The organism is Sphingomonas colocasiae (assembly GCF_019880585.1).
GTDB classification, from domain to species: domain Bacteria; phylum Pseudomonadota; class Alphaproteobacteria; order Sphingomonadales; family Sphingomonadaceae; genus Sphingobium_A; species Sphingobium_A colocasiae.
On the sequence record NZ_JAINVV010000004.1, the window covers coordinates 223930 to 281600 of the forward strand.

Sequence of the window (57671 nt, forward strand, 5' to 3'; positions counted from 1 at the left end):
CCGCCCGCGCGCGCGCCGGTCACCTGTTCGTAGATTTCGGGGCCGATCTGTTCCCAATAGGTCTTGGTTCCGCCCATGTCGGTGACCAGGCCATGCTCGCCCTGCGCCGAAACCTTGATGTCGTAGGCGGGATTGGGCGTTTCGCTGTAGGTGCGGCGATTGGTGCGATAGGATCCCACGGTGGGCGCGGCCGTGCCCGTCCAGCGCGGCGCGGGCGCCACGGGGAAGACGCGGCCGATCATCGCGTTCATCAGCTCGGTGCGGCCGCCATAGCTGCCCTGGCCGCCGGTGGTGGAGACGAAGAAGCCGAAATCGGCCTCGGGCGCCAGCACCATGTAGGAATGGAAATCGGCGGTGTTGCCGCCATGGCCGATCAGTCGCGGCCCCTGTTCGCGCACCACCATATAGCCGTGCGCCATCGGCTGGAGCGCGGGGGCGTTGCGGGTGAGGCTGGTGCGCATCAGGCGCATCGTCTCGGGCTTCAGGATCTGGACGTTGCCCAGCCGCCCGTCGCCGAGATGGGCGAGCATGAAGCGCGCCAGATCCGGCCCGGTGGCGGATACCGAACCCGCGGGCATGATGTTCGAATACAGCTCGTACGGCTTGGCGACGAGCTTGCCGTCGACCAGCTTGTAGCCCGTCGCCATGTTGGCGGCGCGGTCCCCCGTCAGCGGCTCGCGGAAGGTGGCGCTCTTCATGCCCAGCGGGCCGAAGATGTGCTTGTCGATATAGTCCGCGAAATTCTCGCCCGAAACGCGCTGGACGATATAGCCGGCCAGCGCCGAGCCATAGTTGGAATAGGAGGTTTCGACGCCCGGCTCGCGCACGCGCGTCGGGATGTTCTTGGGATTCTTGAGGAAGGTGTCGAGCGGGATCAGGTCCGAAACCGAATCGGCGGTGATGCCGCCCAGATCCTCGAAGCCCAGCGAGTGATCGAGCAGGTGCCTGACCAGGATGGGGCGCTTCATCCCGTTGGTCGGGATCGTGAAGTCGAGATATTTGTCGATCGGATCGTCGAGCTTCACCTTGCCCTGCTCGACCTGCTGCATCAGCGCGGTCCAGGTGAACAGCTTGGAGACGGAGCCTGGGCGGAACAGCGTCTTTTCGCCGTCGACGGGAATCTTGCGGTCGATATCGGCGAAGCCATAGCCGCGCGAGAACAGCACCTTGCCCTTCGAGACGACGGTGACGACCGCGCCCGCGATCTCGCGCGTCGCAATCTGCTGCGCCATCACGCCGTCCACGAATTCGCCGAGGCCGGCGAGCCGCGCGGGATCGATGGCGACCTTGGCGGTCTGCGCCGGGGTGGCCTGCGCCATCGCCGGACCGGCCGCGCCGAGCAGCAGCGACAGCGCGATCGCCGCTCCCGTCAAGGATTTCGACCGTGCGCCAAACCCGTTCCTCACCCGACTCTCCCTATTGTCGCGATAACCTTGTGCGGCGCGGACGCTACACATTGGGATGCAATTTTCCTATCAGGATATTGACGGATTGGTGAAAATTTTTCGAAACGGAATTGAAATATAATAATATCAGTCTGTTACAATCGAATATTCTTTTTGTTGCAATCGGGTGTCGTTGCGGCGAATGTCCTGATCAGAGAATATCCGGGGGGCCTGACCGGCGTGGCCCGCCCGCTCATCCGCATGTGCATGCCGGATTCCAGGGAGGATTTTCCATGTCGAATCAGAAGCTTCGGCTCGCATTGCTGCCGCTGTTGCTGGCCGCCGGCGGAGTCGCGCAGCCGCTCGCCGCGCAGACGGCGACTCAGTCCGCCGCCACCGCCGGGCTCGATCGGCAGATCGCGCGCCTCGCCAAGGGGTCGGGCGGCGTGGTCGGCGTCGCGGCGTGGCGGCTCGACGGCAAGGGCCCGCGCGTGCTGTACAATGGCGGCGAGGCTTTTCCGATGGCCAGCACCTTCAAGGTCGCGGTGGCGGGCAGGATCTTCGAGCGCGTCGACAAGGGCGAACTGAAGCTCGACCAGATGCTCGACGTGCCGATGGACATGTTCTCGCCGTCCGAGGTGATCGCGGACCGGCTGATCCATCCCGGCGTGAGCCTGTCCGTCTACAACCTGCTCGAACTGATGCTGACGCAGAGCGACAACACCGCGACCGATGTGCTGACCAAGGCGGCGGGCGGCCCCGCCGCCGTCACCGCCTGGGTGCGCGCGCAGGGCGTGACCGGCCAGCGCATCGATCGCGACACCGCCGGCCTGCTGCGCGATTTCTTCGGCGTCGGCCCCGGCCCGCTGACCGAGGCGTTCGAAGCGGCGGCGAAGGCCAATCCCGATATCGAGCGCAAGGGCAGCCTGCCCGATCCCGCCTTCGACAATGATCCGCGCGACACCAGCACGCCCGAGGCGATGGGCACGCTGCTCACCCGCATCTTCTCCGGCAAGGCGCTGTCGGCGGGCAGCACCAAGGCGCTGATCGGGATCATGGAACGCTGCCGCACCGGCGGCGCGCGCCTGCGCGGCAAGATGCCGCCGGGCACCAAGGTCGCCAACAAGACGGGCACGATCGGCGGCACCGTCAACGATACCGGCGTGCTCACCCTGCCGGACGGCGCGGGCGAGATCGTGATCGCGGTCTATGTGAAGAAGAGCGCGGCGCCCGTGGAGGACCGTGAGCGCGCCATCGCGGAGATCGCGCGATCGGTGCACGACTATTTCCTGTTCTCCGTGCCGGCCAAGTGAAGGATGCTTCGATGAAGAGGATGTTTTTCGCGGCGGCGGGCGTCGCCGCGATCATGGCGGCGATGCCGGCGGCGGCCCAGACCTATGACGTGGTGATCGCCAATGGCCGTGTGATGGACCCCGAAAGCGGGCGCGACGAGATCGCCAATATCGGCATCAACGGGCGCGCCATCGCGGTGATCACCACCGGAGCGCTGAAGGGCCGCCGCACCATTGACGCGAAGAATCTGGTGGTCGCGCCCGGCTTCGTCGATCTCCACGCGCACGGGCAGAATCCCAAGGGCGAATATTATCAGGTGCTCGACGGCGTCACGACCGCGATCGACGCGGAGGGCGGGGCGATGCCGCTCGCGCCCTTCGTCGCCGCGCTGTCGGGCAAGGCGCTCGTCAATTTCGGCGCCACCGCCTCGCACCAGTGCGCGCGCATGGAAGTGATCGCCAACGCGCCCTGCCACGGCCATTTCGCGATCAACGAAGGCGGCGAGACCACCGATCGCAGGGCTTACACCGCACCCGCCACGCCCGAGCAGCAGCGCGCGATCGTCGCCGCGCTCGACCGCGAGGTCGCGGCCGGCGCGCTCGGATACGGCCTGGGCATCGAATATACGCCGGGCGCGGGGCGGAGCGAGATCTACGACATCTTCAAGGCGGCGGCGGTGACGCGCGCGCCCGTCTTCGTCCATGTCCGCAGCCGTCCGCTCGATCCCGCGCCGGGCGTGCCGATCGCGGTGGCGCAGGAAGTGATCGCCAACGCCGCGATCACCGGCGCGCCGCTCCAGATCGTCCATCTCCATTCGACCGGCCTGCGCGACACGCCCACGCTGATCGACATGGTGAAGCGGGCGCGGGCACGTGGAATGGACCTTACCGCCGAAGCCTATCCCTACACGGCGGGCAGCACGCTGATCGGATCCGAATTCTTCCGCGACGGCTGGCAGGAACGTTCGGGCATCAGCTATGGCGACCTGCAATGGCCCGCGACGGGCGAGCGGCTGACCAAGGACAGTTTCGAGCGCTATCGCCGCGAACAGCCCAATGCGGCGGTGGTCATCCACATGATCCCGGAGGATGTGGTCGACGCGATCATCGCGGAGCCCGAAATCTCGATCGCGTCGGACGGCATGCCCTGGGTCACCTCCGGCGAGCATCCGCGCGGCGCCGGCACCTATGGCCGCGTGCTCGGCCGCTATGTCCGCGAACGCAAGACGCTGGATCTGATGGCGGCGCTGCGCAAGATGGCGCTGATGCCCGCGCAGCGGCTTGAGGCGGTCTCCCCGCAAATGGCGAAGAAGGGGCGGCTGAAGGTGGGCGCCGATGCCGATATCGCGATTTTCGATCCCGCCACCGTCAGCGATGTCGCGACCTTCCAGAAACCGATGCAGGCCTCGGTCGGCTTCCGCCATGTGCTGGTGAACGGCCAGCCCGTGGTGCGCGACGGCAAGCTGGTGGAGAAGGTCTTCCCCGGCGAGGCGATCCTGGGGACGGGGAAGGGGCGGTAAGGCTCTGCAAGCGGGGCCCAATCCAGCACCTCACGCCAGTACGACATTGGGGGCGAGATACAAGGTTCCTACGATGTCATCCCCGCGAAAGCGGGGATCCAGCTTCTTCTTCTTTTCCTGATGCTTCACGGAATAGCTGGATCCCCGCTTTCGCGGGGATGACAAGTCGGAAGTATCGCGCACGCAAACAGTCCAGGATCCCGCTCGAGCCGACATGGCCGTGTGAGGCACGCACAAAAAACCAGGGCGGCTCCTTGCGGAACCGCCCTGGTCGCTGGGAGCTTTGACGTCCGTCAGCTACAGGCGTGCCGCAGCACCGCCCCCGCCTTGACGTTGCCGAGCTTGCCCTGGTCGAGCGCGACCGCACCGTTGACGATCACCGTATCGATGCCGGTGGGAAAATCGGTGGGGTTCGTCCAGCCGGCGACGTCGTCAAGCTTGTCGTAGTCGAACACCACCACATCGGCGCGCATGCCCTGGCGGATCAGGCCGCGATCGCTGAGCCCCATGCGCTGCGCGGGCCAGCCCGTCATCTTGCGGACGGCCTGTTCGAGCGACAGGATCGGGCGGCGTTTCACATATTCCGCGATCACGCGCGGGAAGGTGCCGTAGGAGCGCGGATGCGGCAGGCCGAGCGTGTCGATCTTGCCCGGCGCCGCCGACGCGCCGGCATCGCTGCCGATGCTGACCCAGGACTGGCGCAGCGCGGTTTCGATATCCTGCTCGCTCATCATGAAATACAGCGCCATCGAACGCTTGGGATAGGCTTCGACCACGATGTTCCAGGCCGCGTCCTCGGGATCGATGCCCAGCGCCTTGCCGATCTCGACGAAATTCTTGCCGTGGAACTTCTCGTATTTGGGGTTCTGGCCGTTGGCGAGGACGACCTTGTCCCAGCCGCCCGACGCTTCCACCAGGTTCGACCAGTCGGCCATCGATCCCGCTGCGACCTGCTGCTTCAGCTTGGCGCGCACCGCCGGATCCTTCAGCCGCTCCATGCCCTTTTCGACGCCGTCGGCCCACACCCAGTTGGGCACGGTGATCTCAACGCCCGTGCCGCCGGCGGGATAGGGATACATGTCCGCCGCGATATCGACGCCGCGCGCGCGTGCGCTGTCGACCAGCGCCACCGCCTTGGGCATGCCCTTGCCCCATTGCGGCGCATAGGCGTTCTTCAGGTGGAAGATCTCGACCTTGACGCCGCCCTTCTCGCCGATCGCGATCGCTTCCTCGATCGCGGGGATCAGCTTGGAGCTCTCCTCGCGCATGTGCGTGGCATAGAAGCCGTTGCATTGCGACGCGACCTTGGCGAGCTTGATCAGGTCCTCGGTGGTCTGGAAGCTGCTGGGCGGATAGATGAGCGCGCTGGTGATGCCGAAGACGCCCGCGCGCATCGCGATGCCGACTTCCTTCTCCATCGCCGCCATCTGCGCCGGCGTGGGTGCGCCGGCCTTGTCGCCCATGATCTGCATGCGCGCCTGATGGGTCGCGTAATAGGTGCCGAAATTGACGCCGATGCCCTGGCTTTCGAGCTGCTTGAAATAGGCGGGGATCTTCGACGCCTCGACGGGGGTGCCGCCCTCGCCCGCGATCACCGTGGTCACGCCCTGGCGCAGCTTGTTTTCCGCCGTGCCGTTTTCCAGCAGCACTTCGCCGGACTGGTCCATCATGTCGATGAAGCCGGGCGCGACATAGCGGCCCTTGGCGTCGATCTCGCGCTTGCCGCGCGCGGCGATCGTGCCGACCTTGGCCACGCGGCCGTCCTTGATGCCGACATCGGCGCTCACCCAGGGATTGCCCGCGCCGTCGAGCACGCGGCCGCCACGGATGACGATGTCATATTCGGGCGCGCCGGACTGGGCCGATGCGTTGGAGGCGAGCAGCGCGGCGGCGCAGCCGAGCAGCAGCGCGCGGCGCAGGGTGCGCGGATTGAGCGTCATTGGGGAAACTCCTGGGGACGGGAGGGCGCGGTCGGCATGAAGCCGGGGCCAAGCGGGCACGCGTGTCGCGCGTCCGCCATGGCCCCGGCCATGCTCATTTCAGGCAGTTCTCGACAAGCGCCGCGAATGCCTCTCCACCACGGATGGGATCGGCGACGGGCAGGCCCAGCCGCTCGCTTTCGGCGGCCATCACGCGCGCCGCTTCATCGGCATCGAGCTTCGACGTGTTCATCGAGATGCCGCCACAGCGGATATTGGGGTTGGTGCGGCGGCCGAGCATCAGGTTGAGCTCGATCGTCTCCTCGATCGACGGGGTCTTGTAGCCGGCGGTGCCCAGCATCTCGTCGCGGCCGGGCTCGTGGCAGACCACGATCACGTCGGGCTGACTGCCATGGAGCAGGCCCAGCGACACTGCGGCATAGGCCGGGTGGAACAGCGAACCCTGGCCCTCGACCACGTCCCAGTGATCGTCGGCGGCGTCGGGGCTCAGGATCTCGGCGGCGCCCGCCTCGAAATCGGAAACCACCGCGTCCATCGGCATGCCGCCGCCCGCGATCATGATGCCGGTCTGGCCGGTCGCGCGGAAATCGGCGGGAATGCCGCGTTCGGCAATGGCGCTGGCCAGCGCGAGCGCGGTGTATTTCTTGCCCAGCGCGCAATCGGTGCCCACCGTCAGGATGCGCTTGCCCGAACGCTTGCGGCCCGTGCCGACGGGCAGGCCGGCGGGGGGAACGCGGATGTCGATCAGGCGACGGTCCAGCCGCGCGGCGGCATCGGCGAGCTGCGGGATGTCGCTCAGCCGCACATGCATGCCGCTGACGATGTCGAGGCCCGCCTCCAGTGCCTCGACCAGCGAGGCGACCCAGTTGGGCGCAAGCACGCCGCCGCTGTTGGCGACGCCGATGACGAGCGCGCGCGCGCCCGCCGCATAGGCCTGGGCCGGGGTCATGTGCGGCAGCCCGGTGGTGACCGTGGCGCCGATGCTGAACTCGCCGACGCATTTGTCGCCCGCCCAGTCGCGCAGGCCGAACGCCGTCTTGGCGAAGCCGGGTTCAACCGTGTCCGCGAGGAACAGGAGGTAGGGCTGGGGGAGTCGGATGGCTGATCCCTGCTCGGGATCGAATTGAGCGTTCATGCGAGTACTCTGTCTGGGGCCCGTTCAGGACCGTGTGGAAATGGAAAAGGTCAAAGCCAGGTGTCGCCAAGCAGGCGACGGAAGTTGCCGCCGAGAATGGCGGAGATGTTGGCGTCGGAATAATTGCGGCGGATAAGCTCCTCGGTGAGGTCGAACATTTTCATCGGCTGGTCGAACCCGTCGGTGTCCAGCTTGTCACGGAAGGCGTAGCTTTCCTTGTAGCCACTCTTCAGCATCTTGTACTGGTCGGCCGGCATGTCGTCATAGCCGTTGAGATCGGCGTCCGATCCGATGCCGACATGGTCGACGCCGATCAGCTTCACGACATGGTCGATATGATTGACCATCTCGACGATCGTCGTCGGTTCCTTGCCGCTGACGAAGTTGCGCACGCCGGTGATGCCCATCACGCCGCTCTTCTTGCCCAGCGCCAGGATCGCCTCGTCGCGCTTCAGCCGGGGATGGTCGTTGAGCGCGCGGCAGTTGCTGTGCGTGATCGCGATCGGCTTGGTCGAGATGTCGATCGCGTCGAGCGTGGTCTTGTCGCCCGAATGCGAGACGTCGACGAGCATGCCGACCTCGTTCATCGCCTTGATGATCGCGGCGCCGTAATCGCTGATGCCGCCGTCGACCCGGTCGGTGCTGCCCGATCCCAGCCGGTTCTGGCTGTTATAGGTGAGCTGCGAGCAGCGCTGGCCGAGCTGGTAGAAGGTCTTCACATCGGCGACGGTTTCGAAATGGTCCGAATTCTGGAGTCCCATGATCACGCCGCACTTGCCCTCGCGCTTGGCGCGGTCGAGGTCGGTGCCCAGGCCGACCAGCGAGAAGACGTGCGAATTGCGGCCGGCGAAGCCCTGCCACGCGTTCATCCATTCCAGCACGCTGGACCGCGCGTCCGCGCCGCCGACGCCCACGGCATTGTGAAAGCCGGTGATGCCGCTGGCGCGGAACTCCGCCGCGTCCTTCTCGCTCAGCGGCGCCGCGAAATATTCGGGGCGGAAGTCGAGCTTGATCGGCGCCAGCATGTCGATCACCAGCGACTTGCGCACGAGATCGACCGCCCGCTTCGAATAGGTCTTGGGGGAGGCCGCGTTCAGCCGGTACTGGCCGAGATTGATCATCGGAAAACCGGCGACCGCGGCGACAGCAGCAGCACCGCCGCCGAGCATCCGGCGCCGTGAAATTCCCTTGTCCTGCTGCATTGTCACTCCCCTGATTCTATGATCCTGATCAGGATCATATTGTCCCACCGGGAAAAGGTCAAACCAAACAGCATCAATCCCCCACCGCGCGCGCGATCACGCCGCCCTTCATCACGAAGGCCATGGTCTCCAGCGTCTTCACATCGTTCAGCGGATCGCCCTTCACCGCGATGATGTCCGCCGCCTTGCCTGCCGCGATGGTGCCGATCTCGTTCGACAGGCGCGCGTGATCGGCGGCCCAGACGGTGGCGGAGCGGATCGCGTCGAGCGGGGTGAAACCCGCCTGGATCATCAGCGCGAATTCCTTGGCATTCTCGCCATGGAGCGAAACGCCGCTGTCGGTGCCGAAGGCGAACTTCACCCCGGCAACGCGTGCGCGGCGCGCCGCATCGACCATCAGCGGGCCGACCTGCAACGCCTTGGCGCGCACCGGCGCGGGCATCCAGTCCGCCGTCTTGGCCTGGCGCGCGACGGTGTCGCCGGCAAGCAGCGTGGGGACGAGATAGGTGCCCTTGGCCTTCATCAGCTTGATCGATTCGGCGTCGAGGAAGGTGCCGTGCTCGATCGAATCGACGCCCGCGCGCAGCGCCGCGTTGATGCCGTCCGTGCCGTGCGCGTGCGCCGCCACCTGACGGCCAAGCCGGTGCGCGGTCTCGACCAGCGAGGTCAGCTCCGCGTCGCTCATCTGCTGGCCCACGCCCGCCGCCGTGGCGGACATCACGCCGCCGGTGGAGGCGGTCTTGATGACGTCCGCGCCGCTCTGCACTGCCTGGCGCACCGCGCGCGCGCAATCGTCGGCGCCCGAGCACAGGGTCGGCGAGCGGTAGAGGTCCAGGATCTCCTGGCGATAGCCCTGGATGTCGCCATGGCCGCCATGCGCCGCCACGCCGCCCGCCGCGATCATGCGCGGGCCGATGATCTTGCCCGCCGCGATCGCGTCGCGCATCGCGAAAGTCACTTCGGGCGTGCCGCCCAGATCGATCACCGTGGTGAAGCCGGCGCGAACGGTGCGCCTGGCATAGACGACGCCGTCGAGCAGCACGTCCGAATCCGATTTGGTCACCGCGTCCAGCCGGGCGTTCGGCCCGTTCTCCGACGTGATATGGACATGGCTGTCGATGAAGCCCGGCAGCACGAAGGCGTCGCGCAGATCGACCACCTTGCCCTCGCCGACGAAGCCGTCGCGGATTTCGGCGATGCGGCCGTCGCGCACGACGATGGTCTTGCCTTGCTCCACCCGGCCGCTCGCCGGATCGGCGAGCAGGCGTCCGGCCTGGATATAGGTGGTGCCGTCCGTCTGCGCTGCGGCGGGCGCGGCCGCCCAGACGATCGCGGTCGCCGTGGCGGCGGTCGCCAGCCGGCGAAGCGTGTGGCGCGCGCTCATGCCGGCACCGCCATTTCGGCCGTGCGGCCCCAGATCGCTTCGTCGCACCAGGCGAGGCCGCCGCTGTAATCGATCGCGGGTGTGCGATCGGACGCCAGGAAGATCGGCCCGTCGAGATCGACGATGTCGCAAAGCTGGCCCAGGATGAAGGCGGGGCCCATGGCGAGGCTGGATCCGACCATGTTGCCGACCATCACGCCCAGCCCGGCTTCGCGCGCGGCATGGGCGATCATCAGCCCCTCGGTCAGCCCGCCGCACTTGTCGAGCTTGATGTTGACGACGTCGAAGCGGCCGATCAGCCCCGGCACATCGGCCAGCGACAGCGCGCTTTCGTCGGCCGCGATCGGAATGGGGCATTCGAAACCGTCCAGATCGGCCTCACGCCCGCGCGGCAGCGGCTGTTCGAGCAGCTTCACATCGGCGTCGACCAGCGCGCCGACCAGCGTTTCGAGCGCGTCGATCGCGAAACCCTGATTGGCGTCCACGCCCATCCAGCATTCGGGGCGCGCGGCGCGCACTGCGCGGACGCGCGCGATGTCGATATCCAGATCGCCGGTCAGCTTCAGCTTGAGCGCGCGGGCGGAGGCGAAGGCGCGAGCGCCTTCCGCCATCACCGCCGGATCGTCGGCGCCCAGCGTGAAGGTGGTGAGCAGCGGCTTGGGCGCTTCCAGCCCGGCCAGCGCCCAGACGGGCTGACCGGTGCGGCGCGCCTCCAGCTCCCACAACGCGCAGTCGATCGCGTTGCGCGCGCCGCCGGCGGGCAGCAGGTCGCGCAGCGCCTCGCGCGTGATGCCCTGTTCGATCTCGGCGCGGACGCGCTCGATCGCGGCGGTCATCGCGGGCACATTCTCATAGAGATAATAAACGCCCGAGGCCTCGCCCCGCCCGGAGGCGACGCCGTCGGACAGGGTGGCGACCACCACGTCCGATTCGGTGAAGACATGGCCGGAGATCCGGAACGGTTTCGCCAGCGGCAGCGATTCCACCGCGACATCGAGAGTAAGGGCGTTCACGCCGGTTTTCCTTCCTTGGTTGTTCGGATCAATAGTCGAGGCCGAAGCCGATCAGCCCATAGCTGACGACGCCCCACACAAGCACTGCGGCGGCCAGCAGCACCAGCACGCTCCAGATCCGCGCGATCCAGGAACGCTTGCCCGCCCATGTGCGCCAGGCGTTCCAGGCGGCGACGGCGACGGCGCCGAAAAAGACTATCGGGCCGATGATCTGGAGCAGCGTGACATGCGTGTCGTACGCGCCGTTTATGTTGTTGGGGTTCGCGCCCATGATGCTGAGCAGATACGCCCAGCCCCCCGCCGCCAGCAGCGCCGCCAGCGCGGACGCGCGCACGAGGTGATAGGCCTTGCGGTCCTGGCCGGCGAGCGGCAGCGTCGCGGCATAGATGCGCCGGGCGATCGCGGCGGCGGGCCAGGACAGGGCGGTGATCAGCAGGATGGCGAACGCCACCCATGCCAGCGGGTTCAGCCAGCCCTTGTCCGCATACCAGGGCGCGCGTTCGAACAGCGAGATCGGCGCGCCGGGATCATAGCTGAAGCGCTGCACCTTGCCGTCGACCACCTTGGCCGCCATCCGCATCTCGCCGCCCGCCTCGCGCCAGACGAAGGGCGCGATCTCCACCCATTTGCGCGGCGCGCCGCCGATGGTCTTGCTCGACGGGATCAGCAGCGTGCCGTCCGGATTGAGCGTGACCTCGATCTGGTTGATCAGCGCGCCCGCCCACAGGAAGCTCGTCTGCGAACGACGGCTGACAATATAGTTGCCCACCATCATGCGCGCATGTTCGGCCGCCGTCTTCGCGTCGACCCTGCCGTCCCTGGGTGGGGGTGCCGGGAAATAGCGATCGGCGAACTGCGCGAGCAGTGCGCCGCGAACCGCGCCGGTCGCGCCGTCGCGGCCGGTGCTGTTGAGCGACACGAACATGCCGACATTGTCGTCGATGAACAGCCACAGCGCGCTGTGGAACAGCCGCGTGTCGCCGCCATGCATGATCACGCGATGGCCGTTCTGGTTCTGCTCGTAAAAGCCCAGCGCCATGCGGTTGAGCGGCGGCAGGATGTCCAGATAGGTGGTGTGCATCGTCCGCGCGGTCTGCGGCGACAGCAGCGGCCCGCCCTGGGCGAGATGCGCGATCATGAAGCGCGCGATGTCGGACGCGGTGGCGGCCAGGCTGCCGGCCGGCGCCGCCTCGATGACCTCGTACGGCATCGGCTTGCCCGAACCGAGCTGATAGCCCCTGGACATCAGCGGCTGGAGACTGGCGGGCAGCGGCTGGCGGAAGCTGGAGCGCGTCATGCCGATCCGGCCGAAGATGTTGCGCTCGACATAATCGTCGAAGGGCATGCCGGATACGCGCTGGACGATATAGCCGGCAAGCGCGGTGGCATAGTTGGAATAGGCGGGCGTCGTGCCCGGATCGAAGATGCGCTTCGGCGTCCAGCGCTTCAGCACCGCGTCCAGCGGCGTCGCGGTGGTGCCGCTGGCGATCAGGCCGCGCACCGCTTCCTCGAAGCCCGGCGTGTGCGTCATCAGGTTGCGCAGCGTGATCGGCTTGCCGTCGCGCGGCGGGATCCTGAAATCGAGATAGGTGTTCACATCGGCGTCGAGGTTCAGCTTGCCCTGTTCGACGAGCTGCATGACCGAGGTCCAGGTGAACAGTTTCGAGACCGATCCGGGGCGGAACATCGTGGTTTCCGGATCGACCGGCTTGCGCGCGTCGACGTCGGAAAAGCCATAGCCGCGCTGGGTGAGGACCTGGCCGTCCTTCACGATCACGACGACGCCGCCCGCGATGTCGCCGCGTTGCAGGGCATAGGGGAAGAAGCCGTCGAGCCAGGCATCGGCATCCGCCTTGGTCAGCACAGGCGTCGTGGCGGCGGCGGGGGCCGAGACCGCAACAGGCGCGGGCGCGGTGGGCCTAGGCGTCGCGGGCGCCTGGGCGGCGGCGGGGGACGCCGCCAGGCCGATCAATGCCGCGAAAGCAAGTTTCAGACGCTTCATGATCGACCCCCTTCCCAAAAAATTCGCCGCGGTCCGCCCGGCAAGGCAATTGATTGCGCTTGGGCGGCTGCGGAGATATCGTACCCAGCAAAGAACGACGGATTACATCCTGATTGGGCAGTAATGGTCCTGTTTGGAAAATTGTCAATCAGGGGTTTGTCGAAATTGAAAATTCTCGAGGGGGCGAAGCGATGAAGGGGGGGCAACCCACATTGGGGGCGTTGATACGCGGATTGCGCACGCGCAACAGCTGGACGCTCAAGGAGATGAGCGATCACAGCGGCATCCCAATCTCGACGCTGTCCAAGGTCGAGCATGACCGGCTGACGCTCACCTACGACAAGCTGCTCCAGCTCAGCCAGCGGCTCAACATCCGCATGTCCGAACTGTTCGCGGAGGATGCGCAGGCCGGCGGCGACGCGCCGGTCACCGCACGGCGCAGCGTCGGCGATCTCGCCAACGCCGTGCGTGTGCAGACCGCCAATTACGACTATTATTATCTCTGCACCGAATTGCGCCGCAAGCGGATGATCCCGGTCTACACGCGGATCCGCGCCAAATCGGTCGACGAGTTCGGCGAGCCCGTGCGCCATCCCGGCGAGGAATTCGTCTATGTCGTGAAGGGCCGGATCGTCGCCCACACCGAATTCTACGATCCCATCCCGCTCGAGGAAGGCCAGTCGATCTACATCGATTCGACGATGGGCCACGCCTATGTCGTCGGCAAGGATTGCGACGAGGCGCTGGTGATCGCCTGCTGCTCCAGCGCCGAGGACGGGCTGATGGATTCGCTGATGAACCTGCACGGCGAGGACGCGAGCGGGGGGATCTGATCCGGAAGGAGGCGGTCCGCTCGGGCCGGGCAACTGCGCTCAAGTTGCCGCTGCCTGCACGGCCGCGACCGGAAGCATCTCGGCTTCAATCCTTTTCCGCCGAAACCGAAACATCGCATTGGCTCCGGCTTTCGCTGGAGCGACGGGGCGGTTGATGATGCCAGTCCCATACGTCATCCCAGCGCAGGCTGGGGTCTCCCGCAGGATCAAGCGCGATCTGGTTGGCAGACCCCAGCCTGCGCTGGGGTGACGTGTCGGGTTGGCATCAACCGCCCCGTCGCTCCAGCGAGACCCGGCGCCTCGATTGATCCTAGCTACAGCTATGCCGCAGCACCTTGCCCCCGCGCGCGCCGGTGATCTGGCCCTTGTCGATCGCCATCACGCCGTTGACGATCACGTCGTCGAAGCCCGTGGGAGACGCGAGCGGCTTTTCGTAGCTGGCGCCGTCATCGACCTTCGCGAGATCGAACACCAGCAGGTCGGCGCGCATGCCCTGGCGCACCAGCCCCCGGTCGCTCAGCCCCATGCGCTCGGCCGGCCAGCTCGTCATCTTGCGGACCGCGTCCTCCAGCGTCAGCACCGGGCGGCGCTTCACATATTCGGCGATGACGCGCGCGTGATTGCCATAGGCGCGCGGGTGCGGCAGCCCCAGCCCGTCGACCTGGCCATAGACCTCCGCCGCGCCGGCGTCGCTGCCGATGCTCACCCAGGGCTGGCGCATCGCCAGTTCGATATCGGGCTCGCCCATCATGAAATAGAGCGCGGTCGCACGCTTGGGCAGCGCGCCGATCAATATGTCCCACGCCGCATCGGCGGGATCCTTGCCCAGCGCCTTGCCGATCGCGGCGATGCTCTGGCCGTGATATTGGCGATAGGTGTCGCTATGGCCGTTGGCGAGGATCACATTGTCCCAGCCGCCCGCCGCCTCGACGAAGTTGGACCAGTCGGGCTGCGATCCCGCCGCCACCTCCTGCTTCAGCCGCGCGCGGACCGCGGGATCCTTCAGCCGCTCGATGCCCTTGGCCTTGCCCTCGGCCCAGACCCAGGTGGGCACGGTGATGTCGAGCCCGGTGCCGCCAGCGGCATAGGGGTACATGTCCGCCGCCACGTCCACGCCGCGCGCGCGCGCCGCCGCGATCGCCTGCACCGCCTGCGGCATCAGCTTGCCCCAGCCGGGGCGATAGCCGGCCTTCAGATGGAAGATCTCCACCTTCACCCCGCCCTTCTCGCCGATCTCGATCGCTTCCTCGATCGCGGGCACCAGCTTCGCCGCCTCGTCGCGCATATGCGTGGCGTAATAACCGCCGCAGCGCCCCGCGACCTTGGCGAGCGCGACGAGATCGGCGGTCGACTGGAAATTGCTCGGCGAATAGACGAGCGCGGTGCTGATGCCGAACACGCCCGCGCGCATCGCGGTCTCCACCTCCTGCTCCATCACCTTCATCTGCGCCGGCGTCGGCGTGCCGGCGGCGTCGCCCAGCACCTTGGATCGCGCCTGCATCGTCGAATAATAGGTGCCGAAATTGACGGCGATGCCCTGCTTCTCCAGCGTGTCGAAATAGGTGGGAATATCCTTCGCCTCGACGGGGGTGCCGCCCTCGCCCGCGATCACCGTGGTCACGCCCATGCGCAGCTTGTTCTCCGCGCCGCCATTCTTCAGCAGCACCCGGCCGGACTGGTCCATCATGTCGATGAAGCCGGGCGTGACATAGCGGCCGCGCGCGTCGATCTCCTTCGCGCCGCGCCCGGAAACGTCGCCGACGCGGACGATGATGCCGCCCTTCACCGCGACATCGGCCTTCACCCAGGGATTGCCCGCGCCGTCGAGCACGCGGCCGCCGCGAATGACGATGTCATATTCGGGCGCGCCCGACGGGGCGGGCGCGTTGGACACCAGCAGCATGGCGGCGGCGGAAAGCAGAAGGCGTTTCATGCATGTCCCCTTCATGGTCGGCTTTTCCGCTCGGGAAAGCGCGGTGCCGGACGGTCGCGTCGCCGGGGCGAGTTCCCCGGCCGCGCGGCGGACAGTCGCACGGGATTTTCCGAAACGCAACTTTGGTTTCCGAACCGGAAATAAGCGCCCGCTCAGGCGCGTGAACGCCTGGAGTGTTTCCATGGCCAGCCGGAGCGCCCGGATCCCTCAGGGCCGCATTTTTCCGGGCCGTCGGCCGGAACCGGCCAACGCGGAATCGCCCTAGATTGCTTCCGAGGTCTCGATCGGGTTGAGCGCCGATTTCAGATCGGCGTCGGTGGCCGAGCAGACGGAGAGGATGCGGCACGGGCCGTCGCCCACCGCGACATAGGCATGGCCCATCAGCCCGTCGAAATAGATCGAATCCCCGACGCCCATCAGCGCGGGGGCGTAGAGGTCGCAATGGAACTCGCACTGCCCTTCCAGCACCAGCGCGTATTCCTCGCCGGGATGGCGCATCAGATCGCCGAATTCCTCGATCGAGCGCACCTGCACGTCGATGATCATCGGGTTCAGCGTCTTGTTGAGCAGATCGGCCGCCGGATAGACATAGCCATAGGTGGCGGTGCGGATCGACGGCCCCTTGCCCGCGCGGGTGATCGCGCGGCGGCCGGTGGCGGCGCTGGGCGCGGCGGGCGGCGCGCTGGCGGCGAACAGGCGGGTGATGTCGATGCTGAGGCCACGGCTGAGGCGCAGCAGCTTTTCATAGCTGAGCGACATCTTGCCGTTTTCCACCTTGGAAAGCGTCGAGACGGGCATGCCCGTGCGCTTGCTGACCTCGGCCAGCGTCCAGCCGCGTTCGGTGCGGATACCGCGCAGAACCGCGCCCGGATCGATCTCCGCCGTGGCTGGAGCAAGCCCCGTGGGCTCGCGATGATTTGCTGAAGACATTCTCGTCCTTTCCCGGCCTCGCCGAATAGCAGAGCCTTGTCGAGCTGTCATCGTCCCCCCGGGGCGACGCCGATCGGGCGTCGCGCCGTCGCAGAATAGTCGGGATCGCCCAAGTTGACAAATATGAAAAATCTGAAACAACCATTTCGGATCTAATCGCCGGAAGCCGGGGTGATGCCGGGGGCGATCGACGCCATCAGCCTGAAAGGATCATCGATGCGGCGCATGCGCTTTCTTCCCGTCGTGGCGGCCCTGGCGATCGCGATGCCCGGCGCGATCCCCGCCCCGCTCCTCGCCGCGCCCGCCGCCAAAAGCGCGGAAACAAGCGCCCGCGCGCGGCTGGAGGCGGCGTTCGCGCAGCTCGCCAGGCAGACCGACGGCACCGTCGGCGTGGCGGTGCAGCGTGTCGGCGGCGGCGATGCGGCGCTGCTCAACGCGGGCACGACCTTCCCGATGGCGAGCACCTTCAAGATCGCGGTGGCCGGGGCGATCCTGGCGCGGATCGACAAGGGGGAGATGACGCTGGGCCAGCTCGTCACCGTCGATCCCGCGCTGATCGTCAATTCCGCCGGCATCGCCGAACAGACGCCGCACGACGGCGTCGCGCTGTCGGTCCACAACTTGCTCGAACTGATGCTGACGCGCAGCGACAATACCGCGACCGACGTGCTGCTGGCCGAAGCCGGCGGCCCGGCGGCGGTGACGGCATGGCTGCGCGGCATCGGCATCACCGGCCAGCAGATCGACGGCGGCACCGGTCCGCTGATCCTGCGCGCGCTGGGCGTGCCGCCGGGGCCGGGCAGCTTCCGCGAGCGCCGGGCGGCGGCGATGGCCGATCCCACGATGCGCGAACGCAGCCAGAAGCGCGCGCCCAACGTCGCGTTCAACAATGATCCGCGCGACGCCTCCACGCCGGAAGCGATGCTGAAGCTGTTGCTGACGATCCGCGCGGGCAAGGCGGTGAGCGCGGCGAGCACGAAGACGCTGATCGAGATCATGGAGCGCTGCCATACCGGCGACAAGAGGCTGAAAGGGCTGCTGCCCGTCGACACCGTCGTCGCGCACAAGACCGGCACGTTGATGAGCATCGCCAATGATGTCGGGCTGGTGACGCTGCCCGACGGCAGTCAGTTCGCGATCGCGGTGTTCGTGAAGGGCGATACCAAGGGCACCGAGGTGCAGGACCGCGTGATCGCCGATGTCGCGCGCACCGCGTACGACTATTTCCTGCTCGGCGGGTGACGCGTCGTTGACCACGTTTTCAGAACGGAAAAATTGTTCCGGTTTTTGAAAAATTCGCTTTTCCGGCGGATCGTTCCGTCGTAGCTTCCCGCGCTTCTAGCAGGGGAGCATGTCGAACCATGAAAAAGCGGATCGCGGCATTGGTTGGCCTGGTCGGACTGTCGCTGCACGGCGCGGCGATGGCGAACGACACGGGCAAATGGGATTATCTGATCACCAATGCGCGGATCGTGGACGGCACCGGCGCACCCTGGTTTCGGGGCGCCGTCGCGGTCGACGAGGGCAAGATCGTCTGGATCGGCGCGTCGAAGCCGGACGAGACGCGCGCCGAAAAGGTGATCGACGCGAAGGATCGCGTGCTTTCCCCCGGCTTCATGGATTTCATGGGTCAGAGCACCTTGGTCTATCTGACCAATCCCGCCTCCGCCCAGTCGCGCCTGACCCAGGGCATCACCGTGCATCTGAGCGGCGAGGGCGGATCGCCCGCGCCGCAGAACGACCAGACCCAGCCCGAACCGGTGATGATCGCGGGCAAGCCCTATCGCTGGCGCACCTATGCCGAATATTTCAAGATCATGGACGATCTGGGCGTGCCCGTGAACGTCGTCCACAATGTCGGCGCCGCGCAGGTCCGCCGCGTGGTGATGGGCGTGGAGGATCGCACGCCGACCCCGCAGGAAATGGAGAAGATGAAGACGCTCGTCGATCAGGCAATGCGCGATGGCGCGTCGGGCCTGTCGACCGCGCTGATTTATCCGCCGGGCAATTACCAGACGACGGGCGAGCTGATCGAGCTGGCCAAGATGGTGAAGCCCTATGGCGGCTTCTATTCGACGCATATGCGCAACGAGAGCAACAAGCTGCTCGATTCGATCGATGAATCGATCGCGATCGGCCAGGGCGCGGGCATTCCCGTCCAGATCTATCACCTGAAGGCGGCGGGCGTGCGCAACTGGCCGCTGATGCAGAAGGCGGTCGATCGCATCGCGGCGGCGCGCGTCGCGGGCATCGACGTCACCGCCGACATCTATCCCTATATCCGCAACGGCATCGGCCTGGGCTCGTTCGTGCCGCCGCAATCCTATGCGCACGGGCCGCAGGCCTTCTACAAGACGCTGTCCGATCCCAAGGTGCGCGCGGCGCTGCGCAAGACCGTCGAAACCGATACCTCGTGGGAGAACTGGTACGACCATGTCGGCCAGGACTGGAACAATGTGCAGATCACCGACGATGCGCTGGGCGCCGACCTGGTCGGGCTCAGCATCGCGCAGGCGGCGAAGAAGCGCGGCAAGGACGAATGGACCTTCGTGTTCGACACGATCGCCGCGGGCGGCGTCGGCGTCGCCCCGCTCAGCATGAACGAGGAGCAGAAGCATATCGGCCTGCGCGCGCCGTTCATGATGATCAACACCGATACCTCGCCCGCCAGCCCCGATGTCGACGGGCTGGCCGTGCATCCGCGCGCCTATGGCACGATGCCGCGCGTGCTCGCCAAATATGTGCGCGAGGAAAAGGTGATCCCGCTGGAGGAAGCGATCCGGCGGATGACCTCGGCCTCCGCCAACCGCCTCGGCCTGTACGATCGCGGCCGCATCGGCGTGGGCTATGCCGCCGATCTGCTGCTGTTCGATCCCAACACCGTGCAGGACCACGCGACCTTCGAGAACCCGGCGCAATATTCGACGGGCATGGATTATGTGTGGGTGAACGGCGTGCTCGCGATCGACAATGGCAAGATGACGGGCGCGCGCGCCGGCAAGGTGATCCGCTTCAGCAAGCCAGCGTCCTGAGGCGCGGCCAGACATTTCCGAACATATGCATATGCGCCCCGCCGCCTTTGGCGGGGCGAAGGGAGACGACGAGAGAATGACCGACAAGCGGCCGGCTGCCGTGCTCGACTGGCGCCTGAAGGGCATGCCGGCGGATTGCGAGGAGATTGGCGCGGACGCGCTGGCCGATGCCGGCTGGCACGTGCTGCGCGAGGATCTGATGCTGCCCGCCGCCGTGCTGCGCGAATCGGCGATGCGCCACAACAGCGAATGGATGCGCAAGTTCACGCAATTGTCGGGCGCGCGCATCGCGCCGCACGGCAAGACGACGATGAGCCCGGATCTGTTCGCGATGCAGATGGCGGATGGCGCCTGGGGCCTGACCGCCGCGACGATCGGCCATGTCCGCACCTATCGCAAGCACGGCATCGGCACGATCCTGCTCGCCAACCAGCTCATCGGGCGGCAGAACATCGCCTATGTCGTGGCCGAGCTGCGCCGCGATCCCGAGTTCGATTTCTATTGCCTCGTCGATTCCGCCGCCTCGGTCGATCTGCTGGAGGCCGCGCTCGCCGCCGATCCGCCGGGCCGGCCGCTCCAGGTGCTGATCGAGCTGGGCTTTCCCGGCGGCCGCACGGGGTTCCGCGACAATGACGCGGCGCTGGCGGTCGCGCGGCGCATCGCCGCCTCTCCGCTGCTGTCGCTGCGCGGCGTGGAGGCGTTCGAGGGGGTTTTCCAGGGCACGCCCGCCGAAAGCCGCGATCCGCAGGTGCGCGCGCTGCTCGATCGCGTGGTCGGGCTGGCCGACGCATGCAGCGACGAACAGCTTTTCACCGGCCGGCCGATCATCACCGCGGGCGGATCGTCGCTGTTCGACATGGTCGCCGAAACCTTCGCCGCCGCCGCGGTGGAGCGGCCCTATACGGTGATCCTGCGCAGCGGCTGCTACCTTGTGCACGACAGCCATTTCTACAAGCAGCTGGTCGAGGGGCTGATCCGCCGCTCGCCCGTCGCCGCCAGCCTGGGCGACGGCCTGCGCGGTGCGCTGGAAGTGTGGGCCTATGTCCATTCGCGGCCGGAAGAGACCCGGCTGGTCGCGGGGCTGGGCAAGCGCGACATCGCCGACGATGTCGCCCCGCCCACGGTGCTCGGCTGGGCCCGGCCCGGCCCGGACGCGGAAATGCTGCCCATTCCGGCCGATCACCGCGTCGTCCGGCTCGACGACCAGCACGCCTATCTCGACATTCCGGCCGATTCCCCGCTCCAGCCGGGGGACATGGTGGCCTTCGGGGTTTCGCACCCCTGCACCACCTTTGACAAATGGCAGGCGCTCTATCTTGTCGATGATGGCCTTCGCGTGACGGGCGCGATACGAACATTCTTCTGACGCCCGTCCGCACGGGCGCGGGTTCAAGCAGGTTGTGAAGGGAAGACGCGTGAAGAAGCTCCTGGTCCTGTTGCTTTTCCTGGTTCCGGCGATGGCGCCGGCCACGGCCTCCGCCGATGCCGGCCTCGCCCCCGATCTGGGCAGGGCCGCCGCGCTGATCGGCGAGGCCGCGAAATGGGAAGTCGAGAACAAGCGCGTGCCCTCGGTCGCGGTCGCGATCGTCGGTCCGGAGGGCGTCCGCTGGTCGGGCACCTGGGGCAAGGCCGACGCGGAGGGCAAGGTGCCCGCCACGCCCGAAACCATCTATCGCGCCGGATCGGTCAGCAAGCTGTTCACCGATGTCGCGGTGATGCGGCTGGTCGAACAGGGCAAGCTGAACCTCGACGCGCCGGTCAGCACCTATCTGCCCAGCTTCAAGCCGCGCAATCCGTTCGGCGGGCAGATCACGCTGCGCCAGTTGATGACGCACCGCAGCGGCCTGGTGCGCGAGGCGCCGCGCGGCAATTATTTCGATATCGCGCCCAAGGGGCAGGCCGATTCGGTGCTCAGCCTGAACGAGACCAGCCTGGTCGCGGCGCCCGGCACGATCACCAAATATTCGAACGCCGGCATCGCGGTGGTGGGCGAGGTCGTCGCCCGCGTGACCGGCATGCCCTATGAACAGGCGGTGTCGACCCTGGTGTTCCGTCCGCTCGGCATGGCGTCCAGCGGGATGACCGCCGCCCCTTTCCAGGGCCGCATCGCCTATAGCGAGATGGCGGCGTTCGACGGGCCGCGCATTCCGGCGCCGCCGATCGAGCTGGGCACGCCCGCCGCCGGGAGCCTGTTCACCACGCTCGGCGATCTCGGCCGGTTCGCGCAGGCGATGCTCAATCGCGGCAAGCTGCCCGACGGCGTGCTGCTGAAGCCCGCGACGCTCGACGAGATGTGGCGCCGGCAGTTTCCGGGCGACGCGTCGACGCGCGGCTATGGCATCGGTTTCGCGCTGTCTCAGATCGACGGCCAGCGCGTCGTCGGCCATGGCGGCGCGATCTATGGCCATGTCACCGACGTGCTGATCATGCCCGACTCCGGCATCGCCGTCGTCGCCTTCGCCACCGTCGATTCGAGCAACAGCGCGGGCAAGCTCGCCGATTATGCGCTGCGGACGGTGGCCGCGATCGCCAAGGGCGCCAACCCGCCCGCCTTCGGCACCGGCACGCTGGTGACCGGGCCGGACGCGAAACGGCTTTCGGGCTGGTTCACCAACGGCAAGGCCAGCGTGAGCACGCGCATCTACAACGAGCATCTGGTGATCGATGCGCCCGAACTGGTGGGCGATATCCGCCGGACGGCGAACGGCTTCATCGTCGAGGACGCGCAGACCCGCTACGACAAGCTCGCCATCGCCGACGACGGTTCGTGGATCGATCTGGCGGGCACGCGCTACACGCGCGGCACCATGCCGGAACCGCCGCAGCCCGCCGCCGATTTCGCGGCATTGGTCGGCAATTACGGCTGGGATCACAATGTGATCCGTATCTACGAGCGTGACGGGCGGCCCTTCGCCTGGGTCGAATGGGTCGATCACATGCCGCTGACGCGGGTGGATGCGAACCGTTATGCCTTCCCCAAACAGGGCGGGCTCTATCCGCTCGAAGCCCTGACCTTCGAGCGGAACGCCAAGGGGGCGGTCACCGCGCTCAGCCTGAGCGGCATACGCTTCCCCCGCCGAGACTTCGGCGCGGAGATCGAGGCGAAGGTGAGATCGGACATGCAGACGGGGGGCGCGGCGCTGCGCGCGGAAGCGCTCAAGGCATCGCCGCCAAAGGAAATACGGCCCAAGCCGAGCGATCTTGTCGCGCTGACATCGGTCGATCCGACGATCCGGCTCGATATCCGCTATGCCGGCACCAATAATTTCCTGGGCACCCCGGTCTATGAAAGCAGCGCCGCCTTTCTCCAGCGCCCGGCGGCCGAGGCGCTGGGCCGCGTCAACCAGGCGCTGCGCAAGCGCGGGTTCGGCCTGCTGATCCACGACGCCTATCGCCCTTGGTTCGTCACCAAGATGTTCTGGGACGCCAGCCCGCCGTCGAGCCGGATGTTCGTCGCCGATCCTTCGCAGGGATCGCGCCACAATCGCGGCGCGGCGGTGGATCTCACCATGTTCGAGCTCAAGACCGGCAAGCCGATCGTGACCACGGGCCGCTATGACGAGTTCTCGACGCGCTCCTATTCCAACTTCGTGGGCGGAACGGATCATCAGCGCTGGCTGCGCGAAGTGCTGCGTTCCGCGATCGAGGCCGAGGGCTTCGATGTCTATCCCGAGGAATGGTGGCACTTCGACTATGGCGACTGGCGCGACTATCCGATCGGCAACCAGACCTTCGAGGAACTGGGCAAGAAGGCGAAGTGAAGGAGCGGCGGGCGTCTGGTGACGCCCGCCGTTTCTTCAGTCAGGGCGTTGGTCGTGGGGCATGTCACGCCGATGAAGGTCGGCATCCCCGAGCGTAAATCGCGCATCCAATCCAGATCGTCATGCCGGCCCCTTCGACGCCGCTTCCGGCGTTGCTCAGGATCAACCTCGCCTTCGGCGAAGGCGGGCATGAATTATGGGGTTGGCCGGACGAGAAGTGGCTGGCCGGCTGGGCGGTTCATGACGAAATTCCCGCGCGTCGTTCCAGCGAAAGCTGGAGCCTATGCGGTCACCGGGGGGCGGCAATGCGGTGGGACGAATCCTTTGGGCTCCAGCTTTACGCTGCAATTACGCAAAGACCCCGCTCGCCGGTGATGGCGATGCGGGGTCTGGTGCCGGTTCGATTTTCCGGTCGAGCGCTGTGTGTTCCCGCGCTTCAGGTGCGCCTTCAGGCTTCCGATCGGTTGAAGTCCGCCGCCGCCGGCTCGGCCGCCGGGCCGCGCAGCAGGCGGTAGAGGCCGAAGGTGAACAGCGGGATCACGAACACCGCCAGGAAGGTGTAGGCGAGCAGGCGATAGCCGTTGGCGATCAGCGCGACGAGGCCGAAATGATTGGCGACGAAGATGCAGCCGATCAGCAGGCTGGCGGCGATCACCGCGCGGGCCACGGTGCTCAGCTCGCTGCCGCGCCGCGCGCGCCACACCGCCGCGATTCGTTCGTTGATGGCGTGGACCGATCCGGTGCCGCTTTCCAGCAGCGCCGCGAAGATCATGAACTGGAACAGCAGGTGGAACAGCGGCATGTTGAGCTGCGTCAGCATGAAATCGGACGGCAGCGTCTCATGCTCGATCGCGGGATAGAAGGCGATCATGCAGACGAAGAACAGGATGGCGGGCGCCATCGCCAGCGGGCCGGCGATCAGGCCGGAGACGATCGCGTCGCGCTGGCTGGTCAGGTGGCGCAGCACCGGCAGCACGATGACGGCGCCGACGATATTGTAGCTGGCATAGGTGATGCCGCCCAGCGCCCAGCCGTCAGACGGGGCGGGAATCGAGAAATTGGTGGCGATCTTGTCTCCGAACACGCCCAGCGCGAGGACCAGGAACAGCGCGTAGACGCCGTAGAGCAGGAAGGAGACATATTTGAACAGTTCCTCGACAGAGGAATTGCCGAATGCCGCGAAGCCCGCGATCGACGCCGCCAGCACCAGGGTGCCGACGATCGGCGGCAGGCCGAACATCGCCGCGCCGATCGCACCGGCGGCGGCGCCGAACACCGCCAGGATCAGGACGACGAACAGCACATAGGCGATTTCGAACGCGATCCAGCCCGGCCCCAGCAGCCGCGAGAAGAAGGTGCGGTAATCATAGGCGCCGACATGGCGGGCGAAGGCGAAGGTGACCGCCGCGATGATGCTCCACAGCACCGTCGCCAGCAGCATCGCGCCCAGGCCGCCCCAGGGGCCGCTGGGCATGAAGAATTCGGCGAGCTCGCGGCCGGTGGCGTAGCCGCCGCCGATCACCACGGCCTTGAAGGCGAAACCGGGCAGCAGAATCCGCTGGAACCAGCTCGGTTGAGCGTTTTCTGCCATATGCTTGAACCCCCCTGTCACCGGGGATGCACAGGCCCGGCAATCTTGTTTTCACCAGCGGCAAAAATATATCCGATCAGGATGAAGTCAACCTAGTTGTAATCTTGCGGGGTGGAGAGAAGCGCGATCGGGCGATCGCTTCATGGGATCCGCCGGCGCGATCCCCCGCGCGGCGCGTTTGGCGTAGCGCGCGGCGCGGGCCATGTGTGCCAGGCGGCGCAGGCCGTCGCCAGCCGCCTCGGCGGCGCGCAGTTCGAGTTTCCAGCATCGAATGATGGCGGCGTGGAACGACATGGGCAATCTCCATCGTCCGCTCCGGCATGGAGCGCGGCCAGTATAACGCCCGGCCGCGATCATGCCCCGCCGCTCCGGCGCGATTTGTGGGCGGGCGGTCTCATCCTGAAAGGCGCCGTCAGGCCGCCGGGTGGGACGATCGATTGCGGTCTCCCCGCACTTCGCGATAGGGTTCGGCATGATTCACGCGCAAGCCAAGGCGATCGTCCAGGCCATAATCGATCCGCTGCCATTGGCGGAATTCATGGCGGCGGTGGAAGCAAGCCGGGCGCTCGATGTGCCGTCCGCACCCGATCATCCGCGCGCGATGCTCTTCGGCGAGGATCCGGCGCAGACCGTGCTCGGTGCCTATGCCACACATAGCGCGGTGCTGGACTCGCACGGTACGGCGCCGACGGGGCCCAGGCCCGATGCGGCAAGATGCGAGGATCCCGCCGCCTTCCGGTCGTTGATCGCGCGTTTTCACGATACTGGCTATACGGTGCGCGTGCCGGACGTGGTGCCCCTGTCTCCACCCCTGCAGGCGTTCGCACGCGCGCTGGAGGCACTGATCCACCAGCCGGTGACGGCATCCCTGTTCTGGAGCATCGATCGCGCCCGTGCCGCCGTCCATTATGACGAGAACGACATCATCGCCGTGCAGCTTTCGGGCCGAAAACGCTGGTGGATATCGACCGAGCCGCCGGAACTGACGGTCGGCTGGAAGCAGCCGGGGTTGGGCGAAACCCGGCTCGGCGCGCATCGTGTCGTAGATGTTGGGCCGGGCGATCTGCTCTATATTCCACGCGGCACGCCCCATACGGTGGAGTCGCTCTCCGACTCGCTCCATCTTTCGATCCTGTTCACGCCGCTCACCCTGCGCGAAGCGGTGATCGCGGCGCTCGATCATCTTTCAAATACCACCCTGCCGCTGCGCCAGACATTGCTGGCGATGGATGGCGAAGCATTGCGGGACGGCGGGGCCGCCGGACCGCAGGCGCGGATCGCCGATGCGGTGGCGTTGCTGCTCGACCGCTGCCGATCGGACGGCTTTGTCGGCGCGGCACTGCAGAAACGTGCCGCGCGGATGGTGGGGGCATTGCCCGTTCTCGACAAGGTGGCGACCGCGCCGGTCACGCCGGCGACGATCGTCGTTCACGCGCCCAACGCGATCAGCGCGATGTTCGCGACGACGGGCTGGATCGATTGGGCACAGCCGGGCGGGCACATCCATATTCATCGCGGGGTCGAGCAGGGATTGCGCTTCATCGCCGAAACGCCGTCCTTCCGCATCGCCGATATTCCAGGTGAAGGCGTCAGCGACGCGGTGCGCGTGGCGCTTGCCGAACGTTTCCTGCTGAGCGGGTTCCTGCGGATCGAAGGGTGACGGTGCGCACGAAGCGCGCTGCCTTCACCCCTGATCGTCAGCGGCCGGTGCGACTCTTGTCGCGCGCGGCGCGGAATTCGTCGCCGGGCACCCAGTTGGGCCAGCTTCCGCTTTCGGCGAGCTCGCGTCCGATCGTGTAATAGAGGCGCAGGTCCGAAGCGACGCCCGCCCAGTCCCAGGACGGATCATATTCGTCCTTGGGGCCGTGATAGCGATGTTCCTCATAATCCTTCGCGGCCGCGGCGCCGGCCGCCTTGCCGCCCTTCACCAGATCGTCGCCGCCCTCGAAATAGAGCATCGGCACGCCCTGCTTGGCGAGGCTGAAATGGTCCGAACGGTAATAAAAGCCCTTTTCCGGGGTCGGCTCCCGCGTCGCCACGCGGCCTTCGGCGGCGAGTGCGCGATCGAGCAGCGCGTCCAGCTCCGACTTGCCCTTGCCGATCACCACGACGTTCTTCGCGGCGCCCGCCACGCTCAGCGCGTCCATGTTGACGCCCGCGACGGTGTCGGCGAGCGGCAGCACCGGATGCTCGCCATAATATTTGGAGCCGAGCAGGCCAGATTCCTCGGCGGTGACCGCGAGGAAGGCGATGCTGCGATCGGGCGCGCCCGCCTTCGCATGCGCCTGTGCCAGCGCGACCAGTGCGGCGGTGCCCGTCGCGTTGTCGACCGCGCCGTTGCAGATGTCGTCGCCGTCGGGCGCGGGCTTGCAGCGGCCGAGATGATCCCAGTGCGCGGTGTAGAGCACATATTCGTCGGGCCGCTTCTTGCCGGGCAGCACCGCGATGAAATTCTTCGACGCGTGCTTGCGCAGGCTGTTGTCGAACGAGACCGAGGCCGTCACGCCAAGCGCGACCGGTTTGAAGCCCGGCTTCTTCGCGGCGGCGGTGAGGGCGGCCAGATCCTGCCCCGCGCTCGCCATCAGCGCCTTCGCCTTGTCGTTGCTGATCCAGCCCACCGCCGGGGCCGCGCTCATATTGCCGTCTGGCGCGTCGGCCACCTGCTGCGCGCCGGTCCAGCTCGACTGGACGACGTTCCAGCCATAGGCGGCGGGCGCGGTATCGTGCACGATGATCGCGGCGGCGGCGCCCTGGCGCGCGGCTTCCTCGAACTTGTAGGTCCAGCGCCCGTAATAGGTCATGGCGCGGCCGCCGAACGGCCCCTCCAGCCCCGGCGTCTCATAATCGGGATCGTTGACGAGGATGATGACGGTCTTCCCCTTCACGTCCAGCCCGGCATAATCGTTCCAGTTCTTCTCCGGCGCGTTGATGCCGTAGCCGACAAAGACGACGGGGCTGTCCTTCACCGCGATATGCGGGGTGACGCGATAGGTGCCGATCACCATTTCCGGGCCATAGGCGGCGGAGACGGGGGCCTTGCCGCCGGTGAAGGCGAGCGCGGAGACGTTCTTCGCGGTGATCTCCACCAGCGGCACGTCCTGCAGCCAGCTTCCCTTGTTGCCGGGTTTCAGGCCGAGTTTCGCGAATTCCGCCGCGAGCAGCGCCAGCGTCTTCTCCTCGCCCGCGCTGCCGGGCGCGCGGCCCTCGAACGCGTCGGACGAAAGCTCCTTCGTGACGCGCTTCATCGTCTCGATCGGAATGTCCGGCTTCGCCGGTTGGGCCAGGACCGGCGCGGCGGCGAGAAGGGCGATGATGGCGGCGCTCGCGAAAAGGCGCATGGAAGACTCCGTTGCTCAGGGCCGGCATTGGGTAGCGGTGCGGGCACGCGCTGCCAACCCAATGCCGGATTCCGGGCCGCGATCCCCGGTCAGCCGTTGCGGAAGGTGTAGCTGTATCCGTTGAGCGCGGGCGCGCCGCCGAGATGGACGTAGAGGATGCGCGATCCGGCGGGGAAATAGCCCTTGCCGGCCAGATCGATCAGCCCCTGCATCGATTTGCCCTCATAGACCGGATCGGTGACCATCCCCTCCAGCCGCGCGGCGAGGCGGATCGCCTCCAGCGTTTCGGGCGAGGGCACGCCATAGGCGGGATAGGCATAGTCCTCGACGATGACGACATCGTCCTCGACGATGGCGGGGCCGCCGATCAGCGCCGATGTCTTGCCGGCGATGTCGAGCACCTGCGCGCGCGTCCGCCCTGGCGTGAAGGATGCGTCCACGCCGATCACGCGGCGCTGGCGCCCGTCCGCCGCGAAGCCCGCGATCATGCCGCCATGGGTGGATCCGGTGACGGTGCAGGTGACGATATAATCGAAGGCGAAGCCCAGATCGCGTTCCTGCGCGCGCACCTCGTCCGCGAAGGCGGCATAGCCGAGGCCGCCGAACTTGTGGACCGACGCGCCCGCCGGAATCGCATAGGGCACGCCGCCGGCGGCGCGCACCGCCTCCAGCGCGTTCAGCCAGCTTTCGCGGATGCCGATATCGAACCCGTCATCGACCAGATTCACCTGCGCGCCCATGATCCGCGAGAGCATGATGTTGCCGACGCGATCATAGACGGCATCCTCGTGCGGCACCCAGGCTTCCTGGATCAGATGGCATTTCATGCCGATCTTCGCGGCGACGGCGGCGACCAGCCTGGTATGGTTGGATTGCACGCCGCCGATCGAGACCAGCGTGTCCGCTCCGCTCGCGATCGCGTCCGGCACGATATATTCCAGCTTGCGCAGCTTGTTGCCGCCCAGCGCCAGCCCGGAATTGCAATCCTCGCGCTTGGCGAACACCTCCACCCCGCCGCCCAGATGATCGCTCAGCCGCGAGAGCTTCTCGATCGGGGTGGGGCCGAAGGTGAGGGGGTAACGCGCGAAATCGGACAGCATCTGCCTGCTCCATCTGGATGGTGACGATAGGGGCACGCTAGCCGGAAGGGCGGGATGGGTCCTTTCTATCTATGGCGGATGATTTCGCGATTATCATCAGAAAGTCAGGTTATGCGGATGGATCATCCGAAAAATACGGTGATCGTGAAAGGATCATCCATCGCATTCCGAGTCGCGCGGCTCAGATGCTGAGCGGCGCGTTGTCGATCACCTCGCGCATCACGAAGAAGGTGCGCGTCTGGCGCACGGCGGGCAGCGCGATCAGCCTTTGCCCGTGGAGGCGGTTGAACTCCGCCATGTTCTCGACGCGGATCTTGAGGAAATAATCGAAATCGCCCGCGACCAGATGGCAGTCGATCACCATCGGGATCTCCCGCACCGCCGCCTCGAACGCGGCGAAGGATTCGGGCGTCGACCGATCGAGCACCACGCCCATGAACACCAGCGACGCGCGCCCGACCTTTTCGGGCGCGAGCTGCGCGCGGACCGAGGTGACATAGCCTTCGTCGAACAGCCGCTGGGTGTGGCGGAAACAGGTGGCCGCGCTCATGTTGACGCGGCGGGCGAGGTCGACATTGGCGATCCGGCCATTTTCCTGGAGGATGCGCAGGATCCGCATCTCCGCGCGGCTGAGCGCGCGATGCGGCAAATCTTCCGGATCCCTGGTCATGATCGAGCCTTTCTTTCGGGAAGTGGCGCGATCACGGTGATATCGTCCGTCAGCCGCGTCAAACCGAAAGCATCGGCGCGCAAGCCGGTGGCGGATGGCGCGGCTTGCAAAGCGGGGCGGGCTGGCCAACAACATCGGCATGACCGCGCTGCCGAGCATCGGCGAGATCTATTATGCCGCCGAATGGATCATCCGGCTGACGATGCTCGCGGTGGTGCCGCTCCGGCGCTCTCCCGCCGCCGCGGCGAGCTGGCTGCTGCTGATCTTCTTCCTGCCGATTCCGGGACTGGTCCTGTTCCTGGCGATCGGATCGCCGCGCTTCCCGCACTGGCGCGCCGCGCGGTTCGAGCGGTTGAAGCCCTTCGTCGCGGACGTGGCGGCGCGGATGCGGCAGGCGGCGCCGGCGGCGGCCGACGGCATGGTGCGGGACATCGTCGCGCTTGCCGACCGGCTGGGGCGGCTGCCCGCGACATCCGGCAACGCGGTGGAGCTGATCGACGATTATGAGGCGGTGATCGACCGGCTGGTCGCGGATATCGACGGCGCGCGCCGCCATGTCCGCCTGCTCGCCTATATCTTCGCCGACGACGCGACCGCCGGAAAGGTGATCGCCGCGCTGGGGCGGGCGGTCGATCGCGGCGTCGCCTGCCATGTGATGGTCGATCCGGTGGGATCGCATCGCTGGATCAAGGGGACAATGCGCGCGCTGGAGGCGAGCGGCGTGCGGGTGCGCGCAGTGCTGCCGTTCCGGCTGTGGCGCGAACGGACGCGGCGCGACATGCGCAACCATCGCAAGCTGTTCATCGTCGATGGCGAGATCGGCTATGCGGGATCGCAGAACATCGTCGCGCGCGATTTCAGGCCGGGCGTGGTCAATCGCGAACTGGTGGCGCGCGTGACGGGGCCCGCGGTCGCCGCGATGGCCGCGATCTTCGTGTCGGACTGGTATCTGGAGACCGAGGAGCTGCTGGACGCCGCCACCGCCGTGCCGCCGCGCACGGGCGCGGCGACCTTGCAGGTGCTGCCCAGCAGCGCCGACTATGCGCAGGAGGGATTCCAGACGCTGATGACCTGGCAGGTCGCCGCCGCCCGGCGCGAGATCGTGATCGTAACGCCCTATCTGGTGCCGGACGAAGGGCTGCTGGGCGCGCTCAAGACCGCCGTGCTGCGCGGCGTGGCCGTGCATGTCGTGGTGTCCGCGGTGGTCGACCAGTGGCTGGTGAGCTTCGCCCAGTCATCCTATTATGACGAGCTGCTGTCGAGCGGCGTGCATATCCATCGCTATCGCGACTATCTGCTCCACGCCAAGGCGGTGCGCGTCGACGACACGCTGGGCATCGTCGGATCGAGCAATGTCGATATCCGGTCGTTCCGGCTCAACGAGGAAGTCAGCCTGTTGCTGCTCGACCATGACGGCGTCCAGGCGCTGCGGCGCATCCAGGACGCCTATCTCGCGGCGAGCGACGAGATCGCGCTGGACGCGTGGCGCGCGCGGAGCGGGGCGCGCAAGCTGGTGGAAAATGGCGCGCGGCTGGTGAGCCCGTTGTTGTAGCGCGCCGGACGCAACCCTGCCCCATGGTCGCGCGTATAGCCTGTCTCCCGCGATCCGGGGCGCAGACGGATCGCTCCTGGCCCCGGATCCCAAACTGGATCCGGGGCCGCTTTTGGGCCAGGCCCGGGACGCGCCGCACCCGAGGCAGGGGTCTCCTCCGATGCGGCGATTACAGGCTATCAGCCGATATGCGCGGGCGCATCATCAACAAGATCCGATTTGGAAGGAATGGCGCGCGATGCCGGGCAACGGGCGCCATCGGACGGCGTCCCGGGGCAGCAGCTTCAGCCGGCTCGCGGGGCCGAATGGTCCGCGATCGTCCGGGCGATGTCCCGCGCGGTGCGGATGTCCGGGAAATGCGCCGCGATCCGCCCCTCCGCGTCGAGCAGATAGATGAACGCGGTGTGCGGCATCGCATAGCCGTCCGGATCGGCATCATCGGCCACGCGGCGTGAGAAGACGCGGAACGCGGCCTTCGCCCGATCCACCTGCGCCTGCGTTCCGGTCAGTCCGGTGACGCCGGGATGGCGGTCGGCCAGATACGCCTTCATCGCCCCGGGCGTGTCGCGCGCGGGATCGACCGAAATATAGACGACGCGGATCGTCCGTCCGGCATCGGCGAGCAGCGCGCGGATCTCCGCGATCTTGGCGAGCGAGCGCGGGCAGACGACGCGGCAGTTGAGGAAGCCGAAATAGACGAGCGCCGGCGATCCCGTCAGCGCTTCATGCGTGAAGCGCCGGCCATCCTGGTCGATCAGGTCCAGCGCGACGCGTTCGCCCGGCTCGGTCATGCCACGGCGACGCGGATATCGTCATCGGCCTGTGGCAGCGGCCGGTTCACCACGGCGCCGGCTTCGTCCTGGCTCAGCCCGAGCGCGCACAGCGTCATCCGGCACATCGCCTGATCATAGGCGGCGGTGCGGCCGCCCGCCAGCCGCATGCGCAGCGCCTTGCGCACGATGCCCACCACCAGATCGCGCGCGCTTTCGAGATCGTCGAAGACGAAACGTCCCTGCGCGATCCCGTCGCGCAGCTCGGGCGACGGAAAGGCGCGAAGATCCTCGTTCACTTCCTGATCGTCGCTCGACAGCGAATAGATCAGCCATCCCCAGATCTCGTCGCGGCCGGCGCGTTCGAGCACCATGCGCGCCACCGCGACCATGCGCTCCGCCGGGTCCGCGATCGGCGCGCACAGCCGCTCGATCTCAAGAAAGGGATCCTTGCCGAGATGCGACCAGACCGCCTCGACCAGATCCTCGCGCGTCGGGAAATAATTGTAGAAGGTGCCGCGCGCCAGCCCGGCCGCGCGGATGAAATCGTCGATCGTCGCATGCTCGTCACCGCGCCGCGCGATCACGCGCGCGGCGGCGACGATCAGCTTGTGGCGGGTCTTTTCGCGGCGCTCGCGCCCGATCTCCGCGCGGCGTTGCGCATTCACTTCCGGCATGTCGGAGACCTGTTCCCATCCCGCTTCGCTGTCAAGCAACCCTGTCAGGATGACGCAGGAATGTCAAAATGACAAAAAGAATCCATATTGACGAAATCGAATCATCATGAGAGATCGTCGGTCAGGCGCCGGGAACGCGGCGCGGGCGACGGGCCGTCCCGGTGCGGGCGGCGGCAGGTGAGGGTGAAGCGCAGATGAAGGCCGCGGTCGTACGCGAAAAATCAGGGCCGTTCGTGATCGAGGACGTGACGCTCGATGCGCCGCGCGCGGGCGAGGTGCTTGTCCGCATCGCCGGCGTCGGCATGTGCCACACCGATCTCGTGGTGCGCGACCAGTATTTCCCGACCCCGCTGCCGGCGGTGCTCGGCCATGAAGGCTCGGGCATCGTCGAAGCGGTGGGCGACGGCGTCACCAAGGTGGCGGTGGGCGACCATGTCGTGCTGAGCTATGCGAGCTGCGGGCAGTGCGCCAACTGCCTTCAGGGCCTCAACGGCTATTGCCCCGATCTCTACGGGCGCAATTTCTCGGGCGCGCGGCCCGATGGATCCTCGCCCTGTTGCGACGCGCACGGCGCGCGGCTGAGCGGCTATTTCTTCGCGCAATCCTCGTTCGGCGAGTTCGCGCTGGCGACCGAGCGCAACGTCGTGCCGATCGATCGCGACGTTCCGCTGGAGATCATGGGGCCGCTGGGCTGCGGCATTCAGACCGGGGCTGGCGCGGTGATCAACGCGCTGAAGCCGGGCGCGGGATCGAGCATCGCGATCTTCGGCGCCGGTTCCGTGGGGCTCGCGGCGGTGATGGCCGCCAGGGTCGCGGGCTGCGCGACGATCATCGCGGTCGACCTGAACGACGCGCGGCTCGAACTGGCGCGCGAACTGGGCGCGACCCATGTCGTGAACGCGGCCGGTGACGCGGTGGAGGCGATCCGCGCGATCACCGGCGAGGGTGTTCAATATTCACTCGAATGCACGGGCCTGCCCGCCGTGGTGCGGCAGGCGGTCGACTGCCTTCGTCTGACCGGCGTGTGCGGGATCATCGGCGTCGCGCCGCTGGGGACGGAGATCGCGCTCGACATGAACGGCCTGCTCTTCGGGCGGACGGTTCGTGGCATCATCGAGGGCGACAGCATTCCCGACATCTTCATTCCCCAGCTCGTCGCGCTGTGGCGGCAGGGGCGTTTCCCGTTCGACCGGCTCATCACCTTCTATCCGCTCTCGGAGATCGAGGCGGCCGCCCATGCATCCGAGCGCGGCGAGGTGCTGAAGGCCGTGCTGCGGCCCGGGCGCTGAGGTGAGGAGGGTGTGATGCTCGACGGGCGGATCAGCGATCTTGCGGCGGGCGCGGCGAAGCGCTTCGGCGACATGCCCGCCTTTCAGTTGCTGGGCGAGGATGCGGTGCTGGGCTTCGCCGAGATCGACCGCAGGGCGGCCCGGTTCGCGGGCGGCCTCGCGGCGGCGGGCGTCGGGCGGGGGGATCGCGTGGTCCTCCACCTGCCCAATGGCTGGCGATGGATCGTCGCCTATCACGCGATCGCCCGGCTGGGCGCGGTCGTGGTGCCGGCGAACATCCTGCTGACGCCGGCCGAGGTCGGCTTTCTCGCGACCGATTCCGTGGCGGCGGCGGTGATCCTGCCGGCGGACCGCCAGGCCCCGATCGCGAGCGCGCTGGCGGGATCGACGCCCCGCATCGTCGCCACGGGTGGAGCGGATTGCGATTTCGCGCGGATGCTGGAGGGCGCGCCGCTCGCGCCGGTCGCGGTCTCTCCCGACGATCTGTTCACCATCGGCTACACATCCGGCACGACCGGCCGGCCCAAGGGGGCGATGCTGACGCACCGCAACGTCTTCGCCAGCACTGCGCTCACTGCCACCATCCATGTCCGCGCGCGCGGGGAGACGGTGCTGACCGCGCTGCCCTTTCCGCATGTCTACGGCAATGTCGTGATGAACGCGGCCTTCCTGGCCGGCATGCGCATCCTCGCCATGCCGCGTTTCGACGCCGGCCTCGCGCTGGCCGCGATCAGCGCCGAGCGGCCGACAGTGTTCGAGGGCGTGCCGACCATGTTCTATCAGATGCTCGCGCATCCCGATCTGGCGGCCGCCGATTTCTCGTCGCTCAGCCGCTGCACGGTCGGCGGGCAGACCATGCCGACCGCCAAGCTCGACGAGGTGGTCGCGCGGTTCGGATGCCCGATCTGCGAATTGTGGGGCATGACCGAGGTGGCCGGCCCCGCGATCTCGCATTCGCCCTATTGGCCGGCGCGGCACGGATCGATCGGCCTGGCTTTTCCCGGCGTCGAGACGCGCGTGGCCGACCTGTCGGATCGCGGGCGCGACGCAGCGGCGGACGAGGCGGGCGAATTGTGCGTGCGCGGCCCGCTGGTGACGCGCGGCTATTGGCGCAACGACGCGGCGACCGCCGAGGCGATCGACGGCGATGGCTGGCTGGCGACGGGGGACATCGCGGTGCGCGATGCCGACGGTTATCTGCGCATCGTCGATCGCCGCAAGGACCTGATCATCACCGGCGGCTACAATATCTACCCCGCCGAACTCGAACAGGTGATCGCCGCACACCCCTCGGTCGCGATGGTCGCGGTCGCGGCGGTCGCCGATGCGGAGAAGGGCGAGCTGGCCAAGGCCTTCGTCGTGCTGCGGCCGGACCATGCGGCGGATGCGGCCGCGCTCGACCGCCACTGCCGCGCGCATCTCGCGCCCTACAAGGTCCCGCGGCTTTTCGCGTTCGTCGACGATCTGCCGAAGACGAGCACCGGCAAGATCCTGCGCCGCGCCCTGCAACCCGAAAGGATGAGCCAATGATCGATTTCCACGCCGACTACCGCATGACGATCGACGGCGCCGACGCGCCCGGCGAGGGCAGTTTCGAAGCGTTCAATCCGGCGACGGAGGAGGTGATCGCACAGGTGCCGCAGGCCGGCCGCGCGCAGCTCGACGCCGCCGTCGCCGCCGCGCGCCGCGCGTTCCCCGCATGGTCCGCGCTGCCCGTCGCGGAGCGCCAGGCGGCGGTGTCGCGCATCGGCGACGCGATCGAGGCGCATGCCGAGGATTTCATGCGGCTGCTCACCCGCGAACAGGGCAAGGCGCGCGCGGGCGCCGAGTGGGAGATCGGCGGATCGGTGATCTGGTGCCGCGAGATCGCCAAGCAGGACCTGCCCGTCCATGTCGCGGAGGACAGCGGCGACCGCCGCGTCGAAACGCGGCGCGTGCCGCTGGGCGTGGTCGGCGCGATTACCCCCTGGAACTTCCCCGTGCTGCTGGCGATCTGGAAGATCGCGCCCGCGCTGGTCGCGGGCAACACCGTGGTGGTGAAGCCCTCGCCCTTCACGCCGCTGTGCACGCTGAAGCTGGGCGAGCTGCTGCGCGGGGTGCTGCCGCCCGGCGTGGTCAACGTCATTTCGGGCGGCAACGATCTCGGTGCGTGGCTGACCGGCCATCCCGACGTGCGCAAGATCAGCTTCACCGGATCGACTGCGACCGGGCGCAAGGTGATGGAATCCGCGTCGGGCAATCTGAAGCGCATCACGCTGGAGCTTGGCGGCAACGATCCCGCGATCGTGCTGCCCGATGTGGATGTGGAAGCGACGGCGCGCGAACTCTTCTGGGCGTCGTTCCAGAACAGCGCGCAGTTCTGCGTCGCCGCCAAGCGCGTCTATGTCCATGACAGCATCTACGACCGGTTCGCGGGCGCGCTCGTCGATTATGCGGCGACGGTGAAGGTGGGCGACGGGGCGGAGCAGGGCACCGACCTTGGCCCGATCCAGAACCGCATGCAGTTCGAGAAGCTGAAGGATCTGCTGGCCGACGCCAATGCCCAGGGGCTGCGTTTCCTGGCGGGCGGCGCGGTTTCGGAAGGGCCGGGCTTCTTCGTGCCGATCGCGATCGTCGACAACCCGCCCGAGGATTCGCGCGTCGTGCGCGAGGAGGCGTTCGGCCCGGTGCTGCCGCTGCTGCGCTACAGCGACCTGGACGATGTGATCGCGCGGGCGAACGACACCGATTACGGGCTGGCCGCCTCGGTCTGGTCGCGCGACATCGATGCCGCGCAGGGAATCGCGCGGCGGATCGAGGCGGGCACCGTCTGGATCAACGAGATCCACAGCTTCTCCCCCCATGTCGCCTTTGGCGGCCATAAACAGTCGGGCATCGGCATCGAGAACGCGCTGGACGGGCTTGCCGAATATACCAATGCCCAGACCATCGTGACCAATCGTGGAGCCACCCCGGCGTGAGAATGGCCGCCCCCCTGGCGGCCATGCTGGCAATGGCATTCGTGCTGCTGCCCGGGCCGGCGCGGGCGCAGGCGGCGCTGCCGTCGCTGCGGCTGGAGACCGGCGCCGGCCAGCCGCTCGACCTTGCCGGTTTCAGGGGCAAGGTGCTGCTGGTCGATATCTGGGCAAGCTGGTGCGCGCCGTGCCTGCCGGGGCTGCGCGACATCGAGCGGCTGGCGGAACGGTTCCGCTCGCCGGGGTTCGCGGTGGTGCCGATCTCGGTCGATCGCGGCGGGCCGGTCGCGGCGGTGCGCGGCTATGCCAGGGCCGGGGTCAGCGGTCTGCCCCTCTATGTCGCGGCGCCCAACGCGGCGACCGCGGCGCTCGGCATGCGGGCGCTGCCCACCACGATCCTGTTCGACGCCCGTGGCCGCGAATATGCGCGCTTCGACGGGCCGTCCGCGTCGCGCGAGGCCGACATCGCCCGCGCGCTCGCCACGCTGATGAAATCCAGTTCCAAGCAAAGGAAACCGCGATGATGCGCCGCCTTGCCAAGTCCCTTGCCGCCGCCCTGCTCGCGAGCGCCGCCTTCAGCGGCGCGATCGCCGCGCCGCCCGTCGATCCCGCCAGCTATCCCCGGCTCGACGACAAGCAGATGGGCCATATCCGCGCGATCGTGACGCTTGCCGAACAGCCGGACAGCGACTGGTCCGGCATGGGATCGTCCGAGCCGGGGCAGGGCGGCTTCGACGCCTATCGCTATCAGCTCGCGATGATGAGCTACACCTTGTCGCTGGCGCATCACCGCTTCACGCCCGCCTATCGCGACCTTTATCGCGAGACCGACGCGCGGCTGATCCACAAGATGCTGCTGTTCGACGTCTGGGGATTCTGGGAGCTGACGAGCCGTGGGTCCAAGGCGTTCGACCCCAGCCTGACCGTGCTGGGCGATGGCTGGATCGATCCGGTCAAGGATCAGAACATCATGTACAGCGGCCACCTGTTCCAGATGGTGACCACGCACGAGATGCTCTACGGCGACGCGCGCTACAGCAAGCCCGACGCCGTCACCTTCGTCTATGATCCGTTCGGGCGCGGGCTTGGCCGGCAGGATTTCAAATACGACACGCACAAGCTGGCGCAGGTGCTGGCCAGCCAGTTCGAGGACAATGGCTGGAAGGGGATCGAGTGCGAGCCCAACGCCATCTTCCCCGAATGCAACCAGCATCCGCTGCTCGGCTTCGCGCTCTACGACCGCGCCAACGGCACCGATTATTTCAGGCGCATCTCCAAGGCGTTCAAGGAACAGTTCGACGCGCTCGACTATCTCGATCCCAAGACGTCGTCCTTCATGATGATGTACCTGATCAAGCAGGACAAGGTGATCCAGCGGCCGACGGCCTGGGCGGACGGATGGTCCGGATCCTTCATGCACGCCTGGTACAAGCCCGAGGTGGAGCAGGCCTATCCGACGCAGCGGACGAACCTGCTGGTCGACCTGGCCGACGGGACGACGACGACGCGATCGGAAGGCGAGAACCGCAGCTACAGCCACGATCACGGCTTCTTCGCGCTGCTGGCGGGCGAGGTGGGCGATACCGCGACGCGCGATCGCATGCTGGCCTATGCCGATCGCTACTGGTCTCCGCGCTGGGTGGACGGCGCGCTTTTCTATCCGCGCCAGGATCTGTTCCGCCGCGCCGATGACGGCGCGAACGTCTGGCGCCGCGTCCAGCCGCTCACCGGCAACGGCCTGATCGGCCTCGCCCGGATGAACGGCAAGGACGGGCTCTACAATCTGTTCAACCGGCCCTTCGACGCCGCGCATTTCGAACAGCCCTATCTGACCGGCATCGCCTATCCCGACGCGCTGGTCGAGCGCGCGGTGTATGACGAGAAGGCGAAGGCGCTGGTCGCCACGCTGAAGCCCGGTCGCGACGGCGGTGCGCCGATCCGGTGGAGCGTCGCGAAGCTCGATCCGCGCAAGACCTATGGCGTGTGGATGGACGGCCGCCCGATCGCGACGATCGCGCCGGGCAAGGCCGTGGCCGCGCCCGGATCGTCGGTCTCGGTCAGCGTGGCGGACGGCATCGCCACCTTCGCGCAGCCGCTGCCGCGCGAGGCCAGCTTCGTCATCGCCGAGGACAAGTGAGGATCCATTAGTCGGGCGGGGCGCCCGCACCTTCAAGCAAAGCAAACAGGGAGAGGAAATATGAAGACGATCTTTGGCCGGCGGGCGCTGCTCGCCGGGGTGTCGGCGGCTGTCCTTTTGACGGGCATGGCGACGCGGGCAAATGCGCAGGACGTGGCGGGCGAAGCGCTGCCCGGCGGCCAGGATGCGGCGGAGGCCGCGCCGCAGGATATTGTGGTGACGGGATCGCGCATCTCGCGCCCCGATTATTCCTCGGCCAGCCCGATCGTGTCGGTGCGCGGCGACGCGCTCGCCAAGACCGGCGGCTCCACGCTGGATTCGGTGCTCGGCCAGCTTCCGCAATTCACGCCGTCGCGCGGCGCCACCTCGGGCGGCGCGACGCAGGGTGGTGCGGGCCAGGGGCAGGTGACCGCTAATATCCGTGGCCTCGGGCCGCAGCGCACGCTGGTTCTGCTCGACGGCCGCCGGCTCGCGCCCTCCAATCCCGACGGCACGATCGACCTGTCGACCGTGCCGGAAACGCTGATCGGCAGCATCGAGGTGATCACCGGCGGCGCATCCGCCACCTATGGATCGGACGCGGTCTCGGGCGTGCTCAACTTCAAGCTGCGCCGCGATCTGGAGGGGCTTCAGCTCGACGCCAAGACGGGCATCACCGAGATGGGCGATGCCGGCACGCGCGACATCACCGCGTCATGGGGCGCGAAATTCGCGGAGGATCGCGGACGCGTGCTGTTCAGCCTGGGCTTTCACGACCGCGACCTCGTCCGTGCGGTCAGCCGCGACTTCTTTCGCCAGTCCAACGGCAATTTCATTCCGCCGACGACCTATTACGCCAATGACGCGGGCAATCCGTACAATCTTGCCGCGCTGGCGGGGCGCTTCGCGTCCTATGGCACGCCGCTGGCGAACCCGGCGCAGATCGGCACGGTTTCCGGTCTGCTCGGCCTCAACGAGGATGGCTCGCTCTACAGTATCTTTAATCTCGGGCTGCTCGGCTCTTCTTATGGCTTCGCCAATTACCGCGGGGCGATCACGCCCGATACCGCGTTCGACCGCTCGGGCCTGCTCAACGTCAACTATTCGCAGAGCCGCACGCTGCAATCGGAACTGAAGCGCTACAATGCCTTCGGGCGGGTCGAATACGACCTGTCGAGCAACATCACCGCCTATGCGCAGATCCTCTATGCGGAGAACAATGTCCGCTCGGGGCTCGATCCGGTGTTCACCGGCCAGACCTTCGGCGTGTTCGTGCCGTTCGCGACCGCCGCCGAAAAGGCGCGCGTCCAGGCGGCGGCGCCCGATCTCTACGCGTTGATGATCACCCGGCCCAATCCGGATCAGGCGTTCAGCATCTACAAGGGCTTCACCGACCAGACGATCGGCAGGCGCGAAGGGCGCACCGATTATGTCGTGCGCCAGTTCCTGGCCGGATTGCAGGGCAAGATCCCCGGCACGGACATGACGTGGGAATTCTACGGATCGAGCAGCAAGACACGCGCCACCGATCAGGTGGAGGGCGCCAGCCTGAGCGCCATCCAGTCGCTGCTGGCCAATCCGGCGCAGTGCAGCGGATATAATATCTTCAGCGGTTCGACCCAGCCGCAGGATTGCCTGGATTTCATCCGCCGCACGGCGACGAACCATACCAGCATCAAGCAGGATATCGTCGAGGGGACGGTGCAGGGCGGTCTGTTCGAGCTGCCGGCGGGCACGCTGCGCTTCGCGCTGGGCGGCGACTATCGCCGCAACAGCTATGATTACCGTCCCGACGCGCTGTTCCAGCGCAGCCAGACCACATCGCCGCAGGGCCCGCGCAATCCGCCGACCTCGGATTTCGTCGGCAATCTCGGTTCTCCGCCGGCGTCGGGTTCGACCGACGTCACCGAAATCTATGGCGAGCTGCTCGTGCCGCTGCTCAAGGACACGCCCTTTATCGAGGAGCTGAACCTGGGCCTTGGCGCGCGCTACTCGAAATACGACACGGTCGGCAGCGTCTGGACCTACAAGGCCGATCTCGACTGGCGGATCGGCGCGGGGTTCCGCCTGCGCGGCGGCTATAACCGCGCGGTGCGGGCGCCCAGCGTCGGCGAGCTGTTCAAGGCGGAATCGGGCGGCTTCACCGGCATCGGCGATCCGCGCAACGGGCAGGGCGATCCCTGCTCGCTCAGCGGCCGTTACCGCACCGGCGCGGATGCGACGCGGGTTCGCGCGCTCTGCATCGCCACGGGCATGCCGCTCGCCGCGGTCGACACCTATAATTACAACTATCCCGTCGCCGTCTCGCGCAGCCTGCCCAATCCGGACCTGAAGGAGGAGACGGCGGACACATTCTCGGTGGGCGCGGTCTGGGCGTCGCGCGCCTCCAGCCCGCTGCTGTCGCGGCTGTCGCTGTCGGTCGATTATTACAGCATCCGGATCAAGGATGCGGTGGGCACGGTTCCGGGCAATATCTCGCTCGCCAAATGCTTCAACGCGGGCGGCGACAATCCGAATTTCGAGGCGAGCAATTTCTATTGCCAGCTCATCCTGCGCGATCCGGGCACCGGTGTTCCCGTGCAGATCAGCATCCCGACGCTGAACCTCGCCACCTACAAGACCTCGGGCGTCGACGTGCAGCTCGACTGGGGCGTGGATCTCGACGCGATCGGGCTGGGCGCGAATGCCGGAAGCGTGCGGGTCAACGCCGTCGTCAACTATCTCGATTCCTTCAAGATCCAGTCGCTGCCCGGCGCCGCGACGCTGGACTATGCCGGCACGATCGGCGACGCTCAGATCGATCCCTTCGGCATCTCCAAACCCGAATGGAAGGGGACGCTGACCGTGCAATATGCCAATGGCCCGTTCGATCTGTCGGTGCGCTGGCGCTATATCGACGGCATGCGCGATGCCTCTCGACTGACCGGAAGCACCGCGCCCGGCGTCAAGGCGGTCGATTATACCGACCTCAATATCGGCTGGAAGATCGGCGACGATTACCGGCTGTCGCTGGGTGTCGACAATCTGTTCGATCGCGGCATCCCGACCTGGACCGGGTTCGGCACCACCGATCCGGTCACCTATGACGTGCTCGGCCGCCGCTTCTACGCGTCGGTGCGAGCGAACTTCTGATGGGTTGGGCCGGCCCCTTCAGGCTGCTCGCCGCGCTCGGCATCATGCTGGGCGTGGCGGCGGCCGCGCCGCCAGCGACGCCCGCGGCGACGAACGAGGTCGGCCACCCCTATCGCCTGATGTCGACACGGGGCGGGGCCGTCACCGATCGCACCTATCTGGGCAAGGTGCAGGTCGTGGTGTTCGGCTTCGCCTATTGTCCCGATATCTGCCCGACGACGCTCGCCGCGCTCGATCGCGGGCTGGCGCAGATGGGGCCGAGCCGCCGCGACGTGCGCATCCTGTTCATCAGCGTCGATCGCGAGCGCGACACCATGGCGCTGCTCAAGCGCTACGTCTCCGCCTTCGCGCCCGAGACGGTCGGGCTGACCGGCAGCAAGGCGGAGATCGACGCCGCGGTGAAGGCGTTCCGCGCACGCTATGCGATCGAGCGCCGCGGCGACGACTATCTCGTCTCGCACACCGGGCTGGTCTATCTGATCGACCGGCAGGGGCGGGTGTCGAAGATGCTGCCGCCGGTCACCCGGCCGGAACGTTATGCGGCCGAACTCAAGCGACTGGTCGAGGCGAAATAGATCGGCATCAATGCCAGCGGATCTGAAGGTCCGTTTCGGCGCGCAGGTCCAGCGCGACGCGGATGTCCGTTCCGCCGGCCTCGACACGTACCCGCCCGTCGCGTGACGGCGCGATATCCTCGCCGTCGATACGCAGCGTCCAGCCGCTTGCGCCGGCGGGCAGGCGGCCGATGCTGAACGATGCCGTGCCCACGCGCCCCTCGACCGGCGAGACCGTCCAGCGCAGGGCCCGGTCGGCCGCATCGTACCAGGCGCTCGCGAAATCCACGGCGCCGTCGATGTCCAGGATCGCCGGCGTCGCCTTGCGATCGGGCGTCCAGGCGCCTTCGTAAAGCGATCGCAGCCCGTCGGTGACGTTGAGCCGCGCATAGCCGAGCAGCACATTGCCGGTATGCGGATCCATTCCGCTCAGCAGCCCGTCCGCGTCATGGACGGTGTCGTGCCGGCGATGGAACAGCCCTCCGCGTTCCCATGTGCGGTGGAGGCGCGAATCGGCATAGGCGAGCAATCGATCGCGCGTTTCGAGATCGCCGAGTTCGGACGCGCAGACCGCCGCCCAGCCGAAATCATAGGAGCAGGTGAGCCCGGCATCCGTGAACGCGCCCGGCGCCTGATCGACCCAGGCCGTGCCGCCCGGCCCGTCGAGAACCCAGCGCGCCTTCTGGGCCGGATAGTTGGCGCGGACGATCTCCGGGTTCCAGGCGTTCATCAGCGCGCCCGCCCAGAAGTCGGACCAGGGCGCGACGTCGGGGATCAGCGTCCGTTCCTTTTCGAGCGCCATGACGCTGAAATGGCCGGCGCTGTCGACCAGCCCGAAATCTGCCCAGGCGCGGCGATATCCCTCGGTCACTTCGTCGGCCAGGTTGCCGCCATGGACCAGGTCGTGCAGGCGAAAGCCGTGGATCGGCACCTGGTTGCAGATCTGGAAGATGCAATTGGGTTCGCAGGCGACGCCGAGATAGCCGTTCTGGACCATCTGCCAATAGATGTGCGCGTTGAGCGAGCGTTCGTCATAGACGAAGCTCTTGGGGCCGTCGCTCCAGAACAGGGGGCGCAGCGTCAGGGTGAGCGCGCCCGGCGCGGCGAAGCGCGCATCGTCGAACAGATGATGATGGAGCAGCGCCGCGACCTGAAGATAGGCGCTGTACATGATGTTGTCCTTGACGATCGGATTCCATTCCGGGGTCAGGACGCCCAGGCTGCGATTGTTGGCGCTGTTGCCGCTGCTCACATAATGCCAGTAGGTCCAGACGTCGGGAGAGCGCAGCTTCTCGACAAGGGCCGCCATCGGCGCGCGGAACAGGCCGGGCGCCGCGGGCAGGCGATGGACATGGGTGATCGCCAGCGCATAGGCCATATAGGCGAGCTGGAAACGCAGCGCGCCGAAATCCTCCTGCAGCGAGGTGCGCGGCATCATGCCCGACCAGTCGTCCGGCAATTGTTCCGACAGGTTGATCATCCGCCGCAGCGCGCCGCGCTGATCGGGGTCGAGACAGGCGTGGTTGGGCGCCTTGACCGTACCCGGGGAAGACGAGGCCAGGATCGTCGAGATGGCGTGTTCTCGCAATGGATTGTGGTGACGGTCGAAATTTGTCGAAATGTACAGAAAATGTCAACTTGCGAAGGCGCCGGATCGGCGAGAGGGCATCCGATCGCGCGGCGCGGTCATCCATGGATGGCGCATTGCCGGATCGGTGGGGCAGGGATGATCGCCGGCGGGGCGAACGGGATCCCGCATGGTCCGAAAGCGCGCGAACGGGGGTGGTGCCGGCTACAGGATTCGAACCCGTGGCCCCCTGATTACAAATCAGGTGCTCTACCAACTGAGCTAAGCCGGCGCTGATTCCCCCATGCGTCAGACGACGCCGAAGGTCCAGCCCTCGGTTTGCGCGAGGTGGCGATCGAGCGTGGCGGGGCGCCAGGGCGTGGGGGTGGGCGCGGCGCGGCGGAGCCAGGCGGCGGTCAGGATCGCGTCGCTGCCATGATCGTCGATCGGCCCTTCGCCGGGATGGGGGCGGCTGGCGATGGCGGGGGCGGCGAGCGCGGCGTTGAGCGCCTCCACCGTCCGCATCTTGGTGCGCCCGCGCGCGCGGCCCGCCGCGATCGCCGCCAGGCTGGTATAGATCTCGACGAGCAGCGATCCCGCGCCCGGATCGGGATCGAAGGGCCAGACGGGCACCGCGCCGCCCAGCCGGTGGAGCACGCGCATGCCCGTCAGGCTGGATTTGCCGACCTGCGCCGCGCCCACCAGATTGAGGTTGCTATAGGGATTGAGCCCCTGTTCGCGCTGCGCCTCCTCCGTCACGCGCAGCCGCCCGCGCCCGGCGCCGAACAGGTCTCCCGGCCGATTTCCATGGCGGCGGAAATGGCGCGCGGCCTGCGGATGATCGACGAAGCTGGTGGCGGAAAGATGCGCGTCGCCCGCGCAGATGCGATCGACCAGCGCCCACAGGCCGCGCGCGTCGGCGGGGCTTTCGTCCCATCCGGGAAAGAAGGCGCCGCGATCGGCGAAGGGCAGCGACGGGCCGAGATCGAGGCCGACCAGCGTGCCCGCCGGCATCTCGCCCGCGATCCAGTCCAGCACCTCGCCGCGCGACCAGACATGGCCGGGGCGGACGCGCCGGGGCGCGTCGTTCCCCACCTCGCAAAAGGCGATGGCGATGCCGGGCTGGCGCATGCCCACCGCGCCGGACCAGTCGATCGCGGCGAAGCCGGTGAACCGATCGGGGGCGGGCGGCGCCGGCGCGACGGCGGCCGCCTGATCCCCGGCGAAGCTCATGGCTTCCTGCGCGGCCGGGGTTTCGGCCGCGCGGCGTTCCAGCCATGCGCTTGCGTGATCATCGCGCGCACGCGTTCGGGATCGGCGCTGTCGTAGCGGACGAGGATGGCGGGCCAGCCCGCATAATGCGGCGTCTGCCAATAGGTGTCGGGATCGGTTTCCATGAGCATCTCGACGGTGTCGAGATCGATCATCAGGCAGAAGGACCCCGCCTCGCGCCCCGGCGCCACGAAGGCGCGGCCATTGGTCTTGACCGCGGGCTTGCCATAGCTCGTCGAAAGCTCCGTGCCGGGCAGCGACAGCGCGAACGCGACGACGCCGTCCCAGTCGAGGCTCATTTGAGCGTCGCCAATATCTCGGCGGTGAATGTGGCGACGTCGAAGGGGGCGCCCGCCGGATCCTCGCCGCGCCGCACCAGCACGACGTTGCGGCTGGGCACGATCACGACATATTGGCCGCGATTGCCGAAGGCGGCGAAACTGTCCGCCGGCACGCCGGGCGAGCGGTTGAGCAGCCAGAAGGTCGCGCCATAGCCGAACGGCCCCTCCGGCTGCGGGCCGGACGGGGTGGTGACGTATTTCACCCAGCCTTCGGGCAGCACGCGCTCGCCGTTCCACATGCCGCCGTTCAGATAGAGCAGGCCGAAACGCGCCAGATCGCGCGCGGTGGACCAGACCTGGCTGGACAGCACGAAATTGCCCTGAAAGTCGGTCTCCGCGATCGTGCGGGTCATGCCGATCCGGTCGAACAGCTCGGTTCGCGGAAACCGGCCATAGGCCGCGTCGTCGCCGATGCGCGCGCGCAACGCGCGGATCGCGAGCACGATATCGTTATTGGCGTAGCGGAAGCGCGTGCCCGGCATCGCCTCGACCGGCCAGGCCGTCACTTCCTGCGTCACGCTGGTGCCGCCGAAATAGAGCGCGTCGGTGCGGTTGCCCGCGGTTTCGCTGTGCAGCCCGCTCGCCATGCGCAGAAGCTGGTCGATCGAGATATTGCCGCGCGGATCGCCCGCGTCGCGCCATTCGGGGATCCCCCCCTTCTGCTCGGGCGCCAGCAGCCCCTTGCCCACGCCCAGGCCGACGATCGTGCCCGTCACGCTCTTGGCGACCGACCAAGTGCGCTGGGAGACATGGGGGCCGAAGCCGTCGCGATATTTCTCGAAGACGATCCGCCCGTTCTGGACGACGATCGCGCCGGTGGTGCGCGTGCCCTTGCCGAAGCCTTCGGCGAAGACGCGCTCCATCGCCGCGCCCAGCGCCTTCGCGTCGCCCGCGAGCCTGCCCGTCGCCTGCGCCTCTCCGGCGGGCCAGGGTTTCGCGTCGGCGGCGGTGCGCGTCGATGCCGGCGGCGCATCGTCCGGCAGGGTGGGCGTCGCGCCGATCGGGGTGATGGTGCAGCCGCGATCGACCGCCCAGGTGGCGGCGCGCGGCGGCATCGCCGGATCATAGGGAACGCTGACGATCGCCACCCGATCGTCGCGGTCCTTCACCACCTGCGCGGTCAGCGTCTGCAGGATCGCGTCATATTGCGGATAGGTGCCGGTCAGTTCCAGCGCCTCGGCCTGCGCCTGGGTGCGCCCGGCGTTGAACATGGCGCTGCACAGGGTGAGCGCCTTGTAGCCCGCCGCGATCGCGCGGTCGTAGCTTTTGGGCGGTTCCTGAAGCTGCGCGGCGGATGGGGCCGCCGCCGCCAGCGCCAGTATCGCCGCGAACCTAGCGCTGCTTCTTCTCACGCAATTCCCCCCAATAGGCCAGCCGCTCCGCGATCCGCTTTTCGAATCCGCGTTCGACGGGCGTGTAATAGGTTTCCGGCCGCATCTCCTCCGGCCAGTAATTGTCGCCGGAAAAACCCTCGTCGGTATCATGGTCATAGCCATAATCCTTGCCATAGCCGATCTGCTTCATCAGCTTGGTCGGGGCGTTCAGGATGTTCCTGGGCGGCATCAGCGATCCGGTCTCCTTCGCGCTGCGCCATGCCGCCTTCTGCGCCTTGTAGGCGGCGTTGGATTTGGGCGCGGTCGCGCAATAGAGACAGGCCTGGACGATCGCCAGCTCGCCCTCCGGCGAGCCCAGGAATTCGTAGGTGTCCTTCGCGGCCAGGCACTGGACCAGCGCCTGCGGATCGGCCAGCCCGATATCCTCGCTGGCGAAGCGCACGATCCGGCGCAGCACATAGAGCGGTTCCTCGCCCGCCGTCAGCATCCGCGCCAGATAATAGAGCGACGCCTGCGGATCCGATCCGCGCATCGCCTTGTGCAGCGCGGAGATGAGATTGTAGTGCCCCTCGCGATCCTTGTCGTACACCGCGACGCGGCGGTGGAGCAGCGCGGACAGGCCTGCCGGATCGAGCGGGGCGGGCAGCGTCACCGAAAACAGCGTCTCCGCCTGGTTGAGCAGGAAGCGCCCGTCGCCATCGGCGCTCGCGATCAGCGCGGCGCGCGCGTCGGGATCGAGCGGCAGCGGCCGCCCCTCCAGCGCCTCGGCGCGGGCGAGCAGGGTTTCCAGCGCGTTCGCGTCCAGCCGGTTGAGGATCAGCACCTGCGCGCGGCTGAGCAAGGCGGCGTTGAGCTCGAAACTGGGATTTTCGGTGGTGGCGCCCACCAGGGTGACGGTGCCGTCCTCCACATAGGGCAGGAAACCATCCTGCTGCGCGCGATTGAAGCGGTGGATCTCGTCGACGAACAACAGGGTGCGCTGGCCCAGCCGGGCATGGTCGCGCGCCTCGGCAAAGGCCTTTTTCAGGTCCGCCACGCCCGAGAACACCGCCGAGATCGAGAGGAAGCGCAGCCCCACCGCATCGGCGAGCAGCCGTGCGGTGGTGGTCTTGCCCGTGCCCGGCGGCCCCCAGAGGATCAGCGAGGAAAGCTTGCCCGCCGCCACCTGCCGCCCGATCGCGCCTTCCGGCCCGGTCAGATGGTCCTGGCCCACCACCTCGTCCAGCGTACGCGGGCGCAGGCGATCGGCCAGCGGCGCGTTGGCATCCAGCGGTTTCTCGGAATCGTCGGTCGCGAAAAGGTCGGCCATGGGGCGCCCTAGATAGGCAGCGCGGGCCGCGATGTCATTCCCGTGTGAGGGGGGCTTGTAAAAAGATCGAATCAAGATATATCTTAAGCTATCACGTAACAGATAAGGAATGACGGAAATGCGTTTTGGAATGGGCTATGGCGCCTGGACGGGCGGCCATCATTCCCGCCGCGGCCATCACGGCATGGGCGAGGACGGCGAGGGCCGTCGCGGCCGGCGCCGCGTGTTCGACGGCGGCGAGCTGCGCCTGGTGCTGCTGCGGCTGATCGCCGACCAGCCGCGCCACGGCTATGACCTGATCCGCGCGATCGAGGAGCGGACGGGCGGCGCCTATGCGCCCAGCCCCGGCGTGATCTATCCCACGCTCACCCTGCTCGACGATATGGGGCTGATCGGCGAGCAACAGTCCGAAGGCGCCAAGAAGCTGTTCGCCGTCACCCCGGCGGGCGAGGCGCATCTGGCCGAGCGGACCGACGAGATCGACGGGCTGTTCGCCCGGCTCGACGCGCTGGGCGAGCATCGCGCCCGCACCGAGGGCGGATCGATCCGCCGCGCGATGGGCAATCTTCGCCAGGTGCTGGTCAACCGGATGAGCGAGGGCGATGTCGACGAGGACAGGCTGCACGCGATCGTCCAGGTGATCGACGAGGCGGCGCAGAAGATCGAGCGGCTGAAATGAGCGGCTTCGCGGCGACGGCCAGCGTGCCGACCCGATCGGGTAGCCGTTACCTCCAGCAATTGTGCAAGCATTGGCAGCATAATCTGGAGGTCGCCTTCACCCCCGAGCACGGCACCGTGGTGTTCCCCAGGGACGCGCGCGGCGCCGATCATCCCGGTGACGGGCTGGTGACGATGGATGCACGGGCGGAAACGCTCGAGGTGCGCATCGAAGCGACTTCCGCCGAGCAGCTCGACGGACTGAAAGGCGCGGTCGCCCGCCACCTCGACCGCTTCGCCTTTCGCGAGGCGCCGTTGGCGTTCGATTGGCAGGCGGTGGGGTGAACATACGCTATGTCATCCCCGCCCATGCGGGGATGGTGTCGGGACGGCGCCAAATGCGCACACCGTTCGGGCCGGGCTAACCCCGCGCGCTCGGATCGTGCCGGCGTGGCGCCAATTACCCACGCCGTTCGGGCCGGGCTAACCCCCGCGCACTCGGATCGTGCCGGCATGGCGCCAATTACCCACACCGTTCGGGCTGAGCCTGTCGAAGCCCTGTCCTTCTCCTTCCGGTGCAAAGGAAAGGCAGGGCTTCGACAGGCTCAGCCCGAACGGGTGTTGATAGGCGTGCGGGGGCTTGCTCGATCGTGGATGCCCGAACGGGTGTTGGTAGGGGCGCGGGCTTGCTCGGCTGCGGATGCCCGAACGGGTGTTGATAGGCGCGCGGGGGCTTGCTCGATCGCGGATGCCCGAACGGGGTGCTGGCATGAGCGCCAGCCCGGCCGATCTCAATCCGTGTAGGGCAGCGGGCTCTGGCGTGGCGCGCGGCTGCCGGCCTGGCGCTGGCGGATGATGCGCAGATAGCCGTCGACCAGTTCCTGGTTGACCGCGTCCCAGCCATAGCGGTCCGCCGCCTTGCGTCCCGCTTCACCCGCCGCCGCGCGGGCGTCGCCATTCTCGCAATAATGCTGGAGCGCGTCGGCGAAGCCGACGATCGCGCCGGGGCGGACGAGGCGTCCGCTCACGCCGTGCGCGACCAGGCTGTCGCTGCCCGTCGCCTTGGCGGCGACCACCGGCAGGCCGGAGGCCATGGCTTCGAGCGTGACGTTGCCGAACGTCTCGGTGACGGAGGGGTTGAACAGCATGTCCATCGAGGCGACCGCGCGGCCGAGATCGGGGCCGGCCTGGAAACCCGCGAACACCGCCTGGGGCAGCCGGTTGCGGAACCAGTCGCCCGCCGGCCCTTCGCCGACGATCAGCACGCGATGCTTCACGCCGCGCCGGACGAGCTGGTCGATCGCGTCCGAATAGACGTCCAGCCCCTTTTCCATCACCAGCCGGCCGACAAAGCCGATCGCCACCTCGTCATCGGCGATGCCCAGCCCGCGCCGCCATGCCAGGTCGCGCCGGTCGGGCCGGAAGATCTCCTGATCGATGCCGCGCGTCCAGATGCCGACATCATAGCTCATCCGCTGTTCGCGCAGGAGCTGCGCCATCGATTCGGAGGGCGCGAAGATCGCGTCGCAGCGCTGGTAGAAGCGCCGCATCGCCGCCAGCGCCAGCGGTTCCAGAAAGGCGAGGCCGTAATAGCGGAAATAGGTTTCGAAGCGGGTATGGACCGACGCGATCACCGGCTTGTCCCAGCGCCGGGCGAGGCTGACGGCGCGGTGGCCCAGGATTTCCGGGCTGGAGACATGGAAGATATTGGGCGCGAAACGCTTGATGTCGCGCTTGATGCTCGGCGGGATCATCACCGGCGCGCGATATTCGGCGCGGCCGGGAATGGCGATGGCGGGCACGCCCACCAGATCGCCCGTCGGCGGAAAGGCGGGTTCCTTCACCACCGGCGAATAGACGCGCACCGACGCCCCCTGGCGGAGGAGATAGCCCACGAGCCGGTTGAGCGCCTGGTTGGCGCCGTCGCGGACATAATTATAGTTACCGCTGAACAGCGCGATGCGGAGATCGGTGACGTCCATAAGCGGCCAGCCCCTAACGGTTCGTCGCAAGGAACGCCAGCGCGGCGATCATCCGAAGGGTACCACGCGGTTCGCGGCGTCATGCCCGATATCGGCGGCGCCGAGATGGCGGATTCCCGAGACGCGGCACCAGTGCGCCGCGATCTCATCCGCCTCATGGCCGAAGGCGCGGTCGTTGGGGGTGATGTCGCTGACCCGGCCGAAGCGGATGCCCGCCACCGCCTGGATGCCGGGATTGCTGGTGATGTGGCACAATGTCCGGTCGATCCGGTAATGATATTCGCCGACATCCTCCAGCAGCAGGACATGGCCTGACAGATTGGGCTGCAACGGCGTGCCGATCAGCATGCTCAGGATCGTCATGTTGAACGCTGCCGCCGGGCGCTCGCCGTCCAGTCCGGGTTCCAGCGACGCGGGGTCGCGTTCGACCAGCCATCGCAGCGCCCGGTCCACCGCCGCCTCGCCGCCGTCGCGGCGGATGTCGACGGGCATGGGGCCGTGCGCGACGGTGCCGATGCCCCGGCCGTAAAGCCCGCCGAGCAGGGTGCCCGCGTCGCTATAGCCGAGATAGGTTTTCCGCCGCGCCGCTGCCCCCAGCCGGGCGATCGCGCCCGCGGCGACGCGGCAGGCGCCATAGCCGCCGCGCGCGAACCAGATCGCGTCGAGCCCCGGATCGTTCGCCGCCTCGACAAGCGCGGCCTCGCGCACATGGTCCTCGCCCGCGAAATGGCCCGCGCTCAGAAAGCATTGCGGATGGAAGACCAGCTCCACCGCTTCGCCGTACAAGGCCCGCGCGCGCGCGGTGACGCCTTCGGCCACCGCGTCGTCGATCGGGCAGCTCGGCGCGACGACGCCGATCCTGGTTTTCATCGCCTTCATCCCCATGCGCTTGCCCAACCCAATAAAAGCGTCAATAGCGCGCGCCCATGACTCGGGCCAAAAGCTATTTCTTCTGCGGAATCGGGGGCAGCGGCATGTTGCCGCTCGCCTGCATCGTCAAGGCGCGCGGCGCCAGGGTGAAGGGATCCGATCGTTCGCTGGACCAGGGGCGCACCGCCGCCAAGTTCGATTTCCTGAAGGCGCAGGGCATCATGCTCTATCCGCAGGACGGCAGCGGCATCCGGAACGCGGAGCAGATCCTCGTCACCTCCGCCGCGGTGGAGGACGAGATCGCCGATGTGGTGAAGGCGCGCGCGATCGGCGCGCCCGAGATGCGCCGCGCGGACCTGCTCGCCGAATTGTTCAACGCCTCGCGCACCAGCATCGGCGTCGCGGGCACCAGCGGCAAATCCACCGTCACCGGCATGATCGGCTGGATATTGAGCGCCACCGGGCGCGCGCCGACGGTGATGAACGGCGCGGTGATGAAGAATTTCATCGGCCCGGAAACCCCCTTCGCCAGCGCGCTGATCGGCACGGGTGAGGCGTTCGTGAGCGAGGTGGACGAGAGCGACGGTTCGATCGCGCTCTACGATCCCGATATCGCGGTGCTCAACAATGTCTCGCTCGATCACAAGTCGATCGAGGAGCTGCGCACGCTGTTCGGCGGCTTCATCGGCCGCGCCGATTGCGCGGTGATCAACGCGGACAACGAGGAAGTGGCGAAGCTGGCGGCGATCCTGCCCGAAGGCGTGGCGCTGACCTATGGCATCGATCGCGGCAGCGCCTATCTGCGCGCCGAATCGCTGGTGGAGGCGCCCGACGGCGTCGCCTTCACCGTGGTCGAGCGATCCGATGGCGGGCGCGCCGATGTGCGGCTGCGCGTGCCGGGGCGCCACAATGTCTCCAACGCGCTGGCCGCGATCGGCGCGGCGCGCGCGTGCGGCGTGCCGCTGGCCGCCGCCGCCGAGGCGCTGGCCGGGTTCGAGGGGCTGCGCCGCCGGATGGAGGTGGTCGGCCATGCGGGCGGCGTGACCGTGATCGACGATTTCGCGCATAATCCGGACAAGATCGCGGCGACGCTCGCCACGCTCCATGCCTTTCCCGGCCGGCTGCTGGTGATGTTCCAGCCGCACGGCTTCGGCCCGCTGCGCACGATGCGCAACGAACTGGTTGCTGGTTTCGTCGATCAGCTTGGCGTGGACGATGTGCTGATCATGCCCGATCCCGTCTATTATGGCGGCACCACCGATCGCAGCGTGGGCGCGGCGGAGATCGTCGCCGGCGTCAGCGCGGGCGGGCGCCATGCCGAATATCTTCCCGATCGTGTTGCATGTGGCGAACGACTGACCATCTTGGCGAAACCGGGCGACCGGATCGTCGTGATGGGTGCCCGCGATGATACGCTGAGTCAGTTCGCGGCGGATCTGCTGGCCAGAATGGAAGGATAAGTTCATGCAGATGGCGCATTACACGGTGATCCGCGATGGCGCCGTCTGGCGGATCAATCTGGCCGGCAAGAATTACGGGCCCTATGCGACGCAATCCGCCGCGATCCGCGACGCGATCGACACCGCCGGAAAGGCCGTCACCACCGGCTATCAGGCGCGCGTGATGGTGCAGGAGGAAGACGGCAGCTTCCGCGAGGAATGGCGCTCCGCGCCGGCGGTGCCTTCGGTCTGACCCCGGGGGCGCGGGTTCGTTACCTTTCCTTCAAATGCCAACCCCGCGCGTCATCCCAGCGCAGGCTGGGATCTCCTACAGGATGAAGTGCAAACTGGTTGGCAGACCCCAGCCTGCGCTGGGGTGACGCGAGTGGGAGGGCTAGCTTCCCTCCTCCCCCTCAAATCCCCAGCGTCTTGTCCACCGTGCCGCGCGTGACCGAATGATAGCCCGGGCGTGCCTTCAGATAGATGGCGCGCGCGGCGGGGCCGCCCCATTCGGCCTGGGCGTTGAGCGCCTCGAACAGCGGGGCCACGAACTTGCGCCGTCCCATGGAGGTGAGGAAACGGTCCGCCGAGGCGAGCGCGGGATCGTAGCGGTTGCCGATCGCGAGCATCAGCCAGGCGAAGCGGATCTCGCTGTTGCCGCTGTCCGAAAGCCCCCAGGCGCTGTCGAGCGTGGCGAGCCTGTCGGCCGGCAGCGTGCGCGGCAGGCGGGCCAGGAAACGCTGGTAATGCTGGGTGGTCCAGCCCGTGCGGTCCACCGCCGCCGCGTTTCCGCTCGCCGCGAAGCTCGCCGCCGCGCGATCGACGGCGGCGAAGGCGGTTGAGCGGACATGGACGGCATCGTCGGGCAGGCCGGCCTGGTACACCCAGCGTTCGACGCCGATCTTCTCCTCCTCGCCATCCTTGAACAGATTGGCGCGCATGTCGCCGATCAGCCCGGCGCTGGTCTGCGGCTTGAAGGCCAGCCGGTCGAAATAGCTTTTCAGATAGGCGTCCCAGCGTTCGCGGCCCACCACATGCTCGATCGTGCGCAGGAACACCGCGCCCTTTTCATAGGCCACGTCGGTCATGCCGTCGTCGGGATCGCGCCCGGCAAGGTCCAGGTGCAGGCGGCTGTCGGGCGCGTCCTTGCCGCCCGCCTGCTTGAAGGCGGCCTCCATGTCGCCCCAGCCCAGATCGGCGAGCATCGCCGCGCGATCGGCGCCGTACATCGCCTCCATGATCCGGTTCTCGAAATAGACGGTGAAGCCTTCGTTGAGCCAGAAATCGTTCCAGGTGGCGTTGGTGACGAGATTGCCCGACCAGCTATGCGCCAGTTCGTGCGCGATCAGGCTGACGAGCGAGCGGTCGCCCGCGATCACCGTGGGCGTGACGAAGGTGAGCGTGGGGTTCTCCATGCCGCCGAACGGGAAGCTGGGCGGCAGTACGAGCAGGTCGTAGCGGCCCCAGCGATAGGGGCCGTACAGCCCCTCCGCCGCGCTCACCATCTTCTCCAGATCGGCGAATTCGCTGGCGCTGCGTTCGAGCATGGCGGGTTCGGTCCAGACGCCGGTGCGCGGGCCGATTTCCTTGAAGGCGAGATCGCCGACCGCGATCGCGATCAGATAGGGGGCGACCGGCTTGTCCATCTTGAAGCGGAAGGTGCGGCCGCCGTCGCTGTTCTCGCCCTCGGGCGTCAGCCGGTCGCCGCTCATCACCGCCACCAGCTCCTCCGGCACGGTGATGCTCGCGTCCCAGCTCTGGCGGATGCCGGGGCTGTCCTGCGTCGGGATCCAGCTCCGGTTGAGGATCGCTTCGCCCTGGCTGAACAGATAGGGGGATTTCTTGCCTGCCGTCTGGTCCGCCGAGAGCCATTGCAGCGCGGGCGCGCCGGGGGCGGAGGCATAGTGGATCACGATCTGCTTCGCGCCGCCAAGCTGCACGGTCAGCGGCTGGCCCAGGATCGCGTCCCCCTTGCCGAAGGCGAAGGGCAATTGCCGCCCCTCCGCGTCGGTGACCTGCTTGACCGCGAGGTTGCGGCTGTCGAGCACCACTTCCTTGGCGCCGTCGCGGGTCTGCAGGTCGAGCGTCGCGGTCCCCGCCATCACCTTCGCGTCGAAATCGGCGGTCAGGTCGAGCGAGACATGGGTGACGCGCGCTTCCTGCGGCCTGGCATAGCTGTGGACGTCCTTCGCCTCGTCGGTGGTGAGCACGGGGGCCACCTGCGGCGCGCCCTTGTTCTCGCTGGCGGTCTGCGGATCGCAGGCGGCGAGCGTGCAAAGCAGCAGGGCGGGAAGGAGGTTGCGAAGATGCATGAAGGCGCGGCCCATATTGTGAGCGCGCGAAGCTAGAACAGGAAAGCCGGGCAGGGAAGGCCGGATGGGGTGGGTGGGGTTAACGGTCTGGGGCGGGGTTCAACCAGCCCCCATCAACCCTGACACCCGCGTCACCCCAGCGAAAGCTGGGGTCCATGCCGAGTCCGGTTCGACGCACCGGCATCGTATGGATTCCGGCTTTCGCTGGAATGACGTGAGTGAATAAGGCTGGCGCAAATGCCGCCGCAGATCAGCGCCGCGCGGTCTGGCCGAAGAGGAGGGCGCGGGCTTTGCGGCCTTCCTCGGTATCGGCTTCCAGCGGCTTGCGCAGCTCCGCGCCGACCGCGCGGCCCCTGGCGAAGCCCTCGCGCGCGCCGCAGCGTTCGATCCAGGCCCTGGCGTTGGGGAAATCGTTGAGATCCTGGCCGACGCGATCGGCGAGCACCGCCCAGGGCCAGATCGCGAAATCGGCGATCGAGAGCGGGCCGGCGACGAAGTCGCGATCGGCCAGCCGGGTGTCGAGCACGCCGAACAGCCGGTTCATCTCGTTGGTGTAGCGATCCTGGCCATAGCGCAGCTTTTCGGGATCGGGCTCGATCGTCGGCGCATAGTGGCGGAAATGATTGGCCTGGCCTGCCATCGGGCCGACGCCGCCCATCTGCCACATCAGCCAGCTTTCCACCTCCGCCCGCTCGCGCATGTTGGCGCCGCCGAACAGGCCGGTCTTGCGCGCCAGATACAGCAGGATCGCGCCGGATTCGAAGATCGAGATCGGTTTGCCGTCCGGCCCGTCCGGATCGACGATCGCGGGCATGCGGTTATTGGGGCTGATCTTCAGGAATTCGGGGGCGAACTGCTCGCCCGTGCCGATGTTCACCGGATGGACGGCATAGGGCAGGCCCATTTCCTCCAGCGCGATGGTGATCTTGTGGCCATTGGGGGTCGGCCAGTAATGAAGTTCGATCATCGGGGTCTCCTTGCCCGTGCCCAGCGCGGCGGAGATGGGGGCGGCGGGGCGACGGGGCAAGCCGTCATCGGCGTTCGGGCGGTTGGCAAAGGACTTGCCGAGCGGCCACGCTGCATTCATGTCCACCGGCGCAGGGATGGAACAGGATTCGTTCGTGAGAGGGATGTTCATGAAGAAAGCGTTTGGTTTCACCGCCGGGCTGGGTCTGCTCGCGCTGGCGTCGATCCCGGCGACGGCCTCCGCCGCGCCCGGACAGAAGCCGCCGGCATTCGCGATGTGCGCGGTCTGCCACAAGGTGAATGCGGGCGAGAAATCGGCGATGGGCCCCAATTTGTGGGGTGTCGGCGGCCGCAAGGCGGCGGTTTCCACCTTCGCCTATTCGCCCGCGCTGAAGCAGTCGAACATCACCTGGACGCGTGACAAGCTGATCGCGTTCGTCACCGATCCGCGCAAGACCGTGCCGGGCACCAAGATGGTCTATGCCGGGCAGAAGGATCCCAAGGTCGCCGCGCAGAT

General features: G+C 67.4%; 46 protein-coding genes and 1 tRNA gene (2 of these 47 only partly in view). 21 read left to right on the forward strand and 26 right to left on the reverse strand.

What is annotated here, in order from left to right:
• On the reverse strand, positions 1–1406 hold the 5' portion of the coding sequence (locus K7G82_RS07540; RefSeq protein WP_222989241.1) for a serine hydrolase domain-containing protein. The gene continues 97 nt to the left of window position 1, outside the view; only the first 1406 of its 1503 coding nucleotides appear in the window; it begins with the start codon at positions 1404–1406; its stop codon lies off the left edge, out of view.
• 272 nt (positions 1407–1678) lie between these two features.
• On the opposite strand from K7G82_RS07540, the gene bla (K7G82_RS07545) reads away from it, so the two are divergent.
• Both bla (K7G82_RS07545) and K7G82_RS07550 read left to right on the forward strand, forming a co-directional pair.
• A complete protein-coding gene (gene bla, locus K7G82_RS07545; RefSeq protein WP_222989242.1) occupies positions 1679–2698 on the forward strand; it encodes a class A beta-lactamase in 1020 nt (339 codons plus the stop codon).
• Between the two features lie 11 nt (positions 2699–2709).
• Positions 2710–4197: an amidohydrolase family protein gene (locus tag K7G82_RS07550; protein WP_222989243.1), complete on the forward strand. Its 1488-nt coding sequence runs from the start codon at positions 2710–2712 to the stop codon at positions 4195–4197.
• Positions 4198–4490: 293 nt separating this feature from the next.
• Here K7G82_RS07550 and K7G82_RS07555 read toward each other — a convergent pair whose 3' ends face one another.
• The 6 genes from K7G82_RS07555 to K7G82_RS07580 all read right to left on the reverse strand — a co-directional run bounded on the left by K7G82_RS07555 (position 4491) and on the right by K7G82_RS07580 (position 12873).
• A complete protein-coding gene (locus tag K7G82_RS07555) occupies positions 4491–6137 on the reverse strand; it encodes an N-acyl-D-amino-acid deacylase family protein (RefSeq protein ID WP_222989244.1) in 1647 nt (548 codons plus the stop codon).
• 94 nt (positions 6138–6231) lie between these two features.
• A complete protein-coding gene (locus tag K7G82_RS07560) occupies positions 6232–7272 on the reverse strand; it encodes an N-acetyltransferase DgcN family protein (protein WP_222989245.1) in 1041 nt (346 codons plus the stop codon).
• A 50-nt stretch (positions 7273–7322) separates the two neighbouring features.
• Positions 7323–8474: a dipeptidase gene (locus K7G82_RS07565; protein WP_222989246.1), complete on the reverse strand. Its 1152-nt coding sequence runs from the start codon at positions 8472–8474 to the stop codon at positions 7323–7325.
• 73 nt (positions 8475–8547) lie between these two features.
• A complete protein-coding gene (locus K7G82_RS07570; protein WP_222989247.1) occupies positions 8548–9858 on the reverse strand; it encodes a metal-dependent hydrolase family protein in 1311 nt (436 codons plus the stop codon).
• Positions 9855–10871 (reverse strand): dipeptide epimerase, encoded by a 1017-nt coding sequence (locus K7G82_RS07575; RefSeq protein ID WP_222989248.1) that lies wholly within the window; start codon positions 10869–10871, stop codon positions 9855–9857. The genes K7G82_RS07570 and K7G82_RS07575 overlap by 4 nt, the downstream gene beginning before the upstream one ends.
• A 28-nt stretch (positions 10872–10899) precedes the next feature.
• Positions 10900–12873 (reverse strand): serine hydrolase domain-containing protein, encoded by a 1974-nt coding sequence (locus K7G82_RS07580; RefSeq protein WP_222989249.1) that lies wholly within the window; start codon positions 12871–12873, stop codon positions 10900–10902.
• A gap of 191 nt (positions 12874–13064) precedes the next feature.
• On the opposite strand from K7G82_RS07580, the gene K7G82_RS07585 reads away from it, so the two are divergent.
• On the forward strand, positions 13065–13706 hold the full coding sequence (locus tag K7G82_RS07585) for a helix-turn-helix domain-containing protein (RefSeq protein WP_222989250.1): 642 nt from the start codon (positions 13065–13067) through the stop codon (positions 13704–13706).
• 310 nt (positions 13707–14016) lie between these two features.
• On the opposite strand, the gene K7G82_RS07590 is transcribed toward K7G82_RS07585, so the two are convergent.
• Both K7G82_RS07590 and K7G82_RS07595 read right to left on the reverse strand, forming a co-directional pair.
• The gene (locus K7G82_RS07590; protein ID WP_222989251.1) at positions 14017–15639 is read right to left on the reverse strand and encodes an N-acyl-D-amino-acid deacylase family protein; all 1623 of its coding nucleotides are present in this window, start codon (positions 15637–15639) and stop codon (positions 14017–14019) included.
• A gap of 261 nt (positions 15640–15900) precedes the next feature.
• Complete coding sequence (locus K7G82_RS07595) at positions 15901–16569, reverse strand: helix-turn-helix domain-containing protein (RefSeq protein ID WP_222989252.1); 669 nt, start codon at positions 16567–16569, stop codon at positions 15901–15903.
• 216 nt (positions 16570–16785) lie between these two features.
• On the opposite strand from K7G82_RS07595, the gene bla (K7G82_RS07600) reads away from it, so the two are divergent.
• The 4 genes from bla (K7G82_RS07600) (at position 16786) to K7G82_RS07615 (ending at position 23362) form a co-directional block, all read left to right on the forward strand.
• Positions 16786–17811 carry a class A beta-lactamase gene (gene bla, locus K7G82_RS07600; RefSeq protein ID WP_222989253.1) on the forward strand — a complete coding sequence of 342 codons (1026 nt, stop codon included), beginning with the start codon at positions 16786–16788 and terminating at the stop codon, positions 17809–17811.
• Between the two features lie 119 nt (positions 17812–17930).
• Positions 17931–19601, forward strand: a complete 1671-nt coding sequence (locus K7G82_RS07605; RefSeq protein WP_222989254.1) for an N-acyl-D-amino-acid deacylase family protein — start codon at positions 17931–17933, stop codon at positions 19599–19601.
• Positions 19602–19677: 76 nt separating this feature from the next.
• Entirely contained in the window at positions 19678–20967 is a 1290-nt protein-coding gene (locus K7G82_RS07610; protein ID WP_222989255.1) for an alanine racemase, read from the forward strand.
• Between the two features lie 49 nt (positions 20968–21016).
• The gene (locus K7G82_RS07615; protein ID WP_222989256.1) at positions 21017–23362 is read left to right on the forward strand and encodes a serine hydrolase; all 2346 of its coding nucleotides are present in this window, start codon (positions 21017–21019) and stop codon (positions 23360–23362) included.
• 448 nt (positions 23363–23810) lie between these two features.
• On the opposite strand, the gene K7G82_RS07620 is transcribed toward K7G82_RS07615, so the two are convergent.
• Positions 23811–24953, reverse strand: coding sequence for a YkvI family membrane protein (locus tag K7G82_RS07620; protein WP_222989257.1), 1143 nt, complete (start codon positions 24951–24953; stop codon positions 23811–23813).
• Between the two features lie 87 nt (positions 24954–25040).
• A complete protein-coding gene (locus tag K7G82_RS07625; RefSeq protein WP_222989258.1) occupies positions 25041–25247 on the reverse strand; it encodes a hypothetical protein in 207 nt (68 codons plus the stop codon).
• Positions 25248–25425: 178 nt separating this feature from the next.
• Here K7G82_RS07625 and K7G82_RS07630 point away from each other — a divergent pair, with 178 nt between their 5' ends.
• Entirely contained in the window at positions 25426–26613 is a 1188-nt protein-coding gene (locus K7G82_RS07630) for a JmjC domain-containing protein (protein WP_222989259.1), read from the forward strand.
• 37 nt (positions 26614–26650) lie between these two features.
• On the opposite strand, the gene K7G82_RS07635 is transcribed toward K7G82_RS07630, so the two are convergent.
• The 3 genes from K7G82_RS07635 to K7G82_RS07645 form a co-directional block, all read right to left on the reverse strand.
• Entirely contained in the window at positions 26651–28291 is a 1641-nt protein-coding gene (locus K7G82_RS07635; RefSeq protein WP_222989260.1) for a M28 family peptidase, read from the reverse strand.
• An 89-nt stretch (positions 28292–28380) separates the two neighbouring features.
• Positions 28381–29391, reverse strand: coding sequence for a 1-aminocyclopropane-1-carboxylate deaminase (locus K7G82_RS07640; protein WP_222989261.1), 1011 nt, complete (start codon positions 29389–29391; stop codon positions 28381–28383).
• Positions 29392–29572: 181 nt separating this feature from the next.
• Entirely contained in the window at positions 29573–30061 is a 489-nt protein-coding gene (locus tag K7G82_RS07645; RefSeq protein WP_222989262.1) for an Lrp/AsnC ligand binding domain-containing protein, read from the reverse strand.
• 139 nt (positions 30062–30200) lie between these two features.
• On the opposite strand from K7G82_RS07645, the gene cls reads away from it, so the two are divergent.
• Positions 30201–31613 (forward strand): cardiolipin synthase, encoded by a 1413-nt coding sequence (cls, locus tag K7G82_RS07650; protein ID WP_222990215.1) that lies wholly within the window; start codon positions 30201–30203, stop codon positions 31611–31613.
• Between the two features lie 284 nt (positions 31614–31897).
• Here the strand turns inward: cls and K7G82_RS07655 are convergent, their stop codons facing one another.
• Both K7G82_RS07655 and K7G82_RS07660 read right to left on the reverse strand, forming a co-directional pair.
• Positions 31898–32404 (reverse strand): SCO family protein, encoded by a 507-nt coding sequence (locus K7G82_RS07655; RefSeq protein ID WP_222989263.1) that lies wholly within the window; start codon positions 32402–32404, stop codon positions 31898–31900.
• Positions 32401–33060 (reverse strand): TetR/AcrR family transcriptional regulator, encoded by a 660-nt coding sequence (locus tag K7G82_RS07660; RefSeq protein ID WP_222989264.1) that lies wholly within the window; start codon positions 33058–33060, stop codon positions 32401–32403. Before K7G82_RS07660 ends, K7G82_RS07655 begins: the two co-directional genes overlap by 4 nt.
• Positions 33061–33254: 194 nt before the next feature.
• Between K7G82_RS07660 and K7G82_RS07665 the strand changes: the two genes are divergently transcribed.
• The 7 genes from K7G82_RS07665 to K7G82_RS07695 are packed head-to-tail and all read left to right on the forward strand — an operon-like array spanning position 33255 to position 43126.
• Complete coding sequence (locus K7G82_RS07665; RefSeq protein ID WP_222989265.1) at positions 33255–34349, forward strand: NAD(P)-dependent alcohol dehydrogenase; 1095 nt, start codon at positions 33255–33257, stop codon at positions 34347–34349.
• 15 nt (positions 34350–34364) lie between these two features.
• A complete protein-coding gene (locus K7G82_RS07670; protein ID WP_222989266.1) occupies positions 34365–35879 on the forward strand; it encodes an AMP-binding protein in 1515 nt (504 codons plus the stop codon).
• On the forward strand, positions 35876–37309 hold the full coding sequence (locus K7G82_RS07675) for an aldehyde dehydrogenase family protein (RefSeq protein ID WP_222989267.1): 1434 nt from the start codon (positions 35876–35878) through the stop codon (positions 37307–37309). Before K7G82_RS07670 ends, K7G82_RS07675 begins: the two co-directional genes overlap by 4 nt.
• 2 nt (positions 37310–37311) lie before the next feature.
• The gene (locus tag K7G82_RS07680) at positions 37312–37827 is read left to right on the forward strand and encodes a TlpA family protein disulfide reductase (protein ID WP_222989268.1); all 516 of its coding nucleotides are present in this window, start codon (positions 37312–37314) and stop codon (positions 37825–37827) included.
• On the forward strand, positions 37824–39440 hold the full coding sequence (locus K7G82_RS07685) for a linalool dehydratase/isomerase domain-containing protein (RefSeq protein WP_222989269.1): 1617 nt from the start codon (positions 37824–37826) through the stop codon (positions 39438–39440). Before K7G82_RS07680 ends, K7G82_RS07685 begins: the two co-directional genes overlap by 4 nt.
• Positions 39441–39500: 60 nt before the next feature.
• Entirely contained in the window at positions 39501–42551 is a 3051-nt protein-coding gene (locus K7G82_RS07690; protein WP_222989270.1) for a TonB-dependent receptor domain-containing protein, read from the forward strand.
• Positions 42551–43126 carry an SCO family protein gene (locus tag K7G82_RS07695; RefSeq protein WP_222989271.1) on the forward strand — a complete coding sequence of 192 codons (576 nt, stop codon included), beginning with the start codon at positions 42551–42553 and terminating at the stop codon, positions 43124–43126. Before K7G82_RS07690 ends, K7G82_RS07695 begins: the two co-directional genes overlap by 1 nt.
• Positions 43127–43133: 7 nt before the next feature.
• Here the strand turns inward: K7G82_RS07695 and K7G82_RS07700 are convergent, their stop codons facing one another.
• The 6 genes from K7G82_RS07700 to K7G82_RS07725 form a co-directional block, all read right to left on the reverse strand.
• Positions 43134–44693 (reverse strand): linalool dehydratase/isomerase domain-containing protein, encoded by a 1560-nt coding sequence (locus K7G82_RS07700; protein WP_222989272.1) that lies wholly within the window; start codon positions 44691–44693, stop codon positions 43134–43136.
• A 195-nt stretch (positions 44694–44888) separates the two neighbouring features.
• Positions 44889–44964: transfer RNA gene (locus K7G82_RS07705), tRNA-Thr, on the reverse strand.
• A 17-nt stretch (positions 44965–44981) separates the two neighbouring features.
• Positions 44982–45905, reverse strand: a complete 924-nt coding sequence (locus tag K7G82_RS07710; protein WP_222989273.1) for a hypothetical protein — start codon at positions 45903–45905, stop codon at positions 44982–44984.
• Positions 45902–46243 (reverse strand): MmcQ/YjbR family DNA-binding protein, encoded by a 342-nt coding sequence (locus K7G82_RS07715; RefSeq protein WP_222989274.1) that lies wholly within the window; start codon positions 46241–46243, stop codon positions 45902–45904. The genes K7G82_RS07710 and K7G82_RS07715 overlap by 4 nt, the downstream gene beginning before the upstream one ends.
• On the reverse strand, positions 46240–47637 hold the full coding sequence (locus K7G82_RS07720; protein ID WP_222989275.1) for a serine hydrolase domain-containing protein: 1398 nt from the start codon (positions 47635–47637) through the stop codon (positions 46240–46242). The genes K7G82_RS07715 and K7G82_RS07720 overlap by 4 nt, the downstream gene beginning before the upstream one ends.
• A complete protein-coding gene (locus tag K7G82_RS07725; protein WP_222989276.1) occupies positions 47618–48928 on the reverse strand; it encodes a replication-associated recombination protein A in 1311 nt (436 codons plus the stop codon). Before K7G82_RS07725 ends, K7G82_RS07720 begins: the two co-directional genes overlap by 20 nt.
• Positions 48929–49046: 118 nt before the next feature.
• On the opposite strand from K7G82_RS07725, the gene K7G82_RS07730 reads away from it, so the two are divergent.
• Positions 49047–49607 (forward strand): PadR family transcriptional regulator, encoded by a 561-nt coding sequence (locus K7G82_RS07730; RefSeq protein WP_222989277.1) that lies wholly within the window; start codon positions 49047–49049, stop codon positions 49605–49607.
• Positions 49604–49930 carry a DUF2218 domain-containing protein gene (locus K7G82_RS07735; protein WP_222989278.1) on the forward strand — a complete coding sequence of 109 codons (327 nt, stop codon included), beginning with the start codon at positions 49604–49606 and terminating at the stop codon, positions 49928–49930. Before K7G82_RS07730 ends, K7G82_RS07735 begins: the two co-directional genes overlap by 4 nt.
• 446 nt (positions 49931–50376) lie before the next feature.
• Here K7G82_RS07735 and K7G82_RS07740 read toward each other — a convergent pair whose 3' ends face one another.
• Both K7G82_RS07740 and K7G82_RS07745 read right to left on the reverse strand, forming a co-directional pair.
• Positions 50377–51567, reverse strand: coding sequence for a glycosyltransferase family 4 protein (locus K7G82_RS07740; protein ID WP_222989279.1), 1191 nt, complete (start codon positions 51565–51567; stop codon positions 50377–50379).
• A gap of 48 nt (positions 51568–51615) precedes the next feature.
• A complete protein-coding gene (locus K7G82_RS07745; protein WP_222989280.1) occupies positions 51616–52437 on the reverse strand; it encodes an LD-carboxypeptidase in 822 nt (273 codons plus the stop codon).
• Positions 52438–52493: 56 nt separating this feature from the next.
• Between K7G82_RS07745 and K7G82_RS07750 the strand changes: the two genes are divergently transcribed.
• Together K7G82_RS07750 and K7G82_RS07755 are read left to right on the forward strand one after the other, a co-directional pair.
• Entirely contained in the window at positions 52494–53897 is a 1404-nt protein-coding gene (locus tag K7G82_RS07750; protein WP_222989281.1) for a Mur ligase family protein, read from the forward strand.
• A 4-nt stretch (positions 53898–53901) separates the two neighbouring features.
• Entirely contained in the window at positions 53902–54129 is a 228-nt protein-coding gene (locus K7G82_RS07755) for a DUF2188 domain-containing protein (RefSeq protein WP_222989282.1), read from the forward strand.
• Positions 54130–54289: 160 nt separating this feature from the next.
• Here the strand turns inward: K7G82_RS07755 and K7G82_RS07760 are convergent, their stop codons facing one another.
• Complete coding sequence (locus K7G82_RS07760) at positions 54290–56188, reverse strand: M1 family metallopeptidase (RefSeq protein ID WP_222989283.1); 1899 nt, start codon at positions 56186–56188, stop codon at positions 54290–54292.
• A gap of 250 nt (positions 56189–56438) precedes the next feature.
• Positions 56439–57155: a glutathione S-transferase family protein gene (locus K7G82_RS07765; protein WP_222989284.1), complete on the reverse strand. Its 717-nt coding sequence runs from the start codon at positions 57153–57155 to the stop codon at positions 56439–56441.
• Positions 57156–57324: 169 nt separating this feature from the next.
• Between K7G82_RS07765 and K7G82_RS07770 the strand changes: the two genes are divergently transcribed.
• Positions 57325–57671, forward strand: partial view of a c-type cytochrome gene (locus K7G82_RS07770; RefSeq protein WP_222989285.1) — the 5' portion only. The gene runs 28 nt beyond the window's last position; 347 of the gene's 375 nt are visible here — the first part of the coding sequence; the start codon lies at positions 57325–57327; its stop codon lies beyond the right edge, outside the window.

Coding starts and splice junctions, on each gene's coding strand:
- bla (WP_222989242.1), top strand. CDS start 1,679: ATGTCGAATCAGAAGCTTCGGCTCGCATTGCTGCCGCTGTTGCTGGCC.
- K7G82_RS07550 (WP_222989243.1), top strand. CDS start 2,710: ATGAAGAGGATGTTTTTCGCGGCGGCGGGCGTCGCCGCGATCATGGCG.
- K7G82_RS07555 (WP_222989244.1), bottom strand. CDS start 6,137: ATGACGCTCAATCCGCGCACCCTGCGCCGCGCGCTGCTGCTCGGCTGC.
- K7G82_RS07560 (WP_222989245.1), bottom strand. CDS start 7,272: ATGAACGCTCAATTCGATCCCGAGCAGGGATCAGCCATCCGACTCCCC.
- K7G82_RS07565 (WP_222989246.1), bottom strand. CDS start 8,474: ATGCAGCAGGACAAGGGAATTTCACGGCGCCGGATGCTCGGCGGCGGT.
- K7G82_RS07570 (WP_222989247.1), bottom strand. CDS start 9,858: ATGAGCGCGCGCCACACGCTTCGCCGGCTGGCGACCGCCGCCACGGCG.
- K7G82_RS07580 (WP_222989249.1), bottom strand. CDS start 12,873: ATGAAGCGTCTGAAACTTGCTTTCGCGGCATTGATCGGCCTGGCGGCG.
- K7G82_RS07585 (WP_222989250.1), top strand. CDS start 13,065: ATGAAGGGGGGGCAACCCACATTGGGGGCGTTGATACGCGGATTGCGC.
- K7G82_RS07590 (WP_222989251.1), bottom strand. CDS start 15,639: ATGAAACGCCTTCTGCTTTCCGCCGCCGCCATGCTGCTGGTGTCCAAC.
- K7G82_RS07595 (WP_222989252.1), bottom strand. CDS start 16,569: ATGTCTTCAGCAAATCATCGCGAGCCCACGGGGCTTGCTCCAGCCACG.
- bla (WP_222989253.1), top strand. CDS start 16,786: ATGCGGCGCATGCGCTTTCTTCCCGTCGTGGCGGCCCTGGCGATCGCG.
- K7G82_RS07605 (WP_222989254.1), top strand. CDS start 17,931: ATGAAAAAGCGGATCGCGGCATTGGTTGGCCTGGTCGGACTGTCGCTG.
- K7G82_RS07610 (WP_222989255.1), top strand. CDS start 19,678: ATGACCGACAAGCGGCCGGCTGCCGTGCTCGACTGGCGCCTGAAGGGC.
- K7G82_RS07620 (WP_222989257.1), bottom strand. CDS start 24,953: ATGGCAGAAAACGCTCAACCGAGCTGGTTCCAGCGGATTCTGCTGCCC.
- K7G82_RS07625 (WP_222989258.1), bottom strand. CDS start 25,247: ATGTCGTTCCACGCCGCCATCATTCGATGCTGGAAACTCGAACTGCGC.
- K7G82_RS07630 (WP_222989259.1), top strand. CDS start 25,426: ATGATTCACGCGCAAGCCAAGGCGATCGTCCAGGCCATAATCGATCCG.
- K7G82_RS07635 (WP_222989260.1), bottom strand. CDS start 28,291: ATGCGCCTTTTCGCGAGCGCCGCCATCATCGCCCTTCTCGCCGCCGCG.
- K7G82_RS07640 (WP_222989261.1), bottom strand. CDS start 29,391: ATGCTGTCCGATTTCGCGCGTTACCCCCTCACCTTCGGCCCCACCCCG.
- K7G82_RS07645 (WP_222989262.1), bottom strand. CDS start 30,061: ATGACCAGGGATCCGGAAGATTTGCCGCATCGCGCGCTCAGCCGCGCG.
- cls (WP_222990215.1), top strand. CDS start 30,201: ATGACCGCGCTGCCGAGCATCGGCGAGATCTATTATGCCGCCGAATGG.
- K7G82_RS07655 (WP_222989263.1), bottom strand. CDS start 32,404: ATGACCGAGCCGGGCGAACGCGTCGCGCTGGACCTGATCGACCAGGAT.
- K7G82_RS07660 (WP_222989264.1), bottom strand. CDS start 33,060: ATGCCGGAAGTGAATGCGCAACGCCGCGCGGAGATCGGGCGCGAGCGC.
- K7G82_RS07665 (WP_222989265.1), top strand. CDS start 33,255: ATGAAGGCCGCGGTCGTACGCGAAAAATCAGGGCCGTTCGTGATCGAG.
- K7G82_RS07670 (WP_222989266.1), top strand. CDS start 34,365: ATGCTCGACGGGCGGATCAGCGATCTTGCGGCGGGCGCGGCGAAGCGC.
- K7G82_RS07675 (WP_222989267.1), top strand. CDS start 35,876: ATGATCGATTTCCACGCCGACTACCGCATGACGATCGACGGCGCCGAC.
- K7G82_RS07680 (WP_222989268.1), top strand. CDS start 37,312: ATGGCCGCCCCCCTGGCGGCCATGCTGGCAATGGCATTCGTGCTGCTG.
- K7G82_RS07685 (WP_222989269.1), top strand. CDS start 37,824: ATGATGCGCCGCCTTGCCAAGTCCCTTGCCGCCGCCCTGCTCGCGAGC.
- K7G82_RS07690 (WP_222989270.1), top strand. CDS start 39,501: ATGAAGACGATCTTTGGCCGGCGGGCGCTGCTCGCCGGGGTGTCGGCG.
- K7G82_RS07695 (WP_222989271.1), top strand. CDS start 42,551: ATGGGTTGGGCCGGCCCCTTCAGGCTGCTCGCCGCGCTCGGCATCATG.
- K7G82_RS07710 (WP_222989273.1), bottom strand. CDS start 45,905: ATGAGCTTCGCCGGGGATCAGGCGGCCGCCGTCGCGCCGGCGCCGCCC.
- K7G82_RS07715 (WP_222989274.1), bottom strand. CDS start 46,243: ATGAGCCTCGACTGGGACGGCGTCGTCGCGTTCGCGCTGTCGCTGCCC.
- K7G82_RS07725 (WP_222989276.1), bottom strand. CDS start 48,928: ATGGCCGACCTTTTCGCGACCGACGATTCCGAGAAACCGCTGGATGCC.
- K7G82_RS07730 (WP_222989277.1), top strand. CDS start 49,047: ATGCGTTTTGGAATGGGCTATGGCGCCTGGACGGGCGGCCATCATTCC.
- K7G82_RS07735 (WP_222989278.1), top strand. CDS start 49,604: ATGAGCGGCTTCGCGGCGACGGCCAGCGTGCCGACCCGATCGGGTAGC.
- K7G82_RS07740 (WP_222989279.1), bottom strand. CDS start 51,567: ATGGACGTCACCGATCTCCGCATCGCGCTGTTCAGCGGTAACTATAAT.
- K7G82_RS07745 (WP_222989280.1), bottom strand. CDS start 52,437: ATGAAAACCAGGATCGGCGTCGTCGCGCCGAGCTGCCCGATCGACGAC.
- K7G82_RS07750 (WP_222989281.1), top strand. CDS start 52,494: ATGACTCGGGCCAAAAGCTATTTCTTCTGCGGAATCGGGGGCAGCGGC.
- K7G82_RS07755 (WP_222989282.1), top strand. CDS start 53,902: ATGCAGATGGCGCATTACACGGTGATCCGCGATGGCGCCGTCTGGCGG.
- K7G82_RS07760 (WP_222989283.1), bottom strand. CDS start 56,188: ATGCATCTTCGCAACCTCCTTCCCGCCCTGCTGCTTTGCACGCTCGCC.
- K7G82_RS07765 (WP_222989284.1), bottom strand. CDS start 57,155: ATGATCGAACTTCATTACTGGCCGACCCCCAATGGCCACAAGATCACC.